At 59.0% G+C, this 56830-nt stretch carries 55 protein-coding genes (1 of these 55 cut by a window edge); 36 read left to right on the top strand and 19 right to left on the bottom strand.

What is annotated here, in order from left to right; translation table 11 throughout:
- The 6 genes in view from JZY08_RS14655 to JZY08_RS14630 are tightly spaced (at most 56 nt apart) and all read left to right on the top strand, a layout consistent with a single transcriptional unit that may run on beyond the window.
- Positions 1-1294, top strand: partial view of a type II and III secretion system protein family protein gene (locus JZY08_RS14655; protein ID WP_216330530.1) — the 3' portion only. Its footprint begins 290 nt before the window's first position; 1294 of the gene's 1584 nt are visible here — the last part of the coding sequence; the start codon falls outside the window, past its left edge; it ends in the stop codon at positions 1292-1294.
- Positions 1295-1350: 56 nt separating this feature from the next.
- On the top strand, positions 1351-2040 hold the full coding sequence (locus tag JZY08_RS14650; protein WP_216330529.1) for a CpaD family pilus assembly protein: 690 nt from the start codon (positions 1351-1353) through the stop codon (positions 2038-2040).
- 34 nt (positions 2041-2074) lie between these two features.
- The gene (locus tag JZY08_RS14645) at positions 2075-3358 is read left to right on the top strand and encodes a CpaE family protein (RefSeq protein ID WP_216330528.1); all 1284 of its coding nucleotides are present in this window, start codon (positions 2075-2077) and stop codon (positions 3356-3358) included.
- Positions 3359-3391: 33 nt separating this feature from the next.
- Positions 3392-4864 carry a CpaF family protein gene (locus JZY08_RS14640; RefSeq protein WP_082183481.1) on the top strand — a complete coding sequence of 491 codons (1473 nt, stop codon included), beginning with the start codon at positions 3392-3394 and terminating at the stop codon, positions 4862-4864.
- 15 nt (positions 4865-4879) lie between these two features.
- Complete coding sequence (locus JZY08_RS14635; RefSeq protein ID WP_082183479.1) at positions 4880-5884, top strand: type II secretion system F family protein; 1005 nt, start codon at positions 4880-4882, stop codon at positions 5882-5884.
- Positions 5885-5894: 10 nt separating this feature from the next.
- The gene (locus JZY08_RS14630; RefSeq protein WP_216330527.1) at positions 5895-6881 is read left to right on the top strand and encodes a type II secretion system F family protein; all 987 of its coding nucleotides are present in this window, start codon (positions 5895-5897) and stop codon (positions 6879-6881) included.
- 78 nt (positions 6882-6959) lie between these two features.
- Here JZY08_RS14630 and JZY08_RS14625 read toward each other — a convergent pair whose 3' ends face one another.
- On the bottom strand, positions 6960-7670 hold the full coding sequence (locus tag JZY08_RS14625) for a tetratricopeptide repeat protein (RefSeq protein WP_216330526.1): 711 nt from the start codon (positions 7668-7670) through the stop codon (positions 6960-6962).
- Between the two features lie 256 nt (positions 7671-7926).
- On the opposite strand from JZY08_RS14625, the gene JZY08_RS14620 reads away from it, so the two are divergent.
- Positions 7927-9321, top strand: a complete 1395-nt coding sequence (locus JZY08_RS14620; RefSeq protein ID WP_216330525.1) for a M17 family metallopeptidase — start codon at positions 7927-7929, stop codon at positions 9319-9321.
- 62 nt (positions 9322-9383) lie between these two features.
- On the opposite strand, the gene pncB is transcribed toward JZY08_RS14620, so the two are convergent.
- The 8 genes from pncB to JZY08_RS14580 all read right to left on the bottom strand — a co-directional run bounded on the left by pncB (position 9384) and on the right by JZY08_RS14580 (position 16661).
- Positions 9384-10688, bottom strand: a complete 1305-nt coding sequence (gene pncB / locus JZY08_RS14615; protein ID WP_065114598.1) for a nicotinate phosphoribosyltransferase — start codon at positions 10686-10688, stop codon at positions 9384-9386.
- Between the two features lie 157 nt (positions 10689-10845).
- Complete coding sequence (locus JZY08_RS14610) at positions 10846-11205, bottom strand: hypothetical protein (protein WP_035241962.1); 360 nt, start codon at positions 11203-11205, stop codon at positions 10846-10848.
- A 95-nt stretch (positions 11206-11300) separates the two neighbouring features.
- Positions 11301-12152, bottom strand: coding sequence for an NlpC/P60 family protein (locus JZY08_RS14605; RefSeq protein WP_216330524.1), 852 nt, complete (start codon positions 12150-12152; stop codon positions 11301-11303).
- Positions 12153-12169: 17 nt separating this feature from the next.
- Complete coding sequence (locus JZY08_RS14600) at positions 12170-12514, bottom strand: MarR family winged helix-turn-helix transcriptional regulator (protein ID WP_035219481.1); 345 nt, start codon at positions 12512-12514, stop codon at positions 12170-12172.
- Positions 12515-13023: 509 nt separating this feature from the next.
- Entirely contained in the window at positions 13024-14130 is a 1107-nt protein-coding gene (locus JZY08_RS14595; RefSeq protein ID WP_082183474.1) for a DUF475 domain-containing protein, read from the bottom strand.
- Positions 14131-14422: 292 nt separating this feature from the next.
- The gene (locus JZY08_RS14590) at positions 14423-15349 is read right to left on the bottom strand and encodes a DMT family transporter (RefSeq protein WP_175414385.1); all 927 of its coding nucleotides are present in this window, start codon (positions 15347-15349) and stop codon (positions 14423-14425) included.
- 116 nt (positions 15350-15465) lie between these two features.
- Entirely contained in the window at positions 15466-16347 is an 882-nt protein-coding gene (locus tag JZY08_RS14585; RefSeq protein ID WP_216330523.1) for a LysR family transcriptional regulator, read from the bottom strand.
- A complete protein-coding gene (locus JZY08_RS14580; protein WP_137038737.1) occupies positions 16344-16661 on the bottom strand; it encodes a putative quinol monooxygenase in 318 nt (105 codons plus the stop codon). The genes JZY08_RS14585 and JZY08_RS14580 overlap by 4 nt, the downstream gene beginning before the upstream one ends.
- Before the next feature lie 165 nt (positions 16662-16826).
- On the opposite strand from JZY08_RS14580, the gene JZY08_RS14575 reads away from it, so the two are divergent.
- The 3 genes from JZY08_RS14575 to JZY08_RS14565 all read left to right on the top strand — a co-directional run bounded on the left by JZY08_RS14575 (position 16827) and on the right by JZY08_RS14565 (position 20684).
- A complete protein-coding gene (locus JZY08_RS14575; protein WP_082183471.1) occupies positions 16827-18323 on the top strand; it encodes a CoA-acylating methylmalonate-semialdehyde dehydrogenase in 1497 nt (498 codons plus the stop codon).
- A gap of 230 nt (positions 18324-18553) precedes the next feature.
- Positions 18554-19624, top strand: a complete 1071-nt coding sequence (locus JZY08_RS14570; RefSeq protein ID WP_216330522.1) for a YjgN family protein — start codon at positions 18554-18556, stop codon at positions 19622-19624.
- Positions 19614-20684, top strand: a complete 1071-nt coding sequence (locus JZY08_RS14565; RefSeq protein ID WP_216330521.1) for a M48 family metallopeptidase — start codon at positions 19614-19616, stop codon at positions 20682-20684. The genes JZY08_RS14570 and JZY08_RS14565 overlap by 11 nt, the downstream gene beginning before the upstream one ends.
- A gap of 48 nt (positions 20685-20732) precedes the next feature.
- Here the strand turns inward: JZY08_RS14565 and JZY08_RS14560 are convergent, their stop codons facing one another.
- On the bottom strand, positions 20733-21782 hold the full coding sequence (locus JZY08_RS14560) for a Fe(3+) ABC transporter substrate-binding protein (RefSeq protein ID WP_253204027.1): 1050 nt from the start codon (positions 21780-21782) through the stop codon (positions 20733-20735).
- 173 nt (positions 21783-21955) lie between these two features.
- On the opposite strand from JZY08_RS14560, the gene rirA reads away from it, so the two are divergent.
- The 7 genes from rirA (at position 21956) to JZY08_RS14525 (ending at position 28218) form a co-directional block, all read left to right on the top strand.
- Complete coding sequence (gene rirA, locus JZY08_RS14555; protein WP_003493229.1) at positions 21956-22426, top strand: iron-responsive transcriptional regulator RirA; 471 nt, start codon at positions 21956-21958, stop codon at positions 22424-22426.
- 170 nt (positions 22427-22596) lie between these two features.
- Positions 22597-23643 (top strand): AbrB family transcriptional regulator, encoded by a 1047-nt coding sequence (locus JZY08_RS14550; protein WP_216330520.1) that lies wholly within the window; start codon positions 22597-22599, stop codon positions 23641-23643.
- Between the two features lie 140 nt (positions 23644-23783).
- A complete protein-coding gene (locus JZY08_RS14545; protein WP_003493222.1) occupies positions 23784-24695 on the top strand; it encodes an ABC transporter substrate-binding protein in 912 nt (303 codons plus the stop codon).
- A gap of 87 nt (positions 24696-24782) precedes the next feature.
- Complete coding sequence (locus JZY08_RS14540; protein WP_216330519.1) at positions 24783-25949, top strand: ABC transporter permease; 1167 nt, start codon at positions 24783-24785, stop codon at positions 25947-25949.
- The gene (locus JZY08_RS14535) at positions 25946-26884 is read left to right on the top strand and encodes an ABC transporter ATP-binding protein (RefSeq protein ID WP_216330518.1); all 939 of its coding nucleotides are present in this window, start codon (positions 25946-25948) and stop codon (positions 26882-26884) included. The genes JZY08_RS14540 and JZY08_RS14535 overlap by 4 nt, the downstream gene beginning before the upstream one ends.
- Positions 26881-27621 carry an ABC transporter permease gene (locus JZY08_RS14530; RefSeq protein ID WP_137038494.1) on the top strand — a complete coding sequence of 247 codons (741 nt, stop codon included), beginning with the start codon at positions 26881-26883 and terminating at the stop codon, positions 27619-27621. Before JZY08_RS14535 ends, JZY08_RS14530 begins: the two co-directional genes overlap by 4 nt.
- 108 nt (positions 27622-27729) lie before the next feature.
- Entirely contained in the window at positions 27730-28218 is a 489-nt protein-coding gene (locus JZY08_RS14525) for a gluconokinase (RefSeq protein ID WP_216331567.1), read from the top strand.
- Here JZY08_RS14525 and JZY08_RS14520 read toward each other — a convergent pair.
- The 7 genes from JZY08_RS14520 to JZY08_RS14490 form a co-directional block, all read right to left on the bottom strand.
- Entirely contained in the window at positions 28215-29516 is a 1302-nt protein-coding gene (locus JZY08_RS14520) for an FAD-binding oxidoreductase (protein WP_216330517.1), read from the bottom strand. The two genes, JZY08_RS14525 and JZY08_RS14520, sit on opposite strands and share 4 nt — an antisense overlap.
- 1 nt (position 29517) lies before the next feature.
- The gene (locus tag JZY08_RS14515; protein WP_216330516.1) at positions 29518-30879 is read right to left on the bottom strand and encodes a glutamine synthetase family protein; all 1362 of its coding nucleotides are present in this window, start codon (positions 30877-30879) and stop codon (positions 29518-29520) included.
- Positions 30880-31051: 172 nt separating this feature from the next.
- Positions 31052-32299 (bottom strand): FAD-binding oxidoreductase, encoded by a 1248-nt coding sequence (locus JZY08_RS14510; RefSeq protein WP_216330515.1) that lies wholly within the window; start codon positions 32297-32299, stop codon positions 31052-31054.
- Positions 32300-32398: 99 nt separating this feature from the next.
- Complete coding sequence (locus JZY08_RS14505) at positions 32399-34039, bottom strand: ABC transporter ATP-binding protein (protein WP_216330514.1); 1641 nt, start codon at positions 34037-34039, stop codon at positions 32399-32401.
- A 5-nt stretch (positions 34040-34044) separates the two neighbouring features.
- Positions 34045-35190 carry an ABC transporter permease gene (locus tag JZY08_RS14500; protein ID WP_216330513.1) on the bottom strand — a complete coding sequence of 382 codons (1146 nt, stop codon included), beginning with the start codon at positions 35188-35190 and terminating at the stop codon, positions 34045-34047.
- The gene (locus JZY08_RS14495; protein WP_003493203.1) at positions 35190-36284 is read right to left on the bottom strand and encodes a microcin C ABC transporter permease YejB; all 1095 of its coding nucleotides are present in this window, start codon (positions 36282-36284) and stop codon (positions 35190-35192) included. The genes JZY08_RS14500 and JZY08_RS14495 overlap by 1 nt, the downstream gene beginning before the upstream one ends.
- A 142-nt stretch (positions 36285-36426) precedes the next feature.
- Positions 36427-38271 (bottom strand): extracellular solute-binding protein, encoded by a 1845-nt coding sequence (locus tag JZY08_RS14490; RefSeq protein ID WP_216330512.1) that lies wholly within the window; start codon positions 38269-38271, stop codon positions 36427-36429.
- A gap of 203 nt (positions 38272-38474) precedes the next feature.
- On the opposite strand from JZY08_RS14490, the gene mepA reads away from it, so the two are divergent.
- The 4 genes from mepA to dapB all read left to right on the top strand — a co-directional run bounded on the left by mepA (position 38475) and on the right by dapB (position 42023).
- Complete coding sequence (gene mepA, locus JZY08_RS14485) at positions 38475-39530, top strand: penicillin-insensitive murein endopeptidase (RefSeq protein WP_082183451.1); 1056 nt, start codon at positions 38475-38477, stop codon at positions 39528-39530.
- Between the two features lie 101 nt (positions 39531-39631).
- On the top strand, positions 39632-40015 hold the full coding sequence (locus JZY08_RS14480) for a methylglyoxal synthase (protein WP_003493198.1): 384 nt from the start codon (positions 39632-39634) through the stop codon (positions 40013-40015).
- Between the two features lie 21 nt (positions 40016-40036).
- Positions 40037-41059 carry a glucokinase gene (locus tag JZY08_RS14475; RefSeq protein ID WP_137038488.1) on the top strand — a complete coding sequence of 341 codons (1023 nt, stop codon included), beginning with the start codon at positions 40037-40039 and terminating at the stop codon, positions 41057-41059.
- Positions 41060-41195: 136 nt separating this feature from the next.
- Entirely contained in the window at positions 41196-42023 is an 828-nt protein-coding gene (dapB, locus tag JZY08_RS14470) for a 4-hydroxy-tetrahydrodipicolinate reductase (RefSeq protein WP_035241424.1), read from the top strand.
- A 22-nt stretch (positions 42024-42045) separates the two neighbouring features.
- On the opposite strand, the gene phnF is transcribed toward dapB, so the two are convergent.
- Positions 42046-42783, bottom strand: coding sequence for a phosphonate metabolism transcriptional regulator PhnF (phnF, locus tag JZY08_RS14465; protein WP_003493193.1), 738 nt, complete (start codon positions 42781-42783; stop codon positions 42046-42048).
- An 82-nt stretch (positions 42784-42865) separates the two neighbouring features.
- Here phnF and phnG point away from each other — a divergent pair, with 82 nt between their 5' ends.
- The 15 genes from phnG (at position 42866) to JZY08_RS14390 (ending at position 56519) form a co-directional block, all read left to right on the top strand.
- Complete coding sequence (gene phnG / locus JZY08_RS14460; protein ID WP_035241421.1) at positions 42866-43327, top strand: phosphonate C-P lyase system protein PhnG; 462 nt, start codon at positions 42866-42868, stop codon at positions 43325-43327.
- A complete protein-coding gene (gene phnH / locus JZY08_RS14455) occupies positions 43327-43935 on the top strand; it encodes a phosphonate C-P lyase system protein PhnH (RefSeq protein WP_164056367.1) in 609 nt (202 codons plus the stop codon). Before phnG ends, phnH begins: the two co-directional genes overlap by 1 nt.
- A 1-nt stretch (position 43936) precedes the next feature.
- Complete coding sequence (locus JZY08_RS14450; RefSeq protein WP_216330511.1) at positions 43937-45046, top strand: carbon-phosphorus lyase complex subunit PhnI; 1110 nt, start codon at positions 43937-43939, stop codon at positions 45044-45046.
- A gap of 130 nt (positions 45047-45176) precedes the next feature.
- Positions 45177-46079, top strand: coding sequence for an alpha-D-ribose 1-methylphosphonate 5-phosphate C-P-lyase PhnJ (locus JZY08_RS14445; protein WP_003493189.1), 903 nt, complete (start codon positions 45177-45179; stop codon positions 46077-46079).
- On the top strand, positions 46076-46852 hold the full coding sequence (phnK, locus tag JZY08_RS14440; RefSeq protein WP_216330510.1) for a phosphonate C-P lyase system protein PhnK: 777 nt from the start codon (positions 46076-46078) through the stop codon (positions 46850-46852). Before JZY08_RS14445 ends, phnK begins: the two co-directional genes overlap by 4 nt.
- 4 nt (positions 46853-46856) lie before the next feature.
- The gene (gene phnL / locus JZY08_RS14435) at positions 46857-47564 is read left to right on the top strand and encodes a phosphonate C-P lyase system protein PhnL (protein ID WP_216330509.1); all 708 of its coding nucleotides are present in this window, start codon (positions 46857-46859) and stop codon (positions 47562-47564) included.
- Positions 47561-48178, top strand: a complete 618-nt coding sequence (locus JZY08_RS14430; protein WP_216330508.1) for a DapH/DapD/GlmU-related protein — start codon at positions 47561-47563, stop codon at positions 48176-48178. Before phnL ends, JZY08_RS14430 begins: the two co-directional genes overlap by 4 nt.
- Positions 48179-48416: 238 nt before the next feature.
- The gene (gene phnC / locus JZY08_RS14425) at positions 48417-49277 is read left to right on the top strand and encodes a phosphonate ABC transporter ATP-binding protein (protein ID WP_003493184.1); all 861 of its coding nucleotides are present in this window, start codon (positions 48417-48419) and stop codon (positions 49275-49277) included.
- An 85-nt stretch (positions 49278-49362) separates the two neighbouring features.
- The gene (gene phnD, locus JZY08_RS14420) at positions 49363-50268 is read left to right on the top strand and encodes a phosphonate ABC transporter substrate-binding protein (protein WP_216330507.1); all 906 of its coding nucleotides are present in this window, start codon (positions 49363-49365) and stop codon (positions 50266-50268) included.
- A gap of 71 nt (positions 50269-50339) precedes the next feature.
- The gene (gene phnE / locus JZY08_RS14415) at positions 50340-51326 is read left to right on the top strand and encodes a phosphonate ABC transporter, permease protein PhnE (protein ID WP_035241417.1); all 987 of its coding nucleotides are present in this window, start codon (positions 50340-50342) and stop codon (positions 51324-51326) included.
- Positions 51326-52675, top strand: a complete 1350-nt coding sequence (gene phnE, locus JZY08_RS14410; RefSeq protein WP_216330506.1) for a phosphonate ABC transporter, permease protein PhnE — start codon at positions 51326-51328, stop codon at positions 52673-52675. Before phnE (JZY08_RS14415) ends, phnE (JZY08_RS14410) begins: the two co-directional genes overlap by 1 nt.
- Before the next feature lie 285 nt (positions 52676-52960).
- Positions 52961-53659, top strand: coding sequence for a DUF1045 domain-containing protein (locus JZY08_RS14405; protein ID WP_216330505.1), 699 nt, complete (start codon positions 52961-52963; stop codon positions 53657-53659).
- Positions 53656-54792: an alpha-D-ribose 1-methylphosphonate 5-triphosphate diphosphatase gene (locus JZY08_RS14400; protein WP_216330504.1), complete on the top strand. Its 1137-nt coding sequence runs from the start codon at positions 53656-53658 to the stop codon at positions 54790-54792. The genes JZY08_RS14405 and JZY08_RS14400 overlap by 4 nt, the downstream gene beginning before the upstream one ends.
- Entirely contained in the window at positions 54789-55391 is a 603-nt protein-coding gene (gene phnN, locus JZY08_RS14395) for a phosphonate metabolism protein/1,5-bisphosphokinase (PRPP-forming) PhnN (protein WP_003493170.1), read from the top strand. Before JZY08_RS14400 ends, phnN begins: the two co-directional genes overlap by 4 nt.
- Before the next feature lie 87 nt (positions 55392-55478).
- The gene (locus tag JZY08_RS14390; RefSeq protein WP_216330503.1) at positions 55479-56519 is read left to right on the top strand and encodes an AraC family transcriptional regulator; all 1041 of its coding nucleotides are present in this window, start codon (positions 55479-55481) and stop codon (positions 56517-56519) included.
- Between the two features lie 29 nt (positions 56520-56548).
- Here the strand turns inward: JZY08_RS14390 and JZY08_RS14385 are convergent, their stop codons facing one another.
- Positions 56549-56785: a hypothetical protein gene (locus JZY08_RS14385; RefSeq protein WP_216330502.1), complete on the bottom strand. Its 237-nt coding sequence runs from the start codon at positions 56783-56785 to the stop codon at positions 56549-56551.
- Between the last annotated feature and the right edge of the window lie 45 nt (positions 56786-56830).

Here is a 56830-nt window from a genome sequence, read left to right as displayed (position 1 = left end):
TCGCACGTCCAGACGGATTTATCTCTTCGGCAAAACCGTAGGACAGACCAATATTTTCATTTTCGGTGATGGTGGTCGCGAAATTGTCAGCCTCGATCTCGAAGTGGAACGAGATATTGTCGGGCTGGAAGCCAATATTCGTCGCTTTATTCCCGAATCCGACATCAAGGTGGAAATCGTTTCGGATAACATCGTTCTGACCGGTAGTGTGCGCACACCGCAGGATTCAGCGCGCGCCGTACAGCTTGCCGAAGCCTTTCTGAAAGGCGGCGAAGCCACCACACGCAATATATCGCTGACGGGTGGCGACAATGGCGGAGATGCGGCGATTTTTGCTGAAAACCGTCAAGTATCGCAAATCGTCAATATGCTGACGATCGAAGGCGAAGATCAGGTGACATTGAAGGTGACCGTCGCCGAAGTCAGCCGACAGGTGTTGAAGCAGCTCGGCTTTAACGGCTCCATCAGTAGCTCGACAAGCAATAACGGCTTCGAGTTCGCAAATCCATCCAATCTTGGAAATGCAATTAGCACTGCCTCGCGAATAGCCAGTGGTTCGATCGGTTCCGGCTCGCTCAACTTTGCTACCTATCTCAACGCCATGGAGCAGGCGGGTGTCGTGCGCACGCTTGCCGAACCCAGCCTCACCGCCATCTCCGGCGAACAGGCAAAGTTCTACGTGGGAGGAGATTTCCGTCTGCCCGCGGACCAGGAAGTCTCCATCGACAAAGACACAGGCCAGCAGACCATAACTCGTACCACCGATACAGTTGACTATGGCATCACGTTGAACTTCAGGCCGGTTGTGCTGTCGCCCGGGCGGATCAGCCTTAAAATCGAGACCAATGTTTCCGAACCAACCTATGAAGGCAATGTTGTGACCGGAAATGTGGGTCGTAACATCCCGGGCACCACCTACATGTCTATTCGCAAGCGCGAGACCTCCACAACAGTCGAGCTTCCATCAGGTGGCTCAATCGTCATCGCCGGTCTGGTTCAGGACAATATCCGCCAGGCCATGTCGGGACTTCCGGGCATATCGAAAATCCCGATTTTCGGCACGCTTTTCCGCAGCAAGGATTTTCTCCGTAACGAGACGGAACTGGTCATCATCGCGACGCCCTATCTGGTGCGACCTGTCGCGCGCAACCAGATCGCGCGGCCGGACGACAACTTCAACCCGGAAAATGACGCCGCCATGTATTTCATGAACCGTGTCAACAAGGTCTATGGCCGGAAAGATCAGGTTCAGGCGGCCCCCTATCAGGGTTCGGTGGGGTTCATCTACAAATGACGGCACGCGCGCTAAATCCCCTTTTCAGAACAAGCCCGATGGGGGCAGGAAACATCATGCAGGAAACTTCTTCCTCTTTTTCCCTTAACCTGTCCGGTAAACGCGCCGGTCTCGTCGCCATCATCGCGCTCGCTGCGGGGCTGTTGCAAGGCTGCGCACGCGATCCCTTGACGACCAATGCCATCCCCGACGATTACCGTACACGCCATCCGATCACCCTGTCGGAAGCAGAACATTCTCTGGATATTCCGGTTTCGGCGGGCGACAGCCGGCTGACCACGGCAATGGCGGACAATGTCCGCGGTTTCGCGCAGAATTATGCGTCGATGTCGACGGGCGTTATCAATATCCAGACACCGTCGGGATCAGCCAATTCGGCGGTAGCATCAAGGATGGCGAAACAAATCCGCTCAACGCTTTCAGGCGCCGGCGTGTCCTCGGGCAAGATCGTGGAGACACGTTACGCCGCATCTCCGAACGGCGACGCCGCCCCCATTCGTTTGAGCTATGTGGCAGTCACTGCCATGACCGGGCAATGCGGCCAGTGGCCCGAGGACCTCTCGGATAACACTTTCGCCAACAAGAACTGGTACAATTTCGGGTGCGCCTCCCAGAGCAATCTTGCGGCACAGGTCGCCAATCCCATGGACCTGGTTGGTCCGCGTGGCATGAGCCCCATCGATGCGGAGCGTCGTGCGGTGGTCATCGACAACTATCGGCAAGGCAAGAATACGGCGTCGAACTGATGCGATTCCAACAATGGTCACGGCAGGAAAGACGATGAGCGCGGTAGAGTACGATATAAAATCAAGCGACGGAGCAGAGCCGCAGCAGTCGGTCCGTGCCGCAGATATGGATCGCCTGCGGCCGCTGCCCCGCATATCCGTTCATGCTTTCTGCGTCAGCGAAAACATGCAGGGTGTCATGGACGCATTGTCCGGTGACAGGCGCATGAGCAAGGTTACCCTGCGGGTAACCAAGGGGGATATTAACGCGGCGGCGACGATGTTTTCGTCTTCTCCCACCCCAAATCTCATCGTTCTCGAAACAGCAAGCTCACCGGCTTCGCTGCTGGACGATCTTGCACCTCTGGCGGAGGTTTGCGACCCCTCCACCCGTGTCATCATCGTCGGCCGGCACAATGACATCACGCTTTATCGCGATCTCATCCGCAACGGCATTTCCGAATATCTTGTCGCCCCGGTCAATATGGCCGATCTGCTGGCCTCGATCGCAACGATCTTTGTCGATCCGGAGGCGGAGCCGCTCGGCCGCAACATCGCCTTCATCGGCGCCAAAGGTGGGGTCGGATCGTCGACGATTGCGCATAATTGCGCTTTTGGCATTTCGACCCTGTTTTCCACCGAAACCATTCTGGCGGATATGGATCTTGCCTATGGTACGGCCAATATCGACTTCGATCAGGACCCCGCCCAGGGCATGGCGGAAGCGGTGTTTTCGCCGGAACGACTGGACGAGGTGTTTCTCGACCGTCTCCTGACGAAATGTTCCGACCATCTGTCGCTGCTGGCGGCACCGTCTCTCCTTGACAGGACCTATGATCTCGATCGTCAGGCTTTTCTGCCGATCCTGGAGGTTTTGCAGCGCAGTGCCCCCGTCGCGGTTCTCGACCTTCCCCATCAATGGTGCGATTGGACACGGGCGGTTCTTGCGGAAGCTGACGAGGTGGTGATTACGGCCGTTCCGGATCTCGCAAATCTGCGCAATACGAAAAACCTGTTCGACGCGCTGATAAAATTGAGGCCCAACGACAAGTTGCCGCATCTCGTTCTCAATCAGGTCGGCATGCCGAAACGTCCGGAAATCGCTCCGGCGGATTTCCTCGACCCGCTGGAAATAGAGCCGATCGCGATCATTCCATTCGATACCCAGCTGTTCGGAAATGCTGCCAACAGCGGACGCATGATCAGCGAGATGGATGAAAAATCCCAGATCGCGGAAACTTTCTCGCAAATTGCCCATACCATCACCGGCCGCGCCGTCCTGCGCAAAAGCAAGCGTGGCGGTCTGGACAAGCTCAAGAATATTCTCAAGCGCAAATAGGTCTTCTCTTCGCGCCTATAGACGGAAAAGCCGATGTTCGGAAAACGCGGGCCCGAAGGCCCAGCCAGAGTCACAAAGCCGGATTTTGTCGCACCTGCCACCACGCCGGCGCCGACCATATCCGAGCCCCGGCCGTCGGCAATAGATACTCTTGAGCCCGGCCAATCGCCAGCAACGCGACAGGCACAAGCAGCTGCGCAGTCGCCGCAGAAAAAACGTGCCCGCACTGAAGATTATTACAACACCAAGAGCCAGGTGTTTTCCGCGCTCATCGATACAATCGACCTTTCGCAACTCGCCAAGCTCGATGCGGAGAGCGCGCGCGAGGAAATCCGTGATATTGTCAACGACATCATCACGATCAAAAGTTTTGCGATGTCGATCGCCGAGCAGGAAGAACTGCTCGAAGACATCTGCAACGACGTCCTTGGCTACGGGCCGCTGGAACCGCTTCTCGCGCGCGACGACATTGCCGATATCATGGTCAACGGCTCCGGCCAGACCTTCATCGAAGTCGGCGGCAAAACCATCGAGTCCGATATCCGCTTTCGCGACAATAGCCAGTTGCTTTCCATCTGCCAGCGCATCGTCAGCCAGGTTGGACGACGTGTCGACGAATCGAGCCCGATCTGCGACGCCCGCCTGCCGGATGGGTCGCGCGTCAACGTTATCGCACCGCCTCTCGCCATCGACGGTCCAGCGCTTACGATCCGAAAATTCAAGAAGGACAAGCTCACGCTTGACCAGCTCGTGCGTTTTGGCGCGATCACGCCCGAGGGCGCGACGTTGCTCAAGATCATCGGTCGCGTCCGCTGCAATATTGTCATCTCGGGCGGCACTGGCTCCGGCAAAACCACGCTTCTCAATTGCCTGACCAGCTTCATCGACAAGGATGAACGCGTCATCACCTGCGAGGACACAGCCGAACTGCAGCTTCAGCAGCCGCATGTGGTGAGGCTCGAGACACGCCCGCCGAATATCGAAGGCGAAGGCGAGATCACCATGCGTGATCTGGTCAAGAACTGCCTTCGTATGCGCCCCGAACGCATCATCGTCGGCGAAGTGCGCGGATCGGAGGTGTTCGACCTTCTGCAGGCTATGAATACCGGTCACGACGGTTCAATGGGAACGATCCACGCCAATACGCCGCGCGAATGCCTCAGCCGTATCGAATCGATGATCGCCATGGGCGGCTTCACTCTCCCGGCGAAAACCGTGCGGGAAATCATCTCGGGATCGATCGACATTGTTGTTCAAGCCGCGCGCCTGCGCGATGGCTCACGCCGGATAACGCAGATCACTGAAGTGATCGGCATGGAAGGCGATGTCATCGTGACCCAGGACCTGATGCGATACGAAATCGAAGGTGAGGACGCGCAAGGCAGGCTGATTGGCAAACACGTCTCCACGGGTATCAGCAAACCCCATTTCTGGGATCGCGCGCGCTACTACGGTGAGGAAAAACGTCTGGCGGCCGCGCTCGATGAAATGGAAAAGACATCCTAAGGGAAGGCGACTGCCATGGACCCCACGATCGTGTTGCTGGCCGTACTTGTCGCCATTTCGGCAGGGGCGCTGGCTTACGCCTTTCTTTTTCAGCAGATAGAGGTCGAGAAAAAGACCACCAGCCGCGTCAAACGGGTTAAGGCCGCCGAAACCGATCACGCTAACATCAAGGCTGCTCGGGACCGCGTTCAGGAGCTCGGCAAGCGCCGCAAATCCATGCAGGACAGCCTGCGGGATATGGAAAAGAAACAAAATGAAAAGGCAAAAAAGGCAAAGAATGTCAGTTTGCGCGACAAGCTCGTTCAGGCCGGCCTACAGATTTCAGTTCGAAAATTCCACCTGCTGAGCGTAGGCGCGGCGGTCTTTGCCTGTTTAATGGCCATTCTTTACGGCCTGTCACCGCTCATCGGCCTGCTCATAGGGGCCGTCGTGGCGTTAGGGCTGCCACGATGGGGATTGGCGTTTCTTCTCAAGCGCCGGCAGAAAAAATTCCTCGAGGAATTCCCAAATGCACTGGACGTCATGTGCCGTTCGATCAAGTCCGGCCTGCCGTTGAACGACGCCGTGCGATTGATCGCGTCAGATGGGCAGGAGCCGGTGAAAACAGAGTTCCAGCGCGTTGTCGATGCGCAGCAGGTCGGCATCAGCATTCCGCAGGCGATCGAACGCATGATGCTGACCATGCCCCTTTTCGAGGTGAGCTTCTTCGGCACCGTCATCAACATTCAGGCGCAGGCAGGCGGTAATCTTTCGGAAGCGCTGTCCAATCTTTCAAAAGTTTTGCGCGATCGCAAGAAGATGCGCGCCAAGGTGAATGCTCTTTCGATGGAGGCGAAAGCGTCGGCGGTCATCATCGGCGCGCTGCCTTTCATCGTCATGCTGCTGGTGCACTTCACATCGCCCGACTATCTGTCGGTACTCTTCACCGACTTGCGCGGACACATCATTCTCGGAGCATCCGGTATCTGGATGCTGATCGGGATTTTCATCATGCGCCAAATGATCAATTTCGATATTTGAGGGCGCGGGCATGACGGGAAAACTTCTTTCGAGCCTGACGGATCCGCAAACAATCATCGCTGTTTTGGTCATGCTTGCGGTTTTCGCCACCCTCTACACGCTCATCATGCCGTTCTTCGAGCGGAAAGACTTCGCCAAGCGTATGAAGGCCGTGTCGTCGGAGCGCGATTTTATTCGCAGTCGGGAGCGCGAACGCATTGCGACCGTCTCGAAAGATGGGAAAACGTCCCTGCGCGGCAGCAATAATAAATCCGCGCGCCGCATCGTCGAAAAATTCAATCTCCAGGAAGCACTCGCGGACGCGAACACCATGACCAAGCTGCGCGCAGCGGGTTTTCGTTCACAGAATGCACTTAACACCTTTCTTGCCGCACGGTTCTTGCTACCATTCGTGTTTCTTGCCGTAGCCTTTACCTGGGTCTTCGTTCTTGGAAACCTGGCAGATAAAGCTTTTATTGTCAGGCTGATGGCTGTTCTGATCTTCGGTTATATCGGTTTTTACGCGCCCAATATCTACGTTTCGAACGCCATGAACAAGCGGCAGGCCTCGATCAAGCGCGCTTGGCCGGATGCGTTGGATCTGATGCTGATCTGTATCGAATCCGGTGTGTCGATGGAGGCCGCGATGCGTCGTGTCGCGGAAGAGATGGGCGAGCAGTCACCCGAACTGGCGGAGGAAATGGTGCTGACGACAGCGGAGCTTTCCTTCCTTCAGGACAGGCGAGTTGCGCTTGAGAATTTCGGCACGCGCACACAGCTGGACGGTGTCAAAAGCGTGGTGCAGGCGCTCATTCAAGCGGAACGATACGGCACGCCGCTGGCTCAGGCGCTGCGCGTTCTGGCGCAGGAAGGCCGGGAGGAGCGCATGAACGAAGCTGAGAAGAAAGCAGCGGCTCTGCCGCCGAAACTGACCGTGCCGATGATTATATTTTTTCTGCCGGTGCTCATTGCCGTCATTCTCGGCCCGGCCATTATCAGGGTGCTCGACACCTTCTGACAAAGTAAAACGCCGCTCAACAGATTGAGCGGCGATCTTTTGCTGGCCCCGAGACCGATGAAGGCGTCTCAACGCGGATCAACCGGCTGGCTTATTGTCTTTTTTCGCCAGCTGCTGCCAGGAATTCTGCTGCGAAAGCATTGCACGCAGATAGGTCAGATTTGCCTGCGCCTGCTGCTGCGAGAGTTCCTGAACCGCGATGCGCTCGGCTTCCGCGAAACGTCCCTGAAGACCGACCACAAGTGCAAGGTTCTGGCGGACGCGGCTGTCGGCACCCGGCTGGGCGATGGCCGATTGCAGATATGTCTCGGCGGTGCGGGGATCGCTCGACAGGACATAGGACATGCCGAGGTTTGAAAGCACGCTTGGATCGTTGGGCTTGAGATCGAGCGCCTGCCTGTATCTGGCGCGGGCCTCGTTCGACCGGCCAAGCTGATCAAGCACCGCGCCTTCAGCGGAATAAAGCCGCCAGTCTGGGCGGTCAGGCGTCTGGGCTCTCTGGATGGTCGAAAGGGCCTGTTCGAGCTGGCCAGAGGCCGCCTGCGCCTTTCCATAGGCGGCAAGGACCTCGCGGTCGGACGGATTGGCGATGGTGATCTGCTGCATCACGGCAAGCGCCTGGGTGTTCTTGCCGGTCATCATCAGCACATTGGCATAATTCATGCCGGTGGACTTGTCCTTGGGGCTGCGCTCATAGGCTTTACCCGCCGTCGCCTCCGCCTGCCGCAGCTGATCCATGTTCATCTGGTCATAGGAGCGTGTGGCGGCAGGAATGGAACCGGTCGACATGCGGTCCGGCTTGTTTGTGCTCGCGCATCCGGAGATGGTTAAAACGAGCGCTGCGAGACATGCTCCCCGCAGCAACCCTGCCCGACCGGTCTCGCCCAAAGAAAATGCAGTCATGGCAGCGCCCCCGCCCAAGAATTATCGATCTTGCGCCCGACATACGACAGACTCACATGACGCAACTTTCGCTTAAGCAATAATCTGTTAACCCTAACAGAGCGTTAATCGCACCGATTCTCGACAGTTACGAAAGCAGACCATGGCGCCCTATCAGTTCATCGAACGCCCGACCCCTTTCAGCTCAAAAGCCGGTAGCACCCTGCCGGTTTTTGCCGTTACGCCCGCCCATATCGAACAGGGCGCCATCGATCCTGTCGCGCTGGACTGGGCGAAAAAAGCGGGTTTCAAGGCGGAAGCAGGCGCCATACTGCTCGTCCCCTCCTTTGATGGTTCGCTGGGCGGCGTCCTTCTCGGCCTTGGCGGCAATCCGTCCGAAGTCCCCTTCATCACCGGAAAGCTCGCCCGTGAGTTGCCGGAAGGCGAATGGCATGTCGAGACCGCGCCTTTGACGGCCAATCGCCTGGCGCTCGGTTTCGGACTCGGCAGCTACCGCTTTGACAAATACAAGACCACCAAGACCAGCGGAGCCAAACTTCTCATTCCGCAGGATGCCGAGGATGGCGAAATCAAGCGCATTCTGGCCGGCGTTTTCCTTGCGCGAGATCTCATCAATGTTCCGGCCAACGACATGGGGCCGGACGAGCTTGAGATCGCCTTCCGTGCGCTTGCTGCCCATTACAAGGCAAAGGTGAATGTCACCACCGGCGACGATCTGCTGAAGGAGAACTTCCCGTTGATTCACGCCGTCGGCCGCGCCAGCGAAAGCGCGCCGCGTCTTCTGGAGATGAACTGGGGCAAGAAGGGCAATCCCCGCCTGACCCTTGTCGGCAAGGGCGTCTGCTTCGATACCGGCGGTCTCGATATCAAACCTGCCGCTTCCATGGCCCTGATGAAGAAGGACATGGGTGGTGCTGCCAATGTTCTCGGTCTCGCACTGATGATCATGGACGCCAAGCTGCCGGTCGATCTCCGCGTCCTCGTGCCTGCCGTCGAAAACTCGATCTCTTCCAACGCCTTCCGCCCCGGCGATATCTACAAAAGCCGCAAGGGGCTGACGGTCCAGATCGACAATACGGATGCCGAAGGCCGCCTCGTTCTGGCGGATGCGCTGGCCTATGCCGACGAGGACGCGCCGGACCTTATGATCGACATGGCAACGCTGACGGGTGCGGCCCGCGTCGCTCTCGGCCCGGATCTGCCGCCCTTTTACACCGATGACAGCGATCTGGCCCATGATATCGCGGAAGCCAGCATCGATACTGACGATCCGCTGTGGCGGATGCCGCTTTACATGGGATACGACAAGGATATCCGCTCACGCGCAGCCGATATCACCAACGCACCGTCTGGCGGTATGGGCGGATCGATCACCGCCGCCCTGTTCCTCAAGCGTTTCGTCACCAATACGAAGCGCTGGGCACATTTCGATATTTACGGCTGGTCACTCAGCGAGCGACATCACTCGTCGATCGGTGGAGAGGCGCAGGGCATCAGAGCACTCTTCCATTACATCGCACACCAGTTTGCGAAGTGAGCTGACGCCACCGATGATGTGACGCCCAAGGGCGCTTCGTTTACCGGAGCGCCTGGCCTCAATCAGACAAGAACCTTCTGTTCCTTGTGGTCTTCCTCGCCGAAGAACTTCAGGTAGCGCTCCACTTCGGCCGGTTCGCCCGTCGCTTTCTGCGGATTGTCGGAGAGCTTCACCGCCGGACGGCCATTGGCATCGCTGACCTTGCAGACGATGGAGATCGGCTTGAGGCTGGCGATGGTCTTCGGTGCGCAGCCGGCAAAATCATTGGTCAGATTGGTGCCCCAACCAAAGCTCATGCGGACCCGGCCTTCGAAATGCCTGTAGGTGTCGATGATGGCATCGACATCAAGACCGTCGGAAAAGATCAGCATCTTCTTGCGGGGGTCGCGGCCCATCTTCTGCCACCACTCGATGATCTTTTCCCCGCCCTCGATCGGCGGTGCGCTGTCGGGGCGGAAGCCCGTCCAGTCCGCCACCCATTCCGGGGCATTGCGCAGAAAAGCAGCGGTGCCGAAAGCATCGGGCAGCACGATCAGCAGGTTGCCGCCGTAAAGCCGGTTCCAGTCCTTCAGGACCTGATAGGGCGCGGCAGCCAGTTCCTCGTTCGTCTGGGCAAGCGCCGCAACCACCATTGGCAGTTCATGCGCATTGGTGCCGACGGCTTCAAGGTCGGAATCCATCGCAAGAAGGACATTGCTCGTGCCGGTAAAGGCAGGCCCGATCCCTTCCTTCAGCGCCTCGACGCACCAGCGCTGCCACAGGAAGCTGTGACGGCGGCGGGTGCCGAAATCGGAAATGCGCAGGCCCGGCAGTTCCCGCAGCCGCTCTACCTTTTCCCACATCTTGGCCTTTGCACGCGCATAGAGAACATCAAGCGTGAAATAGCCGAGCGAGCGCATGGCGCTGCGTGAACGCAGCTCGTTGATGATCGCAAGCGCGGGTATCTCCCACAGCGTGGTGTCCATCCAGCGGCCGTGGAAATTCAGCTCATACTGACCGTCCCGCTTGAAAAGCTCATATTCCGGCAATTGATAGCTGGAAAGCCAGGAGAGGAATTCCGGCTCGAAGATTTGCGAACGGCCATAGAAGGTGTTACCCGCAAGCCAGATATTCTCCTTCTTGGAGAGACGCAGGGTACGCGCGTGATCGAGCTGCTCGCGCAGTTCCATCTCGTCGATCTCTTCGGCCAGCCGCACCGTCTTGGTGCGGTTGATCAGGGAGAATGTCGCATCGACTTCCGGATAGAGTTTCCAGATCATCTGCAACATCAGCAGCTTGTAGAAATCCGTATCGATCAGGCTGCGGACGATCGGATCGAGTTTCCAGGTGTGATTGTGGACACGGGTTGCTATATCGGTCTTCGTCATGCTTGCATTCCCCAGCATCGGCCCAGAACATCGGCAGGGCCGACGTCACCCCGCACCTCGGCAGTATTATCAACCTGTCATGTCAAAGATTTATCTGAAAAAGCGACAACAAGTCCAGAGTGCGGGCGGCGCAAACGCCGCTTTAAGTCATATTACTTCAGAAGGTCGGGTCGACAGGATTGATGCCAGGATACCAATCCTTGGAGACGGGATTTCTGCCGCCAAAGCTGGAAATGCCGTTTTCATCGGTGCAGCGGTAACCCTGAACGGGAAGCCCACGACTTCCGAAAACATCCCGGTGAGGACCCCGTGAATAGCCCGTCGTACCAAGTTCGCTGTGGCAGGTATAACGGACCTTGGGTTGCAGCGTCCGCGGATCCTTGACGCCGGGCAAGTTCGCATAGGCGTCGGGCGCCGGGGCAAATCCGTTCTGATAAACGGTCTGCGCCCCAGCGGAAGCGCTCACCAAAATCGCCGTGAGGATCGCTGCCAATCGTGTCGCCGTTTTTGTCTTCATCGATGCCGGTCCCGTACCATCATTCATCCGATGTAGGCTGTCGGCAGCCTTCGCACAAAGGGCGAGGCAGGCACAATTTCGTGAAAGCCGCCGTCTCAGCTTTCCAGACGCCGGAAAGCCGTCGGCTGCTCATAAAGCCAGCCAATGCGCTCGATGGCCGCATCGAGATTTTCGCGCGCGACATTCATGGTGTGGCCATTGGCATGCAGCAGCGTATCTTCGTTTTCCATGAGGCCGACATGGCCCTTCCAGAAAACCAGATCGCCGCGGCGCAACTCGTCACGCTCGATTTCCACGCCGAGCGATTTCACCTGCATGTCGGTATCGCGCAGGACCCGCCGACCCGTCATGGCCATGGACAATTGCACAAGGCCGGAACAATCGATGCCGAATCCGGAGCGTCCGCCCCAGAGATAAGGTGTTTCGATAAAGCGCAGGGCCACCGCGACATAGTCTTCTTCAAGAGCGGCATCGGCTGGCTGGCAATGGGCGGCGATGATGCCCTCGCCGTTTTCGGTCAGCAGGTAGCGGGTGCCACGTGTCTCGGCCTCACCGACGATCCGGATCAGACTGCCCATGGAAAGGGCGGTGACTGGCGGTTTGCGCAATTCTGCAGCCGGATAGAGGAAGGTGCGCGGCGCAACCACCCGGTGGGTGACGGCAACGACATCGCCTATTGCCGTCTCCGGCACATAACCGGCATAACCATCCGCATCCGCCTGCACCCAAGCCCAGCCGTTCGCGCGGTCGAAAACGCGCACGGTTTCGCCAGACAGAAGCTCCGTGTCGATGCCGGCGGCCAGGTCCGGCGTCGGTCGCAGGCCAATCACCGGGACCGCGATTTGGGCGGGCGAACCGCTGACGAAACGCTCGGCCTGAACCACACCTTGCAGTTTCTCATCGGCCAGATCGGAGCGGAAGACATTCAGGCGGCGGTCGAGCATCATGGTTTCACATCCAGAGGTTAGATCTTGCGCGCCTGATCAATAATCAGATCGCCGAATTTTTCCAGATAGAGCGCACCTGCCACCGTGCGTTTTATCACAACATTGCGCTTGTCCCGCTCGTCCCGCACCCTGTCAACCAGCCCGAGCGCCCCGAGACTGTCGAGGGCGCGGGTGATGACCGGCTTGGTCACGCCCAGCATCGCAGCGAGCCCGCGGACGGTGTGGGGTGGCGGCACAAGATAAATCTGCAGCAGGATTGCGGTCTGACGCAAGGTCAAATCCGGCGCATCGGCTGTTACCTGCGCCGTGGATACGCGATGCCAAAGCCCCAAGGCCTCCGTCGGCGAAAGTTCTGCAGGCAAACCGGTCAACCTTCCAGTCGTTATCCAACCGTTTTCATTCAACCGAAAGCAAAACTCAAGAACCTTGGCGCACAAACAAAACCGCCGTGCCTTCGCAAACCTCTGAGGTCGCGCGGCACGGCGGTGTTTATTTTCCCGTTTTCCGGGCTTTCAATGTCCCCTCTGGACTTGCAACATGAGATGCAGGAAGCGTGCCAGTTTTGCTGCGACGCACAAAGGGCAGCAAAGTGGGCGATCGTAAAAGATTGCAATCTCCCCTGCGTCATTCTCGGGCTTGACCTGAGGATCCACGATTTCAACGGGTTATGGGTCCTCGGGTCAAGCCCGAGATGACGTGGAGTTTTGGAAAGATCTTTCCGGATCGCCCGGAATCAGCGATCTGACCTTGCACGCCCCAGACTGAGTAAAATTTGCGCGCTGATAACAAAGCAACAAAAATAGGCACCCAGAAATTCAGTGCCTAAAAACCGCCTTCCGCCATGACAGCGGAAGGCAAGGATCATTGCGGATCAGATTTCCGCGCCGCGTGCCGCTTCAACCGCATCGGCGCTCTCGCGCCGGTTATGCCGGATCGAAGACCAGAGTGAGATGCCGATCAGGGTCGCACCACCAAGGCCGGTGATGACCTCCGGTATGTGGAACATGGTCTGGACATACATGATGACCGACAGGATAAGGATCGCGTAGAAGGCGCCGTGTTCCAGATAGCGGTATTCGGCAAGCGTTCCCTTTTCGACCAGCATGATCGTCATCGAACGCACATACATGGCGCCGATACCGAGGCCGATGGCGATGATGAACAGGTTCTGGGTGAGCGCGAAGGCGCCGATAACGCCATCGAAGGAGAAGCTCGCGTCTAGCACTTCGAGGTAAAGAAACGCACCGAAGCCGCCTTTTGCAGCGCCTTCCAGCACTTCCTGGCTACGATCGAGAATACCGCCGACGACTTCCACCAGCAGGAAGGTCAGAAGACCCCAGATCGCCGAATGGAAGAAGGTGTTGGCCGCAACCGGGCCAAGCTCCGGATTGTCGCTTGCGCCGATGATGCGGGAAAAGACCAGCATGACAACCAGCACGAAGGCGATCTCGATGCCCTTCACGGAGGAATAGACCGCAGCCTTTTCCTCGATCCAGCGCACCCAGTGCACATCCTTTTCATGGTCGAAGAAGAAGTTGAGGCCAACCATCATCAGGAAGGTGCCGCCGAAAGCAGCGATCGGCAAATGGGCGTCACGCATGATCTCGGAATAACGTTCCGGCTCCGTGGCGGCCATGACAAGCGCGGTCCAGGGGCCGACATTGGCGGCGACGACCACGATCAGCAGCGGGAAGACGATACGCATGCCGAAAACGGCAATCAGGATACCCCAGGTCAGGAAGCGATGCTGCCAGACCGGCGTCATCTCCTTGAGCTTGTTGGCGTTGACGATGGCGTTGTCGAAGGAAAGCGAGATTTCCAGCACGGCAAGCACCGCACAGATGAAGAAGATCGTCGCTGTGCCGCTGACCGTTCCGGTCATTTCCCAGCCGAGATAACCGCCAAGGATCAGACCGACGACGGTGACGATAAAAGCCCACTTGAAGTAGGACAGCGTGGTTTTCTGGGCGGCGCTCATGTCCGGTTACCTCCGGTAACGAGAGCGATTGCGGAACGACGCAGGACGTCGGGCCGCACGCAGAAAGCACGCGCGCGAAGCACATTCAGGTTTTTCATAGTTTTTAATCCGCCGGCCAATTTTTGCAGGCGGTACCGACATCGCGAGAGCGCCGTAAAACTCTCGCCAGAGGGGCCCGGCACCTTTGTTTCCTCTGCCCTTGCGAGACATATGATCGCAGGACCCCTTCTTACTCCCTGAAGATCACGCCTTCGTCAAGTCCCGTGATTGTAACCGGGGCGGACAAGGAAGATCAAACCTGCTCCGCAGCCAGTCCTTCGGCGGTTTCGCGGCGGCGTTTGAGCGTATTTTCGCGGAAGAAGATATAAAGGCCGGACAAAACAATCAGGCCTGCTCCAACGACAATACTCGTCTGCGGCATATCACCGAAGAACAGCCAACCGAAAATCACCGCCCAGAGCAGCAATGTATATTGCAACGGCGCGACGGTTGCGGCATCGGCAAGTTTAAGTGCCCGGTTGACGAGCACGTGCGCCGCCATGGCGACCACGCCGAGCAGGCCGAGGAACGCGAGATCGAAACCGGACTGAACCGGCAACCAGCCGGACGGCGTGACGAACACCGCAACAATGCCCGCAAGGGCGGCGCCGATGATCTGCCAGAAGGCAAGCACGGTATCCGGCGTATTGCGGAGCTGGCGTCCGGACAACATCATGAAGGCAAATGCGGCGCTGCCGAGAATGGAGAACAGAGCTGCGGAGGTGAGGCTCGCCGAGCTTGGTTTCAGCGCGATGAGAACGCCGACAAAACCGATGGCGATGGCCGTCCAGCGACGCCAGCCCACCTTTTCTCCGAGCAGAAAGGGCGAGAGCGCCGCCACATAAATCGGGGCTGCAAGCCAGTAGGTCATGACATCGGCCAGCGGCAGGCTCGCAACGGCGAAATAGAAACAGAAAAGCTCGGCGGTCGAGAAAAATACGCGCGCCACTTGCAGAAATGGCCGCTCGATTTTTACCAGGCCGGGAAGACCGGCTCTCCAGACGATCGGAACGAGAATGACAAGGGCCGCAGCACTTCGGATCAGGATAACCTGGCCCTGGCTATAGGTGGAGACGAGCCATTTCCCCATGGCGTCGTTCAACGCGAAAAGCAGCATTCCAAGCAGCATGACCGCGACGCCGAGGCCGGTCGGCGACAGCTTTCTTATCATATTCGACATGTCAGGTTCCGATTTCTCCCAATGGCTGCATTGGTCGTTCAGCCAACCATGCCTTGTCAAGCCCGGAGCGCGAGGACTAGCATAATAATATTACTAATAGATCGGAAACGTCGGTTTCAGGTGAAGATTCGCCGTTCTTCGGCTACGAGTTCCTGAAGAAAATCGACCACGGTGCGGACACGAACCAATTGGCGGGCGGACTCGTGATAGGCCGTCCAGTAGGACCGGCTGATACCGAGATGTGGCATGATCCGCAGAAGTTCGGGATATTGCCCGGCGATGTAATTATGCAGGATACCGATACCGGCGCCGGAGCGCACCGCCTCCGTCTGGCCGGTGGCGCTGGAGATTTCAAAGGCGGCATCCCAATCGCGCATGATCTCGCCGGTGTAGTTCAGGGAGGGCGAAAAGATCAGGTCCTCCACGTAACCGATGCGGCGATGGCGCTTCAGTGCGTCGACATCCGTCGGCGTTCCGTATTCAGCGAGATAGGCCTCCGATGCGTACAGCCCGAGCGAATAGTCGGTGAGTTTTGAAAACATCAACCTGCCCTGCTCCGGCCTTTCGATGGTGATGGCGATATCAGCCTCGCGCTGCGACAGTGAAAATGAGCGCGGCACCGGAACGAGCTGGATCTTCAGATCGGGATAGCGCGCGGTCAACCGGCCAAGCCGAGGTGCGAGAAAGGACACACCGAGACCATCCGGTGCGCCGATACGCACCGTTCCCGCCACTGCCGTATCGACCCGGCCGAGGTTAGCCTGGGCGTTCAGCATTTCGGTTTCCATGCGCTCGGCGGCGCCCAAGAACCGCTGCCCCTCCTCCGTCAATTCGCAGCCGTTCGTCCTGCGGATAAATAATTGGGTCTTCAGCGCCTGTTCCAGCAGCGTCAATCGTCGCGATAGCGTTGCGTGGTTTAATCCAAGCCGTTTCGATGCGGCGAGGATCTGCCCGGAGCGAGCAACGGCAAGGAATATGCGGACATCATCCCAATTCATGGCTTGCTGCGCATCATGACGGGTTCAACCTCGATCAAAGTAAGCGATGTCACCATTCCCGCCGCACCCTCTTTGTATTTCAGGAAATGCGGCGTCTGCAGATGCGCCTCGTATGCCGCCCGGTTTGCATAAACTTCGAGAATGCGAATTTTTTCCGGGCTGCCTTTGATCGCCACCGCATTTAATGCAAGCACGCCAGTTTCAAGACTGACCGAAGCCTCGATTTCTTCTGCAAGCAATCTACGATAGGCTTCCAGATGGGCCGGATCGATTTCGATTTCAGCCATCCTTACGACAGGTTCATCGCTCGCCATCTTTTGACTCTCTTTTTTGCCGACGAACTCGCCGGTGCAGGAAATCAGCCTCAAAACACATCTCGCGCTTTAATTTACGCACAACGGTTTCTTATCTGAGTTCATTGATTTGTACAAATTCAAGTGCAATGCTGCGCCCATCAAAAAATTGCGGAGGAAAGCCCCATGAAGGAAATCGGTCATTTCATTAACGGCAAGCATGTGCCCGGCACCAGCGGCCGCACATCGAATGTCTACAACCCGGCGACCGGCGAAGTGCAGGCGACCGTTGCGCTTGCCAGCGAAGCCGAGCTGCGCGCCGCCGTGGAAAGCGCCAAAGCGGCACAGCCGAAATGGGCCGCCACCAATCCGCAGCGCCGCGCCCGCGTTTTCTTCAAGTTCGTCGAACTTCTGAACCGCGACATGAACGAGCTGGCGGTGCTGCTCTCCAGCGAGCACGGCAAGACCGTCGAGGATTCCAAAGGCGATATAGTGCGCGGCCTCGAAGTCTGCGAATTCGTCTGCGGCATTCCGCATCTGCAGAAGGGTGAGTTCACCGAAGGCGCCGGCCCGGCCATCGACATGTATTCGATCCGCCAGCCGGTCGGTATTGGCGCAGGCATTACGCCGTTCAACTTCCCCGGCATGATCCCGATGTGGATGTTTGCGCCGGCAATTGCCTGCGGCAACGCCTTCATCCTCAAGCCTTCCGAGCGCGACCCGTCGCTGCCGATCCGTCTTGCCGAACTGATGATTGAAGCCGGTCTTCCGGCCGGTATCCTCAACGTCGTCAACGGCGACAAGGGCGCTGTCGACGCCATCCTGACCGATCCGGATATCGGCGCGGTGTCCTTCGTCGGCTCGACGCCGATCGCCCGCTACGTCTACGGCACCGCCGCCATGAACGGCAAGCGCGCGCAGTGCTTCGGCGGCGCGAAGAACCACATGATCATCATGCCGGATGCCGATCTCGATCAGGCCGTGAACGCCTTGATGGGCGCGGGTTACGGTTCGGCCGGCGAGCGCTGCATGGCCGTTTCCGTTGCGGTTCCGGTTGGCGAAGAGACGGCGAACCGTCTCGTTGAAAAGCTTATCCCGCAGATCGAAAGCCTGAGAATCGGTCCCTATACCGACGACAAGGCCGATATGGGCCCGCTCGTCACCAAGGAAGCGCAGACGCGCGTCAGGGGCCTGATCGACAGCGGCGTCGAACAGGGCGCAAAGCTGCTAGTCGACGGCCGCGACTTCAAGCTGCAGGGCTATGAAGACGGTTATTTCGTCGGCGGCTGCCTGTTCGACCACGTGACGCCTGATATGGACATCTACAAGACGGAAATCTTCGGACCGGTTCTCTCCGTCGTTCGCGCCAAGAATTACGAAGACGCGCTCGAACTGCCGATGAAGCATGAATATGGCAACGGCGTTGCGATCTACACCCGTGACGGCGACGCCGCCCGCGATTTTGCAAGCCGCATCAATATCGGCATGATCGGCATCAACGTTCCGATCCCGGTTCCGCTCGCCTACCATTCCTTCGGCGGCTGGAAGGCCTCGAGCTTCGGCGACCTCAACCAGCACGGCACGGATTCGATCAAGTTCTGGACGAAGACCAAGACGATCACCTCGCGCTGGCCATCCGGCATCAAATCGGGTGCTGAATTCGTCATGCCGACGATGAAATAAGCCGGAACAACCCGCGATCTTGCAGAAGGCCCCGCCGATTTTACGGCGGGGCCCTTTTGGTTAAAAGATAACCAGAAAAATCAAGTTTTCTTCTGTCAAAATAATTCCACTTAAAGCTGTTATCGCGTAAGAGTCCCGATGCGGCGTGGGGACGCTGCCAAACCGATGAATAACGGGGAAGCTTGCAAACTCAATCTGCCCGGAGAGGGGCATGCCATGAGGGATTATTTATGAGTGACATCTCTGTCCGTGCGGATCAGCGCGCGATCGAACGCGGTTCTTTCACCGGAAACGCGAAGGAATATTTCGGCATCTGGATCGTCAATATTCTTCTGACGATCATCACCATCGGCATCTATTCCGCCTGGGCAAAGGTGCGCCGCAAGCGTTACTTCAACGGAAATACCGTGCTCGCCGGCCGCGCCTTCGGTTATCACGCCACCGGCGGACAAATCTTCAAGGGCCGCCTGATCGCCTTTGCCTTCATCGTCATCTCGCAGCTTGTCGGCCTCATCCACCCGTTCCTGGTCTTCGTGCCGGCGATCCTTCTTATGATCTTCTTTCCCTGGCTCATTACACGCAGCATCCGATTCAATGCGCGTGTGACGAGCTATCGTAACGTGCGTTTTGATTTTGTCGGCACAGCCGGTGGCGCTTTCGTCTCCATTCTGCTCGGCGGCCTCGTTGCGCTCTTTTCCTTCGGTATTCTGGCGCCTCTGGCCAGCCGCTGGGCGAACCGATACATTTTCAGCAATCTGCGTTATGGTGATCGGCCGTTTACTGCCGATCCCAAGATTGGCGCGCTGTACCGGGTCTGGATCATTCCCGCCATCATGGTCGTGATCGGCAGCATCGTGGTCGGCTTCTTCGGCATTGCCGGCTTTGCCGCCAACAGCGCGATGCTCGAAGATGAGACGGCTGCCATGGTGACCGCGCTTGCCTCCCTCTATATCGGCCTTTTCGGCGCGTTTCTGGTCTATGGCCTTGCAGGCGTGGTCTATCGCACCGGCGTGCGCAACGTCGTCATCTCGTCCATGCTGCTTGACGGAAAGCACGAATTGCGCAGCGACCTTCATCGCGGCCGATATCTGTGGATCGTCATCTCCAACCTGATCGTCACCGTTTTCACCTTTGGCCTGATGCGGCCGTGGGCGGCGGTGCGCGAGGCGCGTTACACCGTCGAGCGTACGGCAATCCGTTTCAACGGCGATGTGGGCGAGGTTCTCTCCTCGATGGAGGCGACGGGCGCTGCCGTCAGCGCCGAATATATGGATATGGAAGGTTTCGAATTTGGTTTCTGATACCGGAGAAACCGTTTCGGGCGAGTGGCATGCCGCTCGCTCCAACCTTTCGAGCGCCGCCAGGTTAAAACTTGGCGGCACGGTCCTTCTCGTGCTCGATGCGAAGGACAACCACGTCAGAACCCAGGCCGAGATAAAAACCGTCGAGATCAGCCATCGGGTCGGGGCCATTCCCCGCGAGCTGCATTTTCCTGACGGATCCCTGTTCGAAACACGCGACAATGACGGGGTGGACCGGCTGCTCGGCCAGCACATCACGAAACGTGCCGGCTTTGTGCATTGGCTGGAACAGTTTCGCCCGCGGCTGGTCGGCATCACGGCAGCAGCCGTTCTTCTGGCCTACGGCACCTACAAACTGGCGCTTCCGGCCCTGGTGGAAGTGGCGGTTGCCGTGACCCCGCCGATCGTGCCTCAGGTCATGTCGGCCAGCACGCTTCAGGCCTTTGACAAAACGGTGTTTTCTGCGAGCACCCTGCCACAGGCGGAACAGGACGCGATCCGTTCGGACTTCGCCAGAATAGTCACCCATGCGAAGGGCTCGCCCGAAGATTACAAGCTGAATTTTCGCAATGGCGGTTATATCGGCCCCAACGCTTTCGCGCTTCCGGACGGGACGCTCGTGCTGACCGACGAGTTGGTGGAGCTGGCCGGCGACGACAGGCAGATGATCATTGGCGTTCTTGCGCATGAAATCGGCCATGTCGAACATGAACACAGCCTGCGGCAACTCTACCGCGCTGCCGGGGTCGCCGGTCTCGTCATGCTGATTGCCGGCGATGTCGGTTCGGCAATGGAAGACATTCTCACCCAGGGCGGCGGTCTTCTGGCTTTGTCGCATTCGCGCGATGCCGAACGTCAGGCCGACCAGCGCTCCGTGGAACTGATGCGCAAGGCCGGGCTGGATCCCACCGCAATCGAACGTTTCTTTGCACTGCTTGAGGACAAACTGGGCGACAAGGGCGGCACCAGCATCGTGTCCACCCATCCCGGAACGCCGGAAAGGCGCAAGGCGATCATCGACTATAACGCGTCTCTGGATGACAAGCCGGCGGGCAATTGATCCGCCGGCAGCCTGCCCCTCAACCGATCACGGGCGTTGCCACAGACATCAGTTGGTTGGGCCGTCGTTGAAACCGACTTCATCCACCAGCTCGGATGCCTGTTTGCGATGGGCGGCGATATCCGTCAGCGGCAGCTTGTCCGGATTAATGGGGCCGAAGCCCTTCACCACATCGGAAGGCTCCGCGCCGGGCAGGACCGGATATTCGAAGACCTGCTTGGCGTAGATTTCCTGTGCTTCGCGCGATGCGAGGAATTCCATCAGCTTCAGCGCATTGTCCCTGTTGGGCGCGTATTTCGTCAGGGCCATGCCGGAAATATTCACATGTGTGCCACGGTCACCTGCATTGGGAAAGATCACCCGCACTGATCCCGCCCATTCCTTTTCTTCCGGCTCGCGGTCGTTGGTCAGCATCAGGCCGACATAATAGGTATTGCCGAGCGCGATATCGCATTCGCCGGAAAAGATCGATTTCGCCTGGCTACGGTCTGTTCCATCGGGCTTGCGGGCCAGATTGTTCTTCAGACCGGTCAGCCATGTCCGGGTATAATCGACGCCATGATGGGCGATCATCGAGGCGATCAGCGCGATATTGTAGGAATGCTGGCCGTCGCGAATGCAGATCTTGCCCTTCCATTTCGGTTCGGCAAGCTCCTCATAGGAGATGTCCTTCTGGGTCACCCGCTCCTTCGAGGCATAGACCACCCGGCCGCGCGTCGTCAGACCGAACCACTCCCCTTGAGGGTCACGAAGGTTGGCCGGAATATCTTTTTCAATGACGGGATCGTTCAGCACCGGCTGCGTGACGCCGCCTTCTTTCGCCTCGACGAGACGGGCGATATCAACGGTCAGCAGGATATCGGCCGGCGAATTGACGCCCTCGGCCTGAATACGTTCCACCAGACCTTTGTCGAGGAAAAGAACGTTTGCCTCTATGCCCGTTTCTTTCGTGAAGGCATCGAGCAGCGGCTGGATCAACTCAGGCTGCCGGTACGAATAGACGTTCACCTCGCCATCCGCAAAAGCGGCAGGCGCAGCCAAAACCATTGTCAGTCCCGAAACAACGGCAGCGGAAAAACACGATTTCAAGCTTGCCATTACGAATGCCTCCATTACATTCAGATTCTTGACTTGTTTGTTCATGAATCATCGGAGCGGTCAACAAGGTCGTTCGAGAAATATCCGATGGGTTCGAGTTTTTTCGGTTTCTGGAATTGTTCTAAACTGAAAAAGAGACTATATAACTCCACATTGAGAGTTAGGAGACCAGCATGCGTTTGACCAAACAGACCAACTATGCCGTTCGCATGTTGATGTATTGCGCCGCGAATGAAGGCAAGCTGAGCCGCATTCCGGAGATTGCCAGGGCATATGGCGTGTCCGAGCTGTTCCTTTTCAAAATCCTGCAGCCGCTCAACAAGGCTGGCCTCGTGGAAACCGTGCGTGGCCGCAACGGCGGTGTACGGCTTGGCAAGCCTGCCGAGAAGATCAGCCTGTTCGACGTGGTGAAGGTTACCGAAGACAGCTTCGCCATGGCGGAATGCTTCGAGGACGGCGCTGTCGAATGTCCGCTTGTGGACAGCTGCGGGCTGAACTCCGCGCTTCGCAAGGCGCTCAATGCGTTCTTCGATGTTCTGACGGAATATTCCATTGACGATCTCGTCAAGGCCCGGCCGCAGATCAACTTCCTGCTCGGGATCGATACGGAAATGCCGAAGGTTGCCGCTCTTCCGGCCGCCTGATCGTCCCATTGCCCAATCGGCAATCGCCATAGCCCGTGTCCAAAGGCCACGGGCTTTTCTTTTATAAAACGCGCATGAAATATAATATTTTTTATCCCGCGTGTTGACGTCGCAAGACGAAGCGGCGCATTTGGTCGCGAGCTTTTTTGAAGCAACCAATCAGCGTCGCAATGATCATCAAGCCTGAATTCCATACATTTGCGCTTACCGCGCTTGTCGGCAGCATGGGTGCGCTCATCGCCAGCCTCCTCAATATCCCAGCTCCCTTTCTTTCCGGCCCGGCACTCGCCGTGACGATCACGGGACTGGCCGGCGTGAGGCTCGGAATTCCCGCCTTCATCCGCAATGCCTGTTTCGTCGTCGTCGGCATTTCGATGGGAACGAGCGTGACGCCTTCGGTCATCGATGCCGCAAAAACGTGGCCCCTGAGCTTCGTCGTCGTGCTCTTCGCCGTCGTCATCATGCTTTATGTCGCCTACTGGATCCTGCATTACGGCTTCGGATACGACCGCAAGACGGCGATGCTCGGCGCTTCGCCCGGACATCTCAGCTACATCATCAGTCTTGGCGCCGAGACAAAAAGCGACCTTGCGACCGTCAGCATCGTGCAAAGCGTGCGGGTGCTGGCGCTCACGCTTTCCGTGCCGCTGATCGTCGAATATTTCGACCTCGTCAGCACCGAGCCGCTCATCGTCAACCCGCCGATGGGCCTGTTCACACTTGGGCTGACCATCGGCGCGTCTCTTGCGATGGGGTGGCTCTTCCTGCGATGGAAATTTCCCGCAGCCCTGCTACTCGGCGGCGTTGCCGTTTCCATCGGCACCCATATTACCGGCCTTACCGAGGGTGGCGTTCCGACCTGGCTCAGCCTGCCGGTCTACGTGCTGATCGGCTGTCTCATCGGCACGCGCTTTTCTAATGTATCGCTGATGGACGTGCGGAAAGGCTTTCTGGCGGGTTTCGTCGTCACCATCGCCGTGATGGTGATCGCCGGAAGTATCGCCTGGATGATTTCGGGCATCACCGGCGTTCCGCTCAATGCCGTCATGATCGCCTATTCGCCGGGCGGCCTTGAAACCATGGCGGCCATGGCCGTGATGATGCACGCCGATACCGCCTATGTCGGCTCGCATCACGTTCTCAGACTTCTGTTCCTGTCGGTTCTCATGCCGCTCGTCATGGGCAAGGATGCTCGCAAGCGGGACGACAAACCCTAAGCGGGACCAGTGCCCTCGCATTCACGCAAAAAACGCTAATGGCGTTGCAACCATTTGTTCTCCCGGCCGTTCTTGTTTCTCCGCAATTGCGGCGACGATTTTTCGCGTGTTCGACAGGCTGACCCACCGGAGGAATTTTCATGAAACGCTTGATGATGTTGACGGGCGCCGGACTGGCGCTTGCACTTTATGGTTCCATCGCTCAGGCGCAGGTGGTGGTGTCGTCGAAGATCGACACGGAGGGTGGCGTTCTCGGCAACATCATCCTCGCCGTCCTGAACAAGAACAATATCGAGACAACGGACCGCATCCAGCTCGGAGCCACACCGGTTGTCAGAAAGGCGATCACTGCGGGTGAGATCGACATCTATCCGGAATATACCGGCAACGCCGCCTTCTTTTTCTCCAAGGCGGACGATCCGCTCTGGAAGGATGCCGCCAAGGCTTATCAGGAAGCCAAGACACTCGATTATGACGCCAACAAGATCGTCTGGCTGACACCATCGCCCGCAAACAACACCTGGGCGATTGCGCTGCGCAAGGATGTCGCCGACAAGAACAATCTGAAGACGCTTTCAGATTTCGGCAAATACATTGCCGGTGGCGGTGAGGTAGTTCTCGCCGCATCCTCGGAATTCGTCAACTCCGCCGCCGCCCTGCCTGCGTTTCAGACCACCTACGGCTTCACCATGAAACCGGACCAGCTGATCACGCTTTCGGGCGGCGATACCGCCGCCACCATCGCGGCTGCCGCCAACCAGACGAACAATGCCAATGCGGCCATGGTCTATGGCACCGATGGCGGCATTGCCCCCTCCGGTCTGGTGGTGCTTGAGGATGACAAGCATGTGCAGCCCGTCTACCAGCCCGCGCCGATCATCCGCGAAGAGGTTCTGAAAAAGAACCCCAATATCGAGGCATTGCTGAAACCCGTTTTTGAGAAGCTGGATCTGGCAACCCTGCAGGAGCTGAACGCCCGTGTGCAGGTGGGTGGTGAGCAGGCCAAGGCAGTTGCGACCGACTTCCTGACGAAGAACGGTTTTCTCAAATAATCACCTGTGAAACGCTGGGGTGGGATAGCGGAAACCATATGCGGTTTTTGCCATCCCGCTCGAACCTATGATCCGGGGGAGCGGAATTTGACGAAATGGCCTGACAAGGTGGGCGTGTTGATTTCGTGCCTGCTTCTCTACGCGCTTTTTGCGTCACCCTTCATGACATTCCGCGCCAACCGGATCATTCAGGGCGAAACGCGGACGATCTTCGAAGCCCTTCCGGTTTCTGCTGCAATCCTTCTCGCCGCCATCATTCTTGTCGCCGCCTTCATCGCCTTTTTCCGCTTTCCAGCGGGCCTGAAACTCGCAGCCGCGCTGGTTGGCCTTGCGTCGTTGGCGATCTTTGTCGGGCAGGCGGCCTCCGCGTTGACGCCTGAAGGCAACAGTTTTGCCCGCGTTTCGCCAGCCAGCGGTTTCTGGTTGATGTTCGCCGGGCTTGCCCTGCTCGCAACCGATTGCATTGCGCGTCTACAGCCGAACCCGGCTGTGCGGATTTTGCTGTTGCTGGCGGCAATGGCGACGCTTGCAGTGGTTCTGGCAAGTGGCCTCTGGAATGACCTCTCCATTATCAAGGAATATACCGGCCGGGCCGATATTTTCTGGACCGAAGCCCTGCAGCATGTAGAGCTTGCCATCGGCTCTCTGGTCGCGGCGACCGTGGCCGGTATCCCGCTCGGCATTCTCTGTTACAAGGTCGAGCGTTTGCGCTCCGGGGTGCTCAACGCTCTCAACATCGTTCAGACCATTCCCTCCATCGCCCTTTTCGGTCTTCTGATTGCACCGCTCGGATGGATGGCAGCCAATGTGCCGGGCGCGGCGAAGATCGGCATCGCGGGCATCGGCATGGCCCCCGCCTTCGTGGCGCTGTTTCTCTATTCGCTGCTGCCTGTCGTTTCCAATACGGTTGTCGGTCTTTCCGGCGTCTCGCAGGCCGTGCGGGAAGCCGCGCGCGGGCTTGGCATGACGCCGCTGCAAAGGCTGTTGCGGGTTGAATTTCCGCTGGCCATGCCGGTCATTCTCACCGGCATTCGCATTGTCCTGGTGCAGAATATCGGTCTTGCGACCATCGCAGCACTGATCGGCGGCGGTGGATTTGGCGTTTTCGTGTTTCAGGGCATCGGACAGACCGCGATGGACCTCGTGCTGCTCGGCACCGTGCCGACCGTTCTACTCGGCTTCGCCGCCGCGATTACGCTCGACGCCCTTATCGACAGCAATCTCTTCAGCGCAGGCGGAAGGCAAAAGGCATGATCGAGATCGACACCATCACGAAACGATATGGCGATACGGCCGTGGTCGACCAGGTCTCCCTGACCGTGGCGCCGCGCACCGTCACCGTCATCGTCGGCACTTCCGGGTCGGGAAAAACCACCCTTCTGCGCATGATCAACCGGCTGGTGGAGCCGACCTCCGGCACGATCCGCATCGACGGAGACGATGTGAGCACCATGCCGGGCTACAAGCTTCGCCGTCAGATCGGCTATGCCATTCAGGGCCATGGGCTGTTTCCACATCGCACCGTGGCGGAGAATATCGCCACCGTACCCCAGCTGATCGGCTGGGACCGCAAACGTATCGAGGCGAAGATCGACGCGCTGATGCAGCTCTTCCAGCTCGACCCGGCGCTTTATGCCGACCGCTTTCCGCATGAGCTTTCGGGCGGCCAGCAACAGCGCGTCGGCGTGGCGCGCGCGCTTGCGGCCGAGCCGAACATTCTCCTGATGGACGAACCTTTCGGCGCCCTGGACCCGGTGATCCGCGCCAAGGCCCAGAACGATCTTCTCGATATTCAGAAGAAGCTCGGTGTCACGATCGTTCTCGTCACCCATGATATGGACGAAGCCTTCCATCTGGCGGACCGTATTGCCGTCATGGACAAGGGCCGCATCGTGCAGGACTGCCCGCCGGCCGAACTGGTGCTGAAGCCGGCGACGGATTTCGTGCGAACCATGATCGGCGAAAATGAGCGCGCCCTGAAACTGCTGTCCGTCCTGTCCGTTGCAGACGCCGTGGAGCCGGGAAGTGCTGATGGCGAACCGCTGAGCGAGCACACCAGCCAGCGCGACGCCCTGTCGGCGATGTTATGGGCGGGCCGCGATGCATTGCCGGTGCTGAAAGACGATGGCCAGCCGGCGGGCCGGGTGCGGCGCGATGTTCTCCTCCAGCGTGCTGCCGGAACCCCATGAAAAATGCCGCCTCGTTTTTCGTTCCCGGCCTTCTGGTGCTGGCGCTGATCGTCTTCCTCGCGGCGCCGCAGGTCTTCGCGCCGGTGTTCCGCCCTCTCGTGCAGGCCAATGCGCCGGCAATCTACACCCAGGCTAACCTGCTTTCGCTGACACTGTCGCATCTCGCCATTGTCGGGATCGCGACGGGGCTGGCGACGCTGGTGGCGGGGGCGCTTGCGGTTCTAGTCACCCGCCCCTTCGGCGCGGATTTTCTGCCGCTGTCGCGCAGCATCGTCAATATTGGCCAGACCTTTCCGCCGGTGGCGGTTTTGGCGCTTGCGGTGCCGATGATCGGTTTTGGCGAGAAACCCACGCTCATCGCGCTGTTTCTCTATGCGCTTTTGCCGGTCTTTGAAAATACGCTGACCGGACTTACCACCCTGCCCGCAACCGTGATGGATGCCGCCAGAGGCAGCGGCATGACGGGCTGGCAAAGGCTGGTCAAAGTGGAGCTGCCGCTTGCCCTTCCGGCGATCCTCGCGGGCATCCGGCTATCGGCGGTCATCAGCCTGTCGACCGCGACCATCGGCTCGACAGTCGCCGCGCGAACACTCGGAGAAGTCATCATTGCCGGCCTGCAATCCAACAATCTCGCCTTCATCCTTCAGGGCGGATTGATCGTCGCCGTGCTCGCGATTCTGATCCACGCTGGCTTTTCCGCTCTGGAAAAGGCGGCAGCTCGCAAAACCGGGCACTGACATATGCAGGCTCATCATTTTTATGTTCCCGACATTCGCCGCACATGTTAGGGGCTGACCGTCGAAACAGAAACATTCGAGGTTCGGGTGACACAGGCAATCGTCGTGATGGGAGTGAGCGGCTCTGGCAAGTCCACGGTCGCAGAGGAACTGGCGGAAAAACTGGGCGTTGCCTTTATTGAGGGCGACAAGCTTCACCCTAAATCCAATATCGACAAAATGTCCGACGGCATTCCGCTGACCGACGACGATCGCTGGCCGTGGCTGGACGTGATCGGCGCAGAATTGCGCAAGGGCTATGAAAACAATGGTGTCGTCGTTTCCTGCTCGGCGCTCAAGAAAATCTACCGCGACCGCCTTCGCGAGGCTACCGGCGGCCCGCTCGCTTTCGTTTATCTGGATGGCAGCCTCGAACTCCTCAGCGGGCGCATGGGCGAACGCAAGGGCCACTTCATGCCGCTCTCGCTGCTCCAGACCCAGCTTGCCACGCTGGAAGTGCCGACCGGCGAACCGGGTGTCGTGACCGTCAGCATCGACGCCACGCCCGAGGATATTGCGAACAACGCACTTGCCGGTTTGAAAGCGGTGACGTTTTAAAATCCGAGCCTGTCGCGCATGCCGTACCACCATGCGCCAAGCACGGTCAGCGGCACACGGAACGTCTTGCCGCCCGGGAACGGATAGTTCGGCAGGGAACTCCAGACATCGAAACGCTCGGCGTGGCCCGCAACGGCCTCGCCCAGTATCTTGCCCAGCAAATGCGTGGTGGTGACGCCATGGCCGCTGTCGCCGTGTGAAAAATAGACATTGTCCGATAGCTTGCCCATATGCGGGATGCGCGTCAGCGTCAGCGCGAAATTGCCGCTCCAGGCGAAGTCGATCTTCGTCTTTTCAAGTTGCGGGAAGGTTTTGAGCATGTTCGGGCGGATAACGCCGGTCAGATCCGCCGGGTCGCTGCCGCCATAACCGATACCGCCGCCATAGAGCAGGCGATTGTCGGAGGTGCGGCGATAATAATCGAGAATGTAATTCGCATCCTCCACGCAATAATTTGCGGGCAGAAGTTCCTCGATCAGGTCGGCATCAAGCGGCTCCGTCGCCATGACCTGACTTGAGACCGGCATCATGCGGTCACCGATTTCCGGCAGCAACTTGCCGAGATAGGCGTTGCCGCAGACGAGAACATATTTCGCCTTCACGCTGCCCGTCGCCGTGCGCACAACCGGATTTGCGCCCTGCTCCACCGAAATAACCCGCGAATTCTCGAATATGCGCGCACCGAGACTTTCGGCCGCCGCCGCTTCCCCCTGCACCAGATTGAGCGGATGGATGTGGCCACCGAAACGGTCGATCATGCCGCCGGCATAACGATCGGTCTGCACATATTTTCCGACATCGGCCTTGGCGACCATTTCAAGCCCGCCATGGCCGTGTTTTTCCCAATGGGCCTTATGGGCCTCCATCTCGCGGATCTGTTTTGGCGTAAAGGCTGCGAAGAAGCCGCCATCGACAAGATCGCAATCGATGGCGTATTTCGCGATGCGGCTGCGGATGATCGCGCCGCCTTCCAGCGACATTTCACCGAGCCTCACCGCCTTGTCATGCCCGTAGCGACCGGCAATGGTTTCGAGATCGCGGCTATAACCATTGACGATCTGGCCGCCATTGCGGCCCGAAGCGCCAAAACCGACCCGCACGCCTTCCAGCACGATGACCGAATAGCCACGTTCGGAAAGTTCGAGAGCGGCGGAAATGCCGGTAAAGCCGCCGCCGATGACGCAGACATCGGCTTCCAGTGCGCCTTCAAGCGAGGGCCGCACGGATTTGACATTGGCGGAGGCCGCATACCAGGAGGAGGTGTGGCCGGGATTGGGTATGTTCGTCACCTCAGCCATCTCACACCGTCCTGATATAGGCGTCATATTCGACGTCGGTTACACGCAGGGAAAATTCGGAAAGCTCCTGCTGTTTGCAGGCGGAAAACAGCGTACGGTAGCGCTGGCCAAGCGTCGCATAAGCGAAGCTGGAGCGTGTGAAACGCTGCAGGGCGTAGTCCCAGTTGGTGGGCAAAGGTTCGTGATTGATGGCATGGCTGTCGCCGGAAATCGCGCCGCCGGGCTGGCGTTTTTCCTTCATGCCGGCAAGTGCCGCACTCAGGATCATCGCGACGACGAGATAGGGATTGGTATCGGCGCCGGCCACGCGGTGTTCGATACGCGTTGCGGCCTTGCTGGCGACGATGACGCGCACCGCCGCCGAGCGGTTGTCGATGCCCCAGGAGGCGTAGGTGGGCGCATGTTCGCTCGGCGTCAGGCGACGATATGAATTGGCATGGGGAGCGAAGATCGCCATGCTTTCCCCCATGTTTTCCAACAGGCCGCCAACCGAATGCATCAGCGCATCCGACGGGCCGTTTTCTCCGGCGTAGATATTCCTGCCGTCCTTATCGAGGACGGAAAAATGGACATGCATGCCATTACCGGCCTGCAACCCGTAAGGCTTGGCCATGAAGGTGGCATCGAGATCATGACGCCGCGCCACACCCTTGACGATGCGCTTCAGGAAGACGGCAAAATCCGCAGCCTGCAACGCATCGGGTACATGATTGAGGTTGATCTCATATTGTCCCGGGCCGTTTTCGCGCAGCGTCGTATCGGCAAGCACACCCTGCGCCCGGCAGGCCGTGGCGATATCGTGGAAGACGTCCTCGAAATCCTGCAATTCGGAAATCGACAGAACCTGTGTCTGGCCGGTATGCCACCGGCCTTCGCGACTATGGGGCGGACGAACGGGATCGAGCGCGGAGCGGACCGGGTCGATCAGGTAAAATTCGAGTTCCGTCGCCACAACCGGCGTGAGGCCAGCCTTTTTGTAGGCTTCCAGCACCCGTGCCAAGACATTGCGCGGATCGCCGTAAAACCCTGTTCCGTCCGGATTTTTCATCGCGAGCAGGACTTGCGCGGTCGGTCGGCCAAGCCATGTCACCCGCGACAGGGTGCCGGGAACAGGAAAGCAGAACCCGTCCGGATCGCCCGTACCTTCAGCAAGGCCCGCGGCGTGTACATCGCGGCCCCAGATATCCAGTGCATAGACCGAACGCGGGATCGCCATTCCCTTTTCAAGAACGTCGATCGCCCTTTCGCGCGGAATCCATTTGCCGCGCGGCACGCCGTTCGCATCTATGACAAAAGCTTCGAGAATTTCGATATCGGGGTTATCGGCGAAAAATTTCTTTGCGTTTTCAATATCATCCATCATGCACCAGCAGGCCGTTTCTCTTCTGTTTCGCGCGCGGAAGCGCTTCGCTAACGAAAATCGTCCTGCTGCTGATAGATGAGAAACCTCGCCGTCATGATGACGCTTGCCCCTTTTCCCCTTGGATAAGCCCATGTTACGTGGCCCGCCGCAGGAAGGCCAGCGGATTCGGCTATCAGGGATTGAACCTTTCCGGGCGATAGGCGTCGATGGCGATAACAGGCGTTTCCCCCAGCATGGTTTCCGCCAGCACGCGGCCGGTGATGGGTCCGAGTGTGAGGCCGTGATGGGCATGCCCGAAGGCGAGCCACAATGTCCTGTGCCTTGGCGCCTTTCCGATGATCGGCATCATATCCGGCGTGCAGGGGCGCGCACCCATCCACGGTTCTGCATCCAGCCTGCCGCCAAGAGGAAAGACCGTGCGCGCCACCCGTTCCGCCCGCTCGATCTGCACCGGAGATTTCGGCGCATCGCGTTCGGCAAATTCCGCGCCCGTCGTCAGGCGAATGCCCTTTCGCATCGGCGCCAGAAAATAACCACGCTCCGCATCGATCAGCCAGTTGTTAAGCTTTGTGCCCTCCTGCGGCGCATAATGCATGTGATAGCCACGCTTCACACCGAGCGGAAAGCGGTAACCCAGGCGTTCCGTCACCGTATCCGCCCAGGGGCCAAGTGCGACGACGGCATGTTCGGCCTCGACCGCGCCGGTCTCCGTACGCACCGTCCACCCGCTCACCGTCTGGCTGAGGGTGGAGGCATCGCCGCGGACAAAGGTTCCGCCGAGACTTTCGAACAGTTTGACATAGGCCAGTGTCAGCGCGTGCGGATCACGCACCGACCAGGGATCGTCCCATTTCAGACCACCGACGAAATCGCGGCTTAGATGCGGTTCGGCGGTTGCGAGTTCTTCGGCCCCGAGTTTCGTGTGGGAAATACCGTGGTCACGCGCCAGACGCTCGGCGAAGGCATAGTCTGCATCCCGCCTTGCAGCGGTTCTATAGGCCTCCATCCAGCCGTTCTTGACGATGAGATCGCCGGCCTTCGCCTCATCGATCAAAATGCTGTGTTCGGAGACCGAATGCTCAATCAGCGGCGCATAGGCGCGGGCAATCGCTGCGTGCCGCGTGGCTGCGGAATTGTACCAGTAACGGCCGAGAAAGGGCGCGATCTTCGGCAAAGCAGAGAGGTGATAACGGGCATCGATGCTGTTGTTCAGGGAATAGCGCAGCAGCCGGCTGACCTCCTGCGGAAAGGCGTAAGGGACGACACCCTCTCTCTGGATCAGTCCGGCATTGCCGAAGGAGGTTTCCTCACCCGGGCCCCGCCGGTCCACCAGTACGACCGATTTACCCCTGCGGGCCAGTTGCAAAGCGACGGAGACCCCGATGATCCCCGCCCCCAAAACGATCACATCCGCTGCCATGGCATTCAATCCGTTTGCGTATCTCGTCCCCGCAACATGGGTCGGCATTTTGCGCAAAGCAACAGAAAAATCATCGCCTTAATAGAAACAGCGATACGCCTACTGGCTCACCGCTTTTGTCTCAACGGCCTCGATATTGAAGGCTGCCGCCAGGAGAGCCCTGGTATATTCCTGTTGCGGATCAGCGAATATCTCCGCCGCCGGGCCGCTCTCCACCACCTTGCCGTTGCGCATGACAATGACGTCGTTTGCAAGCGCCTTCACCACCTTCAGGTCGTGGCTGATGAAGAGATAGGCGAGCTCATGCTTGGCCTGAAGATCGCGCAAGAGATCGACCACCTGTGCCTGCACGCTCATGTCGAGCGCCGATGTCGGCTCGTCCAGCATGACGAAACGGGGTTTCAATACCATCGCACGGGCAATGGCGATACGCTGGCGCTGGCCGCCGGAAAATTCATGCGGATACCGCCAGCGCGTTGCCGGGTCGAGGCCAACCTCGTCCAATGCCTGGGCGACACGGGTATCGCGCTCATCGGCGGAAAGTTGCCGCTCATGCACTTTCAGGCCCTCGGCGACGATTTCGCCCACCGACATGCGCGGGCTGAGCGAGCCGTAAGGATCCTGAAACACCACCTGAAGCCGGTTTCTGAGCGGCTTCATCATCTCATAGGAATAGCTGTCGATTGACTGGCCGATGAAGCTGATACGTCCCTCAGAGGCGATCAGCCGCGAAAGGGCGAGACCGAGCGTCGTCTTGCCGGAGCCGGATTCGCCCACCACGCCAACCGTCTGTCCGGCGCGCAGTGTGATATCGATACCGTCGACCGCCTTCACATGGTCGATCACCCGGCGCATCAGCCCCGCCTTGATCGGGAACCAGACCTTTATGTCGTCGCCCTGCATGACCACGGATTTGCTGGTATCGGAAAGCGGCGGCTCGCCCTTGGGTTCGGCTGCCAGAAGATGGCGGGTATAGGCGTGTTGCGGATCGGTAAACACCTGTTCCACTGTGCCTGTTTCGACGATCTTGCCCTTGGTCATGACGCAGACACGATCGGCAAACTTGCGCACGATGCCGAGGTCGTGGGTGATGAACAGCATGGACATGCCGTGACGGGTCTTGAGATCACTCAACAGTTCAAGGATCTGCGCCTGAACGGTTACATCGAGTGCGGTCGTCGGTTCATCGGCGATCAGCAATTTCGGCCGGTTGGCGAGCGCCATGGCAATCATCACGCGCTGCCGCTGGCCGCCGGACAATTCATGCGGATAGGCCTTCAGCCGCTTTTCCGGCTCGCGGATGCCAACCTGCAGCAACAGTTCCAGTGTGCGCGCCCGCGCCTCCGCGCCGGTGATCGCCTGATGCAGCTCGAGGATTTCGCCGATCTGCCGCTCGATGGTGTGGAGCGGGTTGAGCGACGTCATCGGCTCCTGGAAAATCATGGTGATGTCGTTGCCGCGAACGGCGCGCAGAGCGCGTTCCGGCAGGGTCAGCATATCCTTGCCGTCGAACAGGATTTTGCCCGAAGGATGGCTCGCCGCCGGATAGGGCAGCAATTTGAGGATGGAGTTCGCCGTCACCGATTTGCCGGAACCCGACTCGCCGACGAGAGCGACGACTTCGCCCGGCATCAGATCGAAGGAGACCTGATCGACGGCGACGCTCGTCGCGCCGCCCTGATGGAAGGCGACGGAAAGATCCCGGACGGAGAGAAGCGGTTGGGTCTTGGTTTCCATCATGGCGATCACCGGAACGTCTTGCGTGGGTCGAAGGCGTCTCGCACCGCCTCGCCGACGAAGATGAGGAGCGACAGCATGATGGACATGGTGAAGAAGGCCGTGAGGCCAAGCCAGGGCGCCTGAAGATTGTTTTTGCCCTGCGCGATCATCTCGCCCAGCGACGGCGATCCCGGTGGCATGCCGAAGCCGAGGAAATCGAGCGAGGTCAAGGTGGTGATCGAACCGGAAAGGATGAACGGAAGGAAAGTCAGCGTTGCCACCATGGCGTTGGGCAGGAGGTGCCGGAACATGATCGTCCAGTTGCCGACGCCAAGGGCGCGGGCGGCACGGACGTATTCGAAGTTTCTGGCGCGCAGGAATTCCGCCCGCACGATGCCGACGAAGCCGACCCATGAGAACAGCAGCATGATGCCGAGCAGAACGAAGAAGCCCGGCGGCAGAATGGCTGCGATGATGAGCAGGATGTAAAGCACCGGCATGGACGACCAGATTTCGATAAAACGCTGCAACAGAAGGTCTGTCCAGCCGCCGAAATAGCCCTGGATTGCGCCCGCAGTCACCCCGACGAGAGCCGACGCGATCGTCAGCGTCAGGCCGAACAGAACGGAGATACGGAAACCATAGATCATCCGCGCCGTGACATCGCGCGCCTGATTGTCGGTTCCGAGCCAGTTGAGATTGCCGAGCGTGCAGCCGGGATCGGCATTGCCCTGCGGGTAGGCGGAGCAGCGGTCTTTTTCATCCATCAGCCAGAAAGGCGCAGTCGGCGCGGAATGCGGAATATTGGAATTGACCGTCTGGTAGGAATAACGGATCGGCGGCCAGATCATCCAGCCATTGGCGTTGATCTCGTCCTGAATGAAGGAGGATTTGTAGTCGGTCTGGGCAAGGAACCCGCCGAACTTTTCTTCCGGATAATCGACCATGACCGGCACCAGAATCTCACCCTTGTAAGAGGCGAGAATGGGTTTGTCATTGGCGATGAATTCCGCGATCAGGCTGAGGAAAAACAGGATCAGGAACAGCCAGAAGGACCAGTAACCGCGCCGGTTCGCCTTGAAATTCTGCCAGCGGCGCTTGGTGGTCGGCGAAAACCATGGGCGTTTCGGCTTCACCATCGTTTCCGTTGCGGCGGTGTGGGCAAGCGTCATCACACGTCCCTCCGCTCGAAATCGATGCGCGGATCGATCCATGTGTAGATGAGGTCGGATAGGAGGCTGACCACGAGGCCCATCAGCGAGAAGATGAAGAGCGTGCCGAACACGATCGGATAGTCACGATTGACGACCGAGAGGTAACCGAGGCGGCCAAGGCCATCCAGCGAGAAGATATTCTCGATCAGCAGCGACCCGGTGAAGAAGGCCGAGATGAAGGCGCCCGGGAAACCGGCGATCACGATCAGCATCGCGTTGCGGAAGACATGGCCATACAGCACCTTGCGCTCAGTAAGACCCTTGGCGCGGGCAGTGATGACATATTGCTTCTTGATCTCGTCGATGAAGGAATTCTTCGTCAGAAGCGTCGTCGTTGCGAAAGCCGAAAGCGAGAGCGCGATGAGCGGCAGGGTCAGGTGCCAGAAATAGTCGATGATCTTCTGCCACCAGTTCAGATCGGCAAAATTGTCGGACACAAGACCGCGCAGCGGGAACCAATCGAAGAACGATCCGCCGGCGAAGAGAACGATGAGAAGAATGCCGAACAGGAAGCTCGGCACGGCATAACCGATGATGATGATGCCGGATGTCCAGATATCAAAGGTCGAGCCGTCGGAAACGGCTTTCTTGATGCCGAGCGGAATGGAGATGATGTAGGAAATGATCAAAATCCAGAAACCGAGCGACGCCGAAACCGGCAGCTTGTCGATGATGAGATCGATCACCGAGGAATTGCGGAAGAAGCTGTCGCCGAAATCAAAGCGGATATAATTCCACATCATTTCGAGAAAGCGGGTCAAAGGCGGCTTGTCGAAACCGAATTGTTTCTCAAGCTTGGCGATCAGCTCAGGATCGAGACCCTGAGCGCCGCGATATTTCGAGCCGCTTTCATCGAAACCACCCGACTGTCCCATAAGATCGCCGCCGCCAGAGAGCCGGTCGGACGCACTGTCGCCCTGCCCTGTCAGCTGGGCCACGACCTGTTCCACCGGCCCGCCCGGCGCGAACTGGATGACGAGAAACGAAATGCCCATAATGCCGATGATGGTCGGGATCATCAGCGCCAGACGTCTGAGGATATAGGCGCCCATCAGCCCTTGCTCCCGGCCGATACGTCAGCGGTCTTCGTTTCTGTCAAACCCGGTCCTTTCCTGAAAGCGCTTGCCTGCGCGCTTTGAGCGATTCGTCTCGCCCTATGTGAATCAAGCCTTCGGCGCGAAAGCAAGGGTGGCGTCAGTTCGCCGCCTGGCTGGACCACCATGCTTCCGGAAAACCGACACCATATTGCGGCAGGTTTTCCGGACGGATGAGCGTGTTCCAGTAAGCGATGAACATCTCGCCGCGGTAAAATTGCGGTATGACATAGCTGTTTGCCAGAAGCACCCGGTCGAGCGCGCGTGCGGCGGCCACCTGCTCATCCCGGTTGGGCGCAAATATGACCTTTCTGACCAGAGCATCGACGGCGGGGTTCTTGATGCCGGCGAGATTGTTGGACCCCTGCCGGTCGGCTGCCGCCGAACCCCAGAAATCCGCCTGCTCGTTTCCGGGATTGGCCGAGGTCGCCCAGAGCTTGACGATCACGTCATAATCGAAGCTGCGGGTGCGGTTGGTGTATTGCGAGGCGTCGACCGTGCGGATGGTCGCGTTGATGCCGATCTTCTTCAGGTTCTGGACATAGGGCAGGATGGTTCTTTCCATGCCGGCGGAATCGATCAGAAACTCCATATCAAGCGGTTGCCCGCTCGCCGCATTGACCATGCGGTTGCCGCGCAGCTCGTAACCGGCCTCCTTCATGAGCTTGACCGCCTCGCGCAGATTGTCACGCTGCTTGGCGGGTTCACCCGCGACCGGGTTGCGGTACTCGGTGGTGAAGACCTCTGGCGGAACCTGGTCCTTCAGCTCCTGAAGCAGTTCCAGCTCGCGACCGGTCGGCAGGCCGGAAGAGGCCAGCTCGCTACCCATGAAAAAGCTGTTGATGCGCTGAAACTGGCCGTAAGCCAGCGTCCGGTTCAACTCCTCGAAATCGAAGGCGTAGTTGAGCGCCTTGCGCAGTTTCGGGCTCTGAAACTTTTCCCGCCGCATGTTCGGCACGAAGGCCTGCATGATGCCGACTGAGCGATAGATGTTCGGCAATTCCTCTTTCTTGACACGGCCTTCCTTGACCGCGGGGAAATCGTAACCCGTTACCCAGCGGCTGGAAGAGGCTTCCTGCCGGAAATCGACGGTGCCGGACTTGAAGGCCTGGAATTCAACATCCTGATCGGAGAAGAAGGTGTAGGCGATGGTTTTGAAGTTATTGAGGCCGACATTCACATTGACGTCCTTGCCCCAATAATCGTCGCGGCGTTCATAGGTCATTGTCGAACCGGCAGACAGGGACGCGATTTTATAAGGGCCTGACCCCATCACCGGCTCCAGCGTGCCGCGTGAAATGTCGCGCGGCTTGCCATCCGGGCCGGCGGCTTCCCACCAGTGCTTGGGAACGATCAGCAATTGCCCGACAATCTGCGGCAATTCGCGATTGTTCTTTTCATCGAAAGTGAAGGTGATGTCCCTTTCACCCGTCACCTCCGCCTTGGTGACATGGGTGTAATAGGTCGCAAGCTGCGGGCTGAGATCCTTGGCCTTTTCGAAGCTGAAGACGACATCCTCCGGCGTCACCGGCTTTCCGTCTGCCCATTTTGCCTCCGCCCGCAGCCGGAACGTCGCTTTGGAAATGTCATCCGGATAGCTTACGCCCTCGGCGAGAAGACCGTAGGAGGCAGAGAGTTCCTCTTCGGTGGATTTCATCAGAGTATCGAAAACCAAGGAAAGGCCCGTGGCAGCCTCACCCTTGGCGAGAAGCGGATTGAGCGTATCGAAGGTTCCAGTCGTCGACAGGCGCAGCGTTCCGCCCTTCGGCGCCCTGGTGTTCACATAGTCGAAATGATCAAAGCCATCGGGATGCTTCAATTCCCCGACCGTCGAAATCCCCTTTCGCCAGACATCTGCAGACTGGGCGGATGCCACCACCGGTATCAGCACGGCAGATGCCGCAAGAGCGATGAGGAGGCGGGATTTCAATGGTGCCAATATCATTCGGGAAGTTCCCTGTTTTCGTGTTTGTTGGAGAGAGCATAAAACAAAGATTGTCAAAAAACAGATGTTCCGCCTCACAAGCTCTTTATCGGCGTCCTTATCCGCATGCTTTGGCGTCAGTAGGTGAAACATGGTTTCAACAAAATCCCGTTCCAGTTTATCTTAAGGGGAAGAGAATCATCTGATCGGACGGGCACGACGATATGACGGCGGGATCATCCAGAGTTTTCAAGGCGGCCATGCTGGCGATTTCAGTCGTTTCTGCGGTGCAATTGCAGGCGGAAACCGCCTCGGCCGAAGACAGGCCCGCGAAAGAAGTGTTTGGCCACATGGCTCTGCCTTCGGCTGCAACCTCGCAGCCGATCGGCTCCTATGCCAAGGGCTGCCAGTCCGGCGCGATCGCCATGCCGACCGACGGTCCCGGCTGGCAGGCCATGCGGCTTTCGCGCAACCGGCGCTGGGGCCAGCCGCAGCTGATTTCCTTCCTCGAACAATTTTCGCAGGACGCCCAGAAAATCGGCTGGCCAGGATTGCTGCTCGGCGATATTTCCCAGCCGCGCGGCGGGCCGATGCTGACCGGCCATGCCTCGCACCAGATCGGTCTCGATGTGGATGTCTGGTGGCGGCCAATGCCTAACCCCCGGCTGAGCGTGGAGCAACGCGAAACGGTGCCGTTCATCTCCATGCTGGACAAGAGCAAATTTTTGACGGTCGATGATCGCAAATGGTCGCCGCTCAATGCCCGTCTGGTGATGATGGCGGCGAGCTATCCGCAGGTGGAACGCGTCTTCGTCAACCCCGCCATCAAGCAGAAGCTTTGCCAGACATGGACCGGCGACCGCACCTTCATGGGCAAGATCAGGCCGATCTATGGGCATGACGAACATTTCCACATTCGCCTCGAATGCCCGCCCGGCGCGCCGAACTGCAAACCGCAGGCGGCCGTGGGCAAGGGCGATGGCTGCGACAAGTCGCTCGCCTGGTGGTTTACGAAAGAACCATGGGCGCCGCCGAAAAAGGACCCCAATGCCAAACCGGTGAAACCCCGCCCCGTCATGGTTTCCGACCTGCCATCCGCCTGCGCCGCCGTGGCTGCCGCCCCTTCCGCCAACCCCGAGGGTATTGCTGCGCAGGCCTATTCTCCCGCGCCGGTTCAGGCCGTGCGCCAGCAAAGCGTCGAACAGGTCATTCAGAACGCTCCGACCCTACAGCCGCCTTCGGATATTCCGCTTCCGACCCAGCGTCCGACATTGAACTGATACAGAAATGCGGCATTCAACAGCTTCCCTTTTCAAATGGCGGCAAGCTGTTATAGAAGGCTTCAAATCGATTTAATTCTTTACCGGGACAGGCTGGGGACATGGCAGGACAACGCTGTATCGCGCTCATCGCTCACGACGAGAAAAAAGACGATATGGCGGATTTCGCGCGTCACCATCAAAAGGCGCTATCCGGATTCAAGATCGTCGCCACCGGCACGACCGGCGGACGTGTTCAGGAAGCCTGTCCGGGGCTTGATGTCATTCGCCTCAAGAGCGGCCCGCTTGGCGGTGACCAGCAGATCGGCGCGATGATTGCGACCGGCGAAGTGGATATGCTGATCTTCTTCACCGACCCGCTGACGGCAATGCCGCATGATGTGGATGTGAAGGCCCTGACCCGGCTTGCCACGGTTTACGATATTCCCATGGCGCTCAATCGCGCCACCGCAGAAAACCTGATCGACTTCAACCTCGCCGAATGACGCGCCAACATGGAACAGGTAATGCCGAAGACGTCCGATACCGAATATCTTTCCTTTCCGATCCTTCTTGGCGACATCGGCGGCACCAATGCCCGCTTTTCCATTCTGATCGATTCCTTTGCGGAACCGGTGCACCTCACCACCGTGAAAACAGCGGAATATCCGACAATTGACGACGCCATCCAGCAGGCGGTTCTGGACAAGACCTCGCTTCAGCCGGTCTCGACCATCCTTGCGATCGCCGGCCCCATCGAAGGCGACGAAATTCCGCTGACCAACTGCCATTGGGTCGTCAAACCGAAGGATATGCTGGCGAAACTCGGCCTGAAGGATGTCATCGTCATCAACGACTTCGAGGCGCAGGCCTTGGCAATCGCCGCGCTTGACGACGACAATCGCGAGCCTATAGGCGCCGGCAAAAAAGACATGCTGGCATCGCGCGTGGTTCTCGGACCAGGCACCGGCCTTGGCGTCGCCGGTCTGGTTTACGCCCGCCATATGTGGTTCCCCGTTCCGGGTGAAGGTGGCCATGTCGATATCGGCCCCAGAAGCGCGCGCGACTATGCGGTCTTTCCGCATATCGAAACCATTGAGGGCCGCGTCGCCGGCGAGCAGATCCTGTGCGGGCGCGGACTGGTCAATCTTTATCGGGCTATCTGTGCTGCCGATGGTATAGAGCCGATCTTTTCCGATCCGGCGGACATCACCTCGCAGGGGCTTTCCGGCCAGAATGCACAGGCGAAAGAAACGCTTTCGCTTTTCAGCACCTATCTCGGCCGTCTGGCCGGTGATCTTGCCCTGATCTTCATGGCCAAGGGCGGCGTCTATCTGGCCGGCGGCATTTCGCAGAAGATCATTCCGGCGCTGAAAAGCCCCGAATTCCGGGCCGCGTTCGAGGACAAGGCGCCGCACAGCGCCCTGATGCGGACCATTCCCACCTTCGTCGTCACCCATCCGCAGGCGGCCCTTTCCGGGCTCGCAACTTATTCGAGAACGCCTTCCGACTTCGGTCTCTCGCTTGACGGACGGCGCTGGAGGGCGTGATCGTTCTCCTGCGATCGACATGTTCCATGTGATGCTTGCGCAGCAGGCAGGCGGGCTTTAACGTCGCCGCTGCAAAGGCTAGTCGTCCGATACCGGCGGGTTTCGATCCGCCCGACATGAAAAAGTGAGTGAAAGCATGAGCAGCAGCGGCATGAAACTGGTGGTGGTCGGCGCGGCCGGGCGCATGGGACAGGCGCTGATCCGCCTCATTCACCAGACGCCGGGTGTCACGCTGCATGCCGCCGTCGCGCGTGAAGGCTCAGCCTTTGTTGGCCGCGATGCCGGCGAGATCGCAGGGCTCGGGCCGATTGGCGTCGAAATCACCAGCGATCCGTTGCAGGCCTTCCTGCATGCGGAAGGGGTGATCGACTTCACCTCTCCCGCAACCAGCGTCACTTTCGCGGGGTTGGCCGCGCAGGCCCGCATCGTGCATGTCATCGGCACGACGGGTTGCTCGCTGGGCGACGAGGAAAAATTCAAGGCGGCGTCACGCCATGCCCGCATCGTCAAGTCGGGCAATATGAGCCTCGGCGTCAATCTGCTCAGCGTCCTGACGCAGCAGGCCGCCCAGGCTCTCGATGCGCAGAACTGGGATATCGAAATCCTCGAAATGCACCACAAACACAAGGTGGATGCGCCGTCAGGAACAGCGCTTTTGCTTGGCGAAGCGGCAGCGGCGGGTCGCAAGGTCGATCTCGCCACCTCTTCCGTCCGCGTGCGTGACGGGCATACGGGGGCGCGCGAAGCGGGCACAATCGGTTTTGCCACGCTGCGCGGCGGTTCGGTGATCGGTGAACATTCGGTGATCTTCGCCGGAGAGGGCGAGCGCGTCGAGCTTTCCCACTATGCCGGCGACCGCTCCATCTTCGCACGCGGCGCGATCACGGCGGCTGTATGGGCGCTCGACAAGAAGCCGGGCTTCTATTCGATGCTGGATGTGCTCGGACTTTCGCAGACGGAATAAAGTTTCCGGCTACGCTTGCGCGTTAATTCTCCACCGTGAACTCAACCGTATCGGCCGAGAACCGGCTGATGGCGTATTGTACCGGGATGCCATCCATATCAGCGTTCAGCGCCTGGGTGACGAGCAGGATTGCGCCGGGCGACAATTCGAGATCGGACAGATCCTGCGTATCCGCATGGCTTGCGGAAATGACGGTGGAGATGCGCACATAATCCGCCACGCCCAGCATTTCGAAGGCAGCGGTGATCGACCCGCTTTTTTGGTAGGCCTCGCCGATCCCGTCGAAACGATCCGCCGGGAACCATGTGGTGGAACGGGAAACCGGCCGGTTGTCGGCCTTGCGCAGGGTTTCCAGACGCACGAGCGGCGCACCGGGCTGCACTTTGAGCCGTGCTGCGAGATCGGCATTTGCCGGCTCGGTCATATGGGAAAGAAGCAGCGCCTCCATTTCCTTCACCTGATCGCCGATGCCCGCCGTGAACCGCGTGCGGCGTGAAATCGGAAAGCTCAGGCGTTCCTTGCGGGCAATCATTGTGCCGCGCCCCTGCATCGGCTCAAGAATGCCTTCGCTTGCAAGAGCGGCTATGGCGCTTCTGACGGTATGACGGTTGACGCCGAATTTTTCGGCCAGCGCCATTTCCGGCGGCAACATGCCGGTTTCGTCGTGATCGCCCGCTGCGATCTCGCCTCTGATCCGGTCGGCGATCTGCCGCCAGAGCGCCACGCCGTTCTTTCTTTTCATTGCTGCCGAAGGGCTCATGTCACACGCTTGTCATTCATCGACGTTAATTGTAGCTTATATTGTATAGTTGTCTATATCAATAGACACTAGAGGTCAAGCGATGAATAACGAAGCTGCGAATTTACATACGGAAAGGAAACGGGTGGCAGCACTTCTTGCCCGCGCCACCGTTCAGGAACTTGAGGCGGTCTGGAACCGGCAGGATGCCAGCCCGCAGACGGAAAACGTGCGGGGGCCTGAAACCGGCCTCGTCATGGTCAAGGGCCGTATCGGCGGCGGCGGTGCGCCCTTCAATCTCGGGGAAACGACCGTGACAAGGGCAACCGTCAAGCTTGCCTCCGGAACAGTCGGCCATGCGCATGTGCTCGGCACCGGCCGCAAAAAGGCCTGGTATGCGGCGGTTTTCGACGCGCTCTGGCAGGAAAGCCCGACGCGCGGCTTCATCGAAACCGAGCTTCTTTCACCCGTTGAAAAAAGGCTGACCGAGGAGACAGACCGGAAAACGAAAGAAACCGCCGCAACGAGGGTCGATTTCTTCACCATGGTGCGAGGAGAAGATTGATGGGTGTCAAGGCTGAAGCATTGACGGGCGGCTTTTCCGACGCCGTTTTCGATTCACAACGGGTTTTCAAGAAACTCATGGATGGCATGGCCCGGCCAGGCACGCCGCAGGCCATCGAAACGGCGGTTGCCCCGCCACTGCCGCTTTGCGCGGCAACCGGCGCCGTTCTTCTCGCGCTCTGCGACCACGACACACCGGTCTGGCTGAGCAGCGCGCTGCGGAAAACGACGGTGCCGGGCTGGATCGGATTTCATACCGGAGCGGTTACCACAGAGGAGAAGGGCGAGGCGCATTTCGCCGTCATCGAGGCGGGAAGTGCAATTGCGACCTTTGGTCTTTTCGCGCAGGGAAGCCAGGAATATCCCGACCGTTCGACGACACTTATCATCGAATTGCCGGATCTCGACGGCGGGCGCGAGCTGCTGCTTTCCGGTCCCGGCATCCGTCACGTCAACATCATCAGCCCCTCAGGCCTGCCGGATATATTCCCTATGTTATGGGCAGAGAACAACGCCATTTTCCCGCGCGGCGTCGACGTCATTCTGACGGCTGGTGACAAATTCGTGTGCCTGCCACGCACCACCCGCATTCAACAGATGGAGGCGTAAGATGTATGTTGCCGTGAAAGGCGGAGAAACCGCCATTGCCAACGCTCACCGGCTTCTGGCCGACAAGCGGCGCGGAGACCGCGACCTGCCCGCCATGACGGTGGCGCAGATCGTCTCGCAGCTTTCGCTTGCCGTCGACCGGGTGATGGCGGAGGCTTCGCTTTACGATCAGTCGCTTGCGGCCCTTGCCGTCAAACAGTCCCGCGGCGACATGATCGAAGCCATATTCCTGCTGCGTGCCTACCGCACAACCCTGCCCCGTTTCGGTTATTCGCTGCCGGTGGATACCGCAAAGATGACGGTGCAGCGCCGCGTTTCCGCAACCTACAAGGACTTGCCGGGCGGGCAATTGCTGGGACCGACCTTCGACTACACCCACCGCCTGCTCGATCCCTCGCTTCTGGAAGACGGGACTGTCGAGACCGCTGCCCGACGTGAAGGAGAGCCGGAATATGTCATGCGCGTCTCCGACATTCTGGCCGAAGAGGGGCTCATCGAAAGCGACGGCGACATGCCGGACGATCATATTGCCGGCGATCTGACACGGGAACCGATGGAATTTCCGATGCCGCGTGATCTGCGCCTGCAATCGCTGGCGCGCGGTGACGAGGGCTTCCTTCTGGCGCTCGCCTATTCGACGCAGCGCGGTTACGGCCGCACGCATCCCTTTGTCGGCGAAATCCGCATCGGCGAGGTGGAAGTCGAACTCGACGTGCCCGAACTTGGTTTTGCTGTCTCGCTTGGCGATATTCAGGTGACCGAATGCCAGATGGTCAACCAGTTCAAGGGCTCGGCCAAGGCACCACCACAATTCACCCGCGGCTACGGTCTGGTATTCGGCCAGAGCGAGCGCAAGGCAATGGCCATGTCTCTGGTGGACCGCGCACTGCGTGCGGGCGAGTTCGGCGAGGATGTGGTTGCCCCTGCTCAGGACGAGGAATTCGTCATCTCACACGCCGACAACGTGCAGGCGACTGGCTTCGTCGAACATCTGAAATTACCGCACTACGTGGATTTTCAGGCCGAACTCGGTCTGGTCAGAAAAATGCGCACCGATTTCGACGCGATCAATTCCAACGGCGCGGAATGGATGGGCGATGCGGCCGAATAGCTCAGCGGCTGTGCTCGCCAAACCAATAGGCGCAAAAGACGGTCGATGCTGCGAATACAGCAAAGAACACGGCTGCAAGAATTCCAATCTCCATGAGCTTGTACTCCTTTTTTCGCAAGGTTAACGCGCAATGCTTAAAGAAGTTTCATTCGACGACGGGCTGGCTGCCTACAACTTCGCCTATCTGGACGAACAGACCAAGCGGATGATCCGCCGGGCGATCCTGAAGGCCATCGCCATTCCCGGTTATCAGGTTCCCTTCGCTTCCCGCGAAATGCCCATGCCCTATGGCTGGGGCACCGGCGGCGTGCAGGTCACGGCATCCATCCTCGGTCCCGACGATGTGCTGAAGGTTATCGACCAGGGTGCGGACGACACCACCAACGCCGTATCCATCCGCGCCTTTTTCCAGAAGGTCGCGAATGTGGCCGTGACCACCCGCACCAAGGATGCCACCATCATCCAGACGCGGCACCGCATTCCCGAAGAGGAGCTGCATTCGGGCCAGGTTCTCGTCTATCAGGTTCCGATCCCCGAGCCTTTGCGTTTCCTCGAGCCGCGCGAGACCGAGACCCGTGTCATGCATGCGCTGGAGGAATATGGCCTGATGCACGTCAAGCTTTATGAGGACATCGCCCGCAACGGTCGGATTTCCACCACCTATGCCTATCCGGTGAAGGTTGCCGGTCGTTACGTGATGGACCCCTCTCCGACACCGAAATTCGACAACCCGAAAATGCACCTGTCCGACGCCCTGCAATTGTTCGGGGCCGGGCGCGAAAAGCGCATCTATGCCGTGCCACCCTATACGGATGTCGTCAGCCTCGATTTCGAGGACCATCCGTTCGAGATCCAGCGCTTTGACAAGCCCTGCGCGCTGTGTGGCGGCGAGAATGTCTATCTGGACGAGGTGGTGCTTGATGATAAGGGCGGGCGGATGTTCGTCTGCTCCGATACCGACCATTGCGAGGACCGCCGCGCCCATGGCCACAAGGGCCACCTGCTGGCGGATGTGAAGGAGGCCGCAGAATGAGCGACGCACCGCTTCTGAAAGTCAGGGACGTTTCCAAATATTACGGCGAGCGGGCCGGTTGCCGCAACGTCTCCTTCGAGCTTTATCCGGGCGAGGTTTTGGCCATTGTCGGCGAATCCGGTTCCGGCAAGACCACGCTTCTCAACTGCATTTCCACCCGGCTCGTGCCGACGGCCGGCAGCGTGGAATATCGCATGCGCGACGGCTCGGTGCGCGATCTCTATCATATGGGCGAGGCCGAACGGCGTTTCCTGATGCGGACCGACTGGGGCTTCGTGCACCAGAACCCGGCGGATGGCCTGCGCATGGCGGTGTCGGCCGGCGCCAATGTCGGCGAGCGGCTTATGGCCGTCGGCAACCGGCACTACGGCAACATCCGGCAATCGGCCAGCGAATGGCTGGAGCGGGTGGAAATCGGCACCGACCGTATCGATGACCAGCCGCGCGCCTTTTCCGGCGGCATGCGCCAGCGTCTGCAGATCGCCCGTAACCTGGTAACCTCACCGCGCCTTGTCTTCATGGACGAACCGACCGGCGGCCTTGATGTCTCCGTGCAGGCACGGCTGCTCGATCTCGTGCGCGGCCTCGTCAACGATCTCGGCCTTGCCGTCATCGTCGTTACCCATGATCTCGCCGTAGCACGGCTGCTTTCTCACCGGATGATGGTGATGAAGGGTGGCGACGTCATCGAACACGGTCTGACGGACCGCGTGCTGGACGATCCGCGCGAACCCTATACGCAATTGCTTGTTTCCTCCATCTTGCAGGTTTGACGCCATGCCGACGCCTCTTATCGTTTCGGAAGTCTTCAAAAGCTTCACCATGCATCTTCGCGACGGCATCGAACTGCCTGTTGTCCGCGATGTCAGTTTTTCCGTTTCCGGTGGCGAATGTGTCGTGCTTGGCGGCCCGTCCGGCATCGGCAAAAGCTCGATCCTGAAAATGCTCTATGGCAACTATGCCATCGACAGTGGACAGATTCTCATCCGCCACGAGGACCAGGTTATCGACATCGGCAACGCCTCGCCGCGCACGATCCTTGAAATCCGGCACCGCACCATTGGCTATGTCAGTCAGTTCCTGCGCACCGTGCCGCGTGTTCCCGCCATCGATGTCGTCGCCGAGCCGCTTTTCGCCCGCAAGGTTGCCGCGGAAGAGGCTCGCGAGCAGGCAGCCACGCTGCTTTCGAAACTCAACCTGCCGCGGGAATTGTGGTCGCTTCCGCCGGCAACGTTTTCGGGCGGGGAGCAGCAGCGTGTCAACATCGCGCGCGGCTTCATCACCGATCATGCTATCCTGCTCCTCGACGAACCGACCGCCTCGCTGGACGCTGTCAACCGCCGCGTGGTCGTTGACATGATCCTCGAGAAAAAGGCGAAAGGCACGGCGCTGCTCGGCATTTTCCATGATGAGGAAGTGCGCGAAGCCGTGGCCGACCGCATTCTGGACGTCTCGCAATTTTCACCGCGCAAGGTGGCGGCATGAGCGTCAAGGTCGGTCTCGAACCCGTCATTCATGAAAGCGCCCGCGTCACCAATTCATCGATCGGCCGCTACACCGAAATTTCGGAACGCTGCCGCATCGAGGAAGTCGAGATGGGCGACTATTCCTACGTCATGCAGGATGGCGCCATCTGGTGCGCGAGCATCGGCAAATTCGTCAACATTGCCGCCTCCGTCCGTATCAACGCCACCAATCATCCGATGTCGCGGGCAACGCTGCATCATTTCACCTATCGCGCCCGCAGCTACTGGGACGATGCCAAGGATGAAACGGACTTTTTCGCCGCCCGGCGCGCCAAGCGCGTGGTGATCGGAAACGATGTGTGGATCGGCCATGGCGCGACCATCCTGCCCGGCGTCACCGTCGGAAACGGTGCGGTGATCGGGGCCGGTGCGGTCGTCTCGAAAGATGTGGCGCCCTATACCATCGTCGGCGGTGTACCTGCCCGGCTGATCCGGGAACGTTTCCCGGCGGAACTCGGAAGCCGGATGGACGCTCTGAAATGGTGGGACTGGGATCACGCAACGCTACGCATCGCATTGGACGATTTCCGGAACCTCGCCGCCGAAGATTTCGTGACAAAATACGCCGGCTAAACTCCACCTGAATTGCGGATCCCGACATCATATCCCGGGATCCGCGCCACTGGAATGGTAAGGAAAAAAGCTGTCGGACCGGGGTTTCAACTCCTTGTAATGCCAGACAGAAGGTTTGTCGGCGAATACACGGACGCGCAATCTGCGAATTCTGTAATATTTTATTCATGAAACTGACATCCACACTTCACGGACCGCTGCTAGGTCGAACCCCGTAACAAGAAGATTGGACGGGGAAATGAGCTTTCACCTGAAGCAAGTCACGCGCCGTTTCGGCAACCACACTGCGGTTGATTCCGTGAATGTCGAGATACCGCAGGGCCAGATGGTTGGTGTGATCGGGCGTTCGGGCGCTGGAAAATCGACGCTGCTGCGCATGATCAACCGCCTCGTCGACCCTTCCTCGGGTTCCATCCATTTCAACGATACGGAAGTCTCGGCGCTGAAGGGTGCGGCGCTGCGCAACTGGCAGCGTGACTGCGCCATGATCTTCCAGCAGTTCAATCTGGTGCCGCGCCTCGACGTGCTCACCAATGTCATGCTCGGTCGCCTCAATCACCGTTCGACGGTGCTCAGCCTCTTTAACATCTTCACGGATGAAGAGCGTCTGATGGCGATCGCCGCTCTCGAGCGGCTCGGCATCGAACACGTGGCCATGCAGGCGGCGGGTACGCTTTCCGGCGGCCAGCAGCAGCGCGTCGCCATCGCCCGGGCGCTGATGCAGTCTCCCAAGATGGTTCTGGCCGACGAGCCGATTGCCTCGCTCGACCCGCTGAACGCCAAGATCGTGATGGACGCGCTGCGCGACATCAACGAACGTGAAGGCATCACCGTCATGACCAACCTGCACACGCTGGATACGGCGCGCAATTATTGCGAACGCATCATCGGCATGTCGCAGGGCCGCGTCGTCTTCGACGGAACGCCCGCCGAACTGACGGCGGCGGCGGTCACGGAAATCTACGGCACGGATTCGCACGGCGCCGGCATCGACGAAACGATGACCTCAACCAGCATCAATATTCCCGGCGCGCAGCTTGCTTCGCGGCCGGTTCAGCAATCTGCCGGTCCCGAACCGCTGGCTCTCGCCGGGCTCTGAGGAACCGCTCAGCATCGTTTGCGCCCGCGTCAAGGGCCGATACTTCACAACAAACTCCGGCTCGCCGGGAAACAGGAGAAAGTCCATGTTGAAGAAAGTCCTTCTTTCGGCAGTCGCCCTTGGCGTTCTGGCCGGTTCCGCCATGGCTCAGGACGTCAAGGTCCTGCGCATCGGTCTCGACGGTTCCGAGAACGAAGCCGACATGATCCGCAGCACGAAATGCGTTGCCGATGGCCTGAAGGCCGCGACCGGCGTTTCCGAAGTTCAGGTTTTCCCGTCGCCGGACTATAACGGCGTCATCCAGGGCCTGCTCGGCGGCACCATCGACATCGCCTCCATGGGCGCTTCCTCCTACGCCAAGATCGCGCTCGCAGACCCCAAGGCCGTCGATCCGATCCTGACCTATACGGGTTCTGACGGTTCCAGCGGTTATTACACCATCATGGTTGCCCGCAAGGACAGCGGCATCAAGAAGCTGGCAGACGCCAAGGGCAAGAAGATCGGTTTCGCCGACCCTGACTCCACCTCCGGCTTCCTCGTTCCGAACGTCGCCATTCCGAAGGAAACCGGCACGCCGATCAAGGAATTTTTCGCTGAAACCGGCTTCGGCGGCGGCCATGAGAACCTTGTTCTCGCCGTTCTCGACAAGAAGTTCGACGTTGGCACCACCTTCGGTTCGGGCGTTGGCAAGTGGGAAGAAGGTTACTCCGGCGGCAACCTTCACCAGATGGTGAAGAAGGGCAACCTCGACATGGACGATATCGTCGAAGTCTGGAAGTCGCCGCTGATCCCGAACGGCCCGCTCATGGTCGCCAACAAGCTCGGCGACAGCATGAAGCAGAAGGTCGAGAACTTCTTCATGGAACTGCCCAAGAAGGACCTCGCCTGCTTCCAGGGTTACACCCAGGGCAAGAACACTGCCTATATCAAGGTCGACCCGTCCTTCTACCAGACGATCGTCGACGCCCGTAAGTCCGTTATCGGCGGCTGATCCTGACATCATGTTCCGGAAGCGGCGGTGCCTTGCGGCATCGCCGCTTTTGCCAATAAAGGAAGAGCGGCATGGCGACCACACTGCAACCTGGTACCCTCACGCCCGAGGGATTGAGCGCATCGTCCCGAACGGTCATGCGTCACTATCAACAGCAGCTTGCGACACGGCGGATCTATACCGTCATCTCGCTCGTGGTCTTTCTGATCATTCTCGCAGCGTCGCTGAATTTCGCCAACGAGGCGAATTCGGGCAAGTTCTTCGAGCGGCTGCCGTATTTCTTCGACTTCCTGAAGACATTCGTGCCGGATAGTCCGCTGGAAATCTTCCGGGCGATGTTCGACCTGCCGTCTCCCTATGACAACGGGTCGATGAAATATAATTATGTCGCGGATCGCGTTTACGTCACCGACAGCTTCTACATACCGCATTTCATCTACCAGCTGATCATCACCCTCAATATCGCGCTGGTTTCGACGATCATCGGCACGAGCTTTGCCTTCGTGCTCTGCTTCTTCGCCTCCACCAATCTTGTCGGTTCAGGCGTTGTGCGCTGGATAGTGCGTCGGGTGATGGAAGTGCTGCGTGCCTTTCCCGAAATCGTCGTCGCCGGCTTGCTCACGGCCATTCTCTCGATCGGGCCGATTGCGGCAATCATCGCGATTTCCATTCATACGATCGGGGCTCTCGGCAAACTGTTCTTCGAAGTGGTGGAGAATGCCGACATGAAGCCGGATGAAGGCCTTCGCGCATCCGGCGCAAACTGGCTGGAGCGGGTGCGCTTCGCCATCGTGCCGCAGGTTCTGCCCAATTTCGTTTCCTACGCGCTGCTGCGCGCCGAAATCAACGTGCGCGCCTCGACCATCATCGGCGCCGTCGGCGGTGGCGGCATCGGCGAGGTCTTCCGGCTCTCGATCGGTAACGACCATGCCTCCAAGACCTATGCCATCATCATCCTGCTGCTGATCACCATCATTGCCGTCGACCAGTTTTCAAGCTGGCTGCGCCGCAGGCTGATCGGCCATCAATCCTTTGAATTCGGACGGGGAGCGGCCTGATGTCGTCCAGCTTCATTCTCAACACCGCCGACCGCGAGAGGCTGACGGCCGCGCATCCCGCCATTTTCAATCGCGGTTTCATGCAGCGATACGGCCTGCTGACGGGCATTGCCGCCGTCCTCGTCTATCTTACTGCCTGCTTCTTCTTCTTCAATGTCGGGCCGACCTTCATGCAGGGCCGGTGGGATCGCGCTTCGAGCTATATTCAGGACTGGTATTCCTGGCGCGCGCAGCCCCGTCTGCGTTTTGAAGACGGCAAGGTCGATCCGCAATGGTCGAGCCGTGGACAGTACCCCACCGATGCAAAGATCGACTGGTTGCAGCCCCTGCCAGATGGCGGCTACAGCGTCATTTATGCGGGTACGGAAAATCGCCTCGATGTGACCCCGACCCGGGTGGACGTCTATGTCGACGGCAAGAACTATCCCGTCATCATCAATGGCGACGCCGCTCTTGCGCCTGAGGGTCTTCCGGAAGAAATCCGGCAGGACGGCAACAAGGTTCTCGTGCATTACGGTTTCGCCGGTCAGGCGGAAATCCGCACCAGCCAGGTCTATGTCCAGCGGCGGTTCCTCGGATGGGCCAACTTCCTGTTTGATACCAAGTCGGAATTCTGGGGCAAGGGTTACGGCGAACTGGCCGCTCTGGCATTGTGGGGGGAGAGGCTCGATCCGGAGCGCTCCAATATCAGCAATATGGCCGATGATTTCCTCGACAACAGCGTCTGGCAGCATGCCGATATTTTCTCCAAGCTGATGCAGACGCTGGTCATGGCCTTTGTGGGCACGCTGTTCGGTACGCTCGTTGCCCTGCCACTCGCCTTCATCGCTGCACGCAATATCACCGCCAACAAGGCAGCCAACTGGGGCATGAAGCGACTGTTCGACTTCCTGCGTTCGATCGACATGCTGATCTGGGCACTGTTCTTCACCCGCAGCTTCGGCCCCGGACCGATCCCCGGCATTGCCGCGATCTTTTTCACCGATACCGGCGCGCTCGGCAAGGTCTATGCCGAGGCTCTGGAGAATGTGGACGACAAGCAGCGCGAAGGCGTCAAGTCGGTCGGCGCGTCTCCGATTGCGGTCAATCGTTTCGGCGTGTTGCCGCAGGTCCTGCCGGTCTTCATTTCCCAGTCGCTTTATTTCTGGGAAAGCAACACCCGCTCCGCCACGATCATCGGTGCGGTCGGCGCCGGCGGTATCGGCCTGAAACTCCTGGAAGCGATGGGCACCAATGCCGACTGGGACAAGGTTGCCTATATGGTCCTGCTCATCCTGTTCGTCGTCTTCCTGTTCGACCACATCTCGAACTCGCTGCGCTCGCGCCTGATCGGAAAAACTCAACATTAAGTCAAAAAACCAGGGGTGGCTTTGACCCCAAAGCCGCTCCCGGTTCGCTGTCCTGCTCGGGGCGCAGCGTAAAACCGGATTTACTGCAAAGCCTGCCGCCGCCATCCAATGTGCCTGCATCCGTTTTCGGCACATTCCAGACGAGCGCAGCATTTCACCGCGCTTTTTTCCACGGGCATCATCATTCTGTCACGGAAAGCCATTACCTCGCACTCCTGACCTTGCGGGAAGCGGGCGAGTCACGCCAAATAGCGTTTCATCCCTGGTTTCCCTTGACACTGAAGAGTGCTTGCCGTGCGCTACGCCATCTATTTTTCTCCGGCTAAAGATCATCCGCTAACCGAAGCGGCGTCGCGCTGGCTCGGCCGCAATCCATTTTCCGGCACGCAGCATGACGACCACGACGCCTATGCTGAAATGACCGCGGAACCTCGCCGTTACGGTTTTCATGCGACCCTGAAGGCACCCTTCGAGCTTGCCGAAAAATACAGCGAAGCAGAGCTTGTCGCAGCCGTCGAAGACTTTGCCGCCAGCCAGTCCGCCTTCGAGATTCCGCGTATCGTCGTCGGCGCGCTTGGTCCGTTTTTCGCGCTCGTCCCGGATCGCACCTATCAGCCGCTGCAGGATTTTGCCGCCGAGATCGTTGACCATTTCGACCGCTTCCGCGCGCCCCTGTCGGAGACCGATATTGCCCGGCGCCGGCCGCAGAACCTGACGGAAAGCCAGCGGCAAAATCTGTCGCTTTGGGGTTATCCGCATGTCATGGATGATTTCCGCTTTCATATGACGCTGACGGGCCGCATCGACGAAAGTGACGCGCCCGCCATGCAGGACGTGCTTTCGGCGCGGTTTTCCGAGTTCGTCGACAAGCCTCTCACCATTTCCGGCCTCGCTTTGTTCATTGAAGAAACGCGCGGCGCACCCTTTACCGTTCATCGCTGGCACCCGCTTGGCCAGCAGCCAAAGAAAGATGCCGACCCATGACCGAGCACGCCCTTTCCAATGCCCGCATCGTTTTAGAAGACGATATTATTCTGGGATCCGTTCTGATCCGTGACGGCAAGATCGCCGATATCAGCGAAGGCGCTTCAAAGACCGGAGAGGATCTCGAAGGCGATTTTCTCATTCCCGGTCTCGTAGAGCTGCACACCGACCATCTGGAGCAGCATTATTCGCCGCGCCCGGGCGTACTCTGGGACAAGATCGCGGCCATCCAGGCCCATGACGCGCAGGTCGCATCCTCAGGCATTACCACTGTCTTCGACTGCCTGCGTCTCGGCTCCGACGAAGATGGCGGCTTCAAGAAGGGCGAAATGCGGGAAATGGCAGATGCCATCGAAGCTGCGGCCGATCAGAACCGTCTGCGGGCAGACCACATGCTGCATCTGCGCTGTGAAGTGGCGTCATCAGATGTTCTGGAGCATTTCGAAGACTTCGAAACCGATCCCCGCGTGCGGCTGATTTCGATGATGGATCACTCCCCGGGGCAGCGCCAGTTCCAGTCGATGGAGCAGTATATCTTCTATTATCAGAAGAAGCGCGGACTGAGCGACGAGGCCTTCGCGGAGTTCGTCAGACGGCGGCAAACCGCATCGGCAGAATTTTCCGCCAAGCACCGGGATTATCTTGCCGCTCGCTGCGCCGAGCGTGGCATCACCGTTGCAAGCCATGACGACGCGACCGAAGCGCATGTGGGCGAAGCGATCGGACATGGTGTGAAGCTGGCGGAGTTTCCGACCAGCGTCGAAGCCGCAAAAGCCTCGCACAGCGCCGGCATGAGCGTGTTGATGGGCGCGCCGAACATCGTCCGCGGCAAGTCCCACTCCGGCAATATCGCCGCCCGCGATCTTGCCGAGCTGGGTGTGCTGGACGTTCTTTCTTCCGACTACGTGCCGTTCAGCCTGCTTTACGCGCCGTTCCTGCTCGCCGACCAGGTGGAGGCCATCACCCTGCCGGAAGCACTGCGCATGGTCAGCGCCACGCCGGCACGAACGGTGGGTCTTCTTGATCGCGGTCGCATCGCAGCGGGACTACGGGCCGACCTCGTCAGGGTTCACCGCGAAGATGGCGTGCCCGTTGCGCGTGCCGTCTGGCGTCAGGGCAAACGTGTCGCATGACGAATGGCGGGCGGGATAATTCGGGTGAGAGCGTATCACCCGGAACCATGATCGTGATTGTCGGCCCGAGCGGGGCCGGCAAGGATACGCTCATGGAGTACGCGGCAACGCAATTGTCCGGACGACCGGGCTTCCACTTCACCCGCCGGGTCATTACCCGCAGCGGTGATGCTGGCGGCGAAAATCACGATTCCGTCTCCATGGCCGAGTTCAACCGGCTGCAGGATGAGGGCGCTTTCGCTGTCTCCTGGCAGGCGCACGGGCTGAAATATGGTATCCCTGCCGCAGTCCACCGCCATCTCGATGCGGGAGACGTGGTCATCGCCAACGGTTCCCGCTCGGCCCTGCCCCATTTCGGCACCGCCTTTTCGCGCCTCAAGGTCGTGAATATCGTCGCGCGGCCGGAGGTGCTGGCGCGGCGGCTGGAGCAGCGTGGGCGGGAAAGCCGGGAGGATATCCTCCGGCGGCTGGAGCGTAGCTCGCTTGCGGTGACCGGAGATTTCGACGTGACGACGGTGGATAATAGCGGCGCCATCGAGGATGCGGGCCAAACCATCATGCAGGTGCTGGAACAGAGCGCCTGCCTCGGCCGCGTCTAAAATCCCCCAGCCGGACCGCTCGACAAAAGGTCTTGCAAGGCTTACCATCAGGCGACAATTTCCAAACATGGTACGCCAAGGCGAGGGATGCCCGACAAGAGGCTCAGCGACGAGATAACTGTGGTAGCCGGTCTGGCCGCCGGCGTCGGCAATTATGCGAGGTCGCGGGGCATCGATATCGCCCCCATCTGCAAGGCTCTCGACATCGATCCCGCCACATTTGACAGCCTGACGGAGCGGATCAGCCTCGACAGATTATGCCGCCTGCTCGAAACCTGCGCGCTGATTTCCGGGGACGACACCTTCGGCCTGCAATGCGCTTCCACCTTTCCAGCCGGCGCCTCCGGCGCATTCGGATACGGCCTGATGAGCGCGCCGACGGTGCGGGCTTTCCTGCGGTTTCTTCAGGACCACGTTTATTACGCGACCAATAACAGCAATTTCACCATGGTGGCTGATGACGCGCAGGTGACGCTTTCATGGTCCTTTGCACCGGTGATCGCCAAACGTGATCAATATGTGGATCTATCGCTCGCGGTTCTGATTCAGCGCCTTCGCGATATCCTCGGGGAACGGATCAACCAGATCGAGATAGGTCTGGAGCGGCAGAAACCGCATAATATTCAGCTATTTAAGGAAAGAATGAGCAAGCGCGTCAGTTTTTCCCAGCCCATCCATACGATGCGTCTGCCGGCATCGCTTCTCGATGTGGTCAATCCGAATGCGGATGAGCGGCTGTTTGAATTGATGAATTTGCAGTGCCGGATGCTGCGACCGGAAACATCGGCGGATGCGACACATTTCATCGATCAGGTGAAACGCTACATGCAGGTACGGCTCTCGGATGCGGAGCTTTCGCTCAGTGAAATCGCCCCCTATTTCAACCTCTCGGAACGCAGTTTTCAACGACGGCTCGCTGAGCTTGGAACCAATCTCAACGAGATAAAGGACGCCATTCGCAAGAATGCAGGCTTCAAGCTACTGGTGGAGAGCGATCTCCCCGTCTCCGACATCAGTTACAGGCTCGGCTATTCGACACCGGGCGCGTTTTCGCGCTCCGTTTCCCGCTGGTTCGGGGCAACGCCCACCGATATTCGCAGGAAACATGCGCATCATTCCGCCGGATAAGGCGCATTTCCGGCATCAATATTTCGCAATTACAAAATAAATTTGTAAAATATATCAACGCCAATGCATTTCTGTGTCAAAACATAACAATAAAGACGCAGAACTTGGCGCAAGATGTTATTCTCCTGATACGGGATATCGCCTAATAGAGCGCCGCGTGTCCCTTCGGGTATGACGACAAACATTCCAAAGCTTTGAATTTTCGCATCGTTCTCTACAGAAACCAATTCCGGTTCCTGCAGATGATGATGCAGCAATTCTTCCATTGCCGAGGATGACGTCCATGTAGGGGCCGGCTGGCTGCGAAAGCG

Origin of the sequence: Rhizobium sp. X9 (genome assembly GCF_018873185.1) — a bacterium.
Classification (GTDB): Bacteria; Pseudomonadota; Alphaproteobacteria; order Rhizobiales; family Rhizobiaceae; genus Agrobacterium; species Agrobacterium oryzihabitans.
This window is presented reverse-complemented; position numbering and strand designations above follow the sequence as displayed.

What these genes read in the sequence shown, in the direction of transcription:
- JZY08_RS14650 (WP_216330529.1), top strand. Translation starts at nt 1,351, where the DNA reads ATGCAGGAAACTTCTTCCTCTTTTTCCCTTAACCTGTCCGGTAAACGC.
- JZY08_RS14645 (WP_216330528.1), top strand. Translation starts at nt 2,075, where the DNA reads ATGAGCGCGGTAGAGTACGATATAAAATCAAGCGACGGAGCAGAGCCG.
- JZY08_RS14640 (WP_082183481.1), top strand. Translation starts at nt 3,392, where the DNA reads ATGTTCGGAAAACGCGGGCCCGAAGGCCCAGCCAGAGTCACAAAGCCG.
- JZY08_RS14635 (WP_082183479.1), top strand. Translation starts at nt 4,880, where the DNA reads ATGGACCCCACGATCGTGTTGCTGGCCGTACTTGTCGCCATTTCGGCA.
- JZY08_RS14630 (WP_216330527.1), top strand. Translation starts at nt 5,895, where the DNA reads ATGACGGGAAAACTTCTTTCGAGCCTGACGGATCCGCAAACAATCATC.
- JZY08_RS14625 (WP_216330526.1), bottom strand. Translation starts at nt 7,670, where the DNA reads ATGTCGACCGGTTCCATTCCTGCCGCCACACGCTCCTATGACCAGATG.
- JZY08_RS14620 (WP_216330525.1), top strand. Translation starts at nt 7,927, where the DNA reads ATGGCGCCCTATCAGTTCATCGAACGCCCGACCCCTTTCAGCTCAAAA.
- pncB (WP_065114598.1), bottom strand. Translation starts at nt 10,688, where the DNA reads ATGACGAAGACCGATATAGCAACCCGTGTCCACAATCACACCTGGAAA.
- JZY08_RS14610 (WP_035241962.1), bottom strand. Translation starts at nt 11,205, where the DNA reads ATGAAGACAAAAACGGCGACACGATTGGCAGCGATCCTCACGGCGATT.
- JZY08_RS14605 (WP_216330524.1), bottom strand. Translation starts at nt 12,152, where the DNA reads ATGATGCTCGACCGCCGCCTGAATGTCTTCCGCTCCGATCTGGCCGAT.
- JZY08_RS14595 (WP_082183474.1), bottom strand. Translation starts at nt 14,130, where the DNA reads ATGAGCGCCGCCCAGAAAACCACGCTGTCCTACTTCAAGTGGGCTTTT.
- JZY08_RS14590 (WP_175414385.1), bottom strand. Translation starts at nt 15,349, where the DNA reads ATGTCGAATATGATAAGAAAGCTGTCGCCGACCGGCCTCGGCGTCGCG.
- JZY08_RS14585 (WP_216330523.1), bottom strand. Translation starts at nt 16,347, where the DNA reads ATGAATTGGGATGATGTCCGCATATTCCTTGCCGTTGCTCGCTCCGGG.
- JZY08_RS14580 (WP_137038737.1), bottom strand. Translation starts at nt 16,661, where the DNA reads ATGGCGAGCGATGAACCTGTCGTAAGGATGGCTGAAATCGAAATCGAT.
- JZY08_RS14575 (WP_082183471.1), top strand. Translation starts at nt 16,827, where the DNA reads ATGAAGGAAATCGGTCATTTCATTAACGGCAAGCATGTGCCCGGCACC.
- JZY08_RS14570 (WP_216330522.1), top strand. Translation starts at nt 18,554, where the DNA reads ATGAGTGACATCTCTGTCCGTGCGGATCAGCGCGCGATCGAACGCGGT.
- JZY08_RS14560 (WP_253204027.1), bottom strand. Translation starts at nt 21,782, where the DNA reads ATGGCAAGCTTGAAATCGTGTTTTTCCGCTGCCGTTGTTTCGGGACTG.
- rirA (WP_003493229.1), top strand. Translation starts at nt 21,956, where the DNA reads ATGCGTTTGACCAAACAGACCAACTATGCCGTTCGCATGTTGATGTAT.
- JZY08_RS14550 (WP_216330520.1), top strand. Translation starts at nt 22,597, where the DNA reads ATGATCATCAAGCCTGAATTCCATACATTTGCGCTTACCGCGCTTGTC.
- JZY08_RS14545 (WP_003493222.1), top strand. Translation starts at nt 23,784, where the DNA reads ATGAAACGCTTGATGATGTTGACGGGCGCCGGACTGGCGCTTGCACTT.
- JZY08_RS14535 (WP_216330518.1), top strand. Translation starts at nt 25,946, where the DNA reads ATGATCGAGATCGACACCATCACGAAACGATATGGCGATACGGCCGTG.
- JZY08_RS14530 (WP_137038494.1), top strand. Translation starts at nt 26,881, where the DNA reads ATGAAAAATGCCGCCTCGTTTTTCGTTCCCGGCCTTCTGGTGCTGGCG.
- JZY08_RS14525 (WP_216331567.1), top strand. Translation starts at nt 27,730, where the DNA reads ATGGGAGTGAGCGGCTCTGGCAAGTCCACGGTCGCAGAGGAACTGGCG.
- JZY08_RS14520 (WP_216330517.1), bottom strand. Translation starts at nt 29,516, where the DNA reads ATGGCTGAGGTGACGAACATACCCAATCCCGGCCACACCTCCTCCTGG.
- JZY08_RS14515 (WP_216330516.1), bottom strand. Translation starts at nt 30,879, where the DNA reads ATGATGGATGATATTGAAAACGCAAAGAAATTTTTCGCCGATAACCCC.
- JZY08_RS14510 (WP_216330515.1), bottom strand. Translation starts at nt 32,299, where the DNA reads ATGGCAGCGGATGTGATCGTTTTGGGGGCGGGGATCATCGGGGTCTCC.
- JZY08_RS14505 (WP_216330514.1), bottom strand. Translation starts at nt 34,039, where the DNA reads ATGATGGAAACCAAGACCCAACCGCTTCTCTCCGTCCGGGATCTTTCC.
- JZY08_RS14500 (WP_216330513.1), bottom strand. Translation starts at nt 35,190, where the DNA reads ATGACGCTTGCCCACACCGCCGCAACGGAAACGATGGTGAAGCCGAAA.
- JZY08_RS14495 (WP_003493203.1), bottom strand. Translation starts at nt 36,284, where the DNA reads ATGGGCGCCTATATCCTCAGACGTCTGGCGCTGATGATCCCGACCATC.
- JZY08_RS14490 (WP_216330512.1), bottom strand. Translation starts at nt 38,271, where the DNA reads ATGATATTGGCACCATTGAAATCCCGCCTCCTCATCGCTCTTGCGGCA.
- mepA (WP_082183451.1), top strand. Translation starts at nt 38,475, where the DNA reads ATGACGGCGGGATCATCCAGAGTTTTCAAGGCGGCCATGCTGGCGATT.
- JZY08_RS14480 (WP_003493198.1), top strand. Translation starts at nt 39,632, where the DNA reads ATGGCAGGACAACGCTGTATCGCGCTCATCGCTCACGACGAGAAAAAA.
- JZY08_RS14475 (WP_137038488.1), top strand. Translation starts at nt 40,037, where the DNA reads ATGCCGAAGACGTCCGATACCGAATATCTTTCCTTTCCGATCCTTCTT.
- dapB (WP_035241424.1), top strand. Translation starts at nt 41,196, where the DNA reads ATGAGCAGCAGCGGCATGAAACTGGTGGTGGTCGGCGCGGCCGGGCGC.
- phnF (WP_003493193.1), bottom strand. Translation starts at nt 42,783, where the DNA reads ATGAGCCCTTCGGCAGCAATGAAAAGAAAGAACGGCGTGGCGCTCTGG.
- phnG (WP_035241421.1), top strand. Translation starts at nt 42,866, where the DNA reads ATGAATAACGAAGCTGCGAATTTACATACGGAAAGGAAACGGGTGGCA.
- phnH (WP_164056367.1), top strand. Translation starts at nt 43,327, where the DNA reads ATGGGTGTCAAGGCTGAAGCATTGACGGGCGGCTTTTCCGACGCCGTT.
- JZY08_RS14450 (WP_216330511.1), top strand. Translation starts at nt 43,937, where the DNA reads ATGTATGTTGCCGTGAAAGGCGGAGAAACCGCCATTGCCAACGCTCAC.
- JZY08_RS14445 (WP_003493189.1), top strand. Translation starts at nt 45,177, where the DNA reads ATGCTTAAAGAAGTTTCATTCGACGACGGGCTGGCTGCCTACAACTTC.
- phnK (WP_216330510.1), top strand. Translation starts at nt 46,076, where the DNA reads ATGAGCGACGCACCGCTTCTGAAAGTCAGGGACGTTTCCAAATATTAC.
- phnL (WP_216330509.1), top strand. Translation starts at nt 46,857, where the DNA reads ATGCCGACGCCTCTTATCGTTTCGGAAGTCTTCAAAAGCTTCACCATG.
- JZY08_RS14430 (WP_216330508.1), top strand. Translation starts at nt 47,561, where the DNA reads ATGAGCGTCAAGGTCGGTCTCGAACCCGTCATTCATGAAAGCGCCCGC.
- phnC (WP_003493184.1), top strand. Translation starts at nt 48,417, where the DNA reads ATGAGCTTTCACCTGAAGCAAGTCACGCGCCGTTTCGGCAACCACACT.
- phnD (WP_216330507.1), top strand. Translation starts at nt 49,363, where the DNA reads ATGTTGAAGAAAGTCCTTCTTTCGGCAGTCGCCCTTGGCGTTCTGGCC.
- phnE (WP_035241417.1), top strand. Translation starts at nt 50,340, where the DNA reads ATGGCGACCACACTGCAACCTGGTACCCTCACGCCCGAGGGATTGAGC.
- phnE (WP_216330506.1), top strand. Translation starts at nt 51,326, where the DNA reads ATGTCGTCCAGCTTCATTCTCAACACCGCCGACCGCGAGAGGCTGACG.
- JZY08_RS14400 (WP_216330504.1), top strand. Translation starts at nt 53,656, where the DNA reads ATGACCGAGCACGCCCTTTCCAATGCCCGCATCGTTTTAGAAGACGAT.
- phnN (WP_003493170.1), top strand. Translation starts at nt 54,789, where the DNA reads ATGACGAATGGCGGGCGGGATAATTCGGGTGAGAGCGTATCACCCGGA.
- JZY08_RS14390 (WP_216330503.1), top strand. Translation starts at nt 55,479, where the DNA reads ATGCCCGACAAGAGGCTCAGCGACGAGATAACTGTGGTAGCCGGTCTG.
- JZY08_RS14385 (WP_216330502.1), bottom strand. Translation starts at nt 56,785, where the DNA reads ATGGAAGAATTGCTGCATCATCATCTGCAGGAACCGGAATTGGTTTCT.